This is a genomic window from Streptomyces sp. NPDC058295, assembly GCF_042880655.1.
Classification (GTDB): Bacteria; Actinomycetota; Actinomycetes; order Streptomycetales; family Streptomycetaceae; genus Streptomyces; species Streptomyces coriariae.
Window position 1 is genome coordinate 1 of the sequence record NZ_JBHVYO010000026.1, and the last position, 54,642, is coordinate 54,642.

The 54,642-nt window shown below is 72.6% G+C and carries 56 protein-coding genes and 3 pseudogenes (1 of these 59 only partly in view); 35 read left to right on the top strand and 24 right to left on the bottom strand.

The annotated features are described in order from the left end of the window. Positions 1–54: 54 nt before the first annotated feature. Positions 55–501 (bottom strand): SPW repeat protein, encoded by a 447-nt coding sequence (locus ACFVYS_RS26035; RefSeq protein WP_389505703.1) that lies wholly within the window; start codon positions 499–501, stop codon positions 55–57. A gap of 319 nt (positions 502–820) precedes the next feature. On the opposite strand from ACFVYS_RS26035, the gene ACFVYS_RS26040 reads away from it, so the two are divergent. The 5 genes and pseudogenes from ACFVYS_RS26040 (at position 821) to ACFVYS_RS26060 (ending at position 5,253) form a co-directional block, all read left to right on the top strand. Beyond that, positions 821–2,062: an NAD(P)/FAD-dependent oxidoreductase gene (locus ACFVYS_RS26040; protein WP_389505910.1), complete on the top strand. Its 1,242-nt coding sequence runs from the start codon at positions 821–823 to the stop codon at positions 2,060–2,062. Further along, positions 2,056–2,823: a DUF1365 domain-containing protein gene (locus tag ACFVYS_RS26045; RefSeq protein WP_389505705.1), complete on the top strand. Its 768-nt coding sequence runs from the start codon at positions 2,056–2,058 to the stop codon at positions 2,821–2,823. Before ACFVYS_RS26040 ends, ACFVYS_RS26045 begins: the two co-directional genes overlap by 7 nt. Further along, a complete protein-coding gene (locus ACFVYS_RS26050) occupies positions 2,820–4,106 on the top strand; it encodes a class I SAM-dependent methyltransferase (protein ID WP_389505707.1) in 1,287 nt (428 codons plus the stop codon). The genes ACFVYS_RS26045 and ACFVYS_RS26050 overlap by 4 nt, the downstream gene beginning before the upstream one ends. After that, positions 4,103–4,426, top strand: a pseudogene (locus ACFVYS_RS26055) (SAM-dependent methyltransferase); the annotation flags it as partial. The gene ACFVYS_RS26050 and the pseudogene ACFVYS_RS26055, both read left to right, overlap by 4 nt. Positions 4,427–4,455: 29 nt before the next feature. Then, positions 4,456–5,253: a DUF1295 domain-containing protein gene (locus ACFVYS_RS26060; protein WP_389505708.1), complete on the top strand. Its 798-nt coding sequence runs from the start codon at positions 4,456–4,458 to the stop codon at positions 5,251–5,253. An 87-nt stretch (positions 5,254–5,340) separates the two neighbouring features. Here the strand turns inward: ACFVYS_RS26060 and ACFVYS_RS26065 are convergent, their stop codons facing one another. The 3 genes from ACFVYS_RS26065 to ACFVYS_RS26075 all read right to left on the bottom strand — a co-directional run bounded on the left by ACFVYS_RS26065 (position 5,341) and on the right by ACFVYS_RS26075 (position 7,473). Continuing rightward, on the bottom strand, positions 5,341–6,093 hold the full coding sequence (locus ACFVYS_RS26065; protein ID WP_389505710.1) for an anti-sigma factor domain-containing protein: 753 nt from the start codon (positions 6,091–6,093) through the stop codon (positions 5,341–5,343). Further along, positions 6,090–6,674: a sigma-70 family RNA polymerase sigma factor gene (locus ACFVYS_RS26070; protein WP_389505711.1), complete on the bottom strand. Its 585-nt coding sequence runs from the start codon at positions 6,672–6,674 to the stop codon at positions 6,090–6,092. The genes ACFVYS_RS26065 and ACFVYS_RS26070 overlap by 4 nt, the downstream gene beginning before the upstream one ends. 205 nt (positions 6,675–6,879) lie before the next feature. Next, a complete protein-coding gene (locus tag ACFVYS_RS26075; RefSeq protein WP_389505713.1) occupies positions 6,880–7,473 on the bottom strand; it encodes a sigma-70 family RNA polymerase sigma factor in 594 nt (197 codons plus the stop codon). A gap of 140 nt (positions 7,474–7,613) precedes the next feature. Here ACFVYS_RS26075 and ACFVYS_RS26080 point away from each other — a divergent pair, with 140 nt between their 5' ends. Beyond that, a complete protein-coding gene (locus ACFVYS_RS26080) occupies positions 7,614–8,570 on the top strand; it encodes a MerR family transcriptional regulator (RefSeq protein WP_389505715.1) in 957 nt (318 codons plus the stop codon). 134 nt (positions 8,571–8,704) lie between these two features. Continuing rightward, positions 8,705–9,140: pseudogene (locus ACFVYS_RS26085) on the top strand (LysR substrate-binding domain-containing protein); the annotation flags it as partial. 16 nt (positions 9,141–9,156) lie between these two features. On the opposite strand, the gene ACFVYS_RS26090 reads toward ACFVYS_RS26085, so the two are convergent. Together ACFVYS_RS26090 and ACFVYS_RS26095 are read right to left on the bottom strand one after the other, a co-directional pair. Beyond that, complete coding sequence (locus tag ACFVYS_RS26090; RefSeq protein ID WP_389505716.1) at positions 9,157–10,530, bottom strand: cryptochrome/photolyase family protein; 1,374 nt, start codon at positions 10,528–10,530, stop codon at positions 9,157–9,159. A 103-nt stretch (positions 10,531–10,633) separates the two neighbouring features. Further along, positions 10,634–12,151, bottom strand: coding sequence for an SDR family oxidoreductase (locus ACFVYS_RS26095; RefSeq protein WP_389505718.1), 1,518 nt, complete (start codon positions 12,149–12,151; stop codon positions 10,634–10,636). Between the two features lie 124 nt (positions 12,152–12,275). Here ACFVYS_RS26095 and ACFVYS_RS26100 point away from each other — a divergent pair, with 124 nt between their 5' ends. The 3 genes from ACFVYS_RS26100 (at position 12,276) to ACFVYS_RS26110 (ending at position 15,309) form a co-directional block, all read left to right on the top strand. Next, the gene (locus ACFVYS_RS26100) at positions 12,276–12,782 is read left to right on the top strand and encodes a MarR family winged helix-turn-helix transcriptional regulator (RefSeq protein WP_389505720.1); all 507 of its coding nucleotides are present in this window, start codon (positions 12,276–12,278) and stop codon (positions 12,780–12,782) included. 172 nt (positions 12,783–12,954) lie between these two features. Beyond that, a complete protein-coding gene (locus tag ACFVYS_RS26105; protein ID WP_389505722.1) occupies positions 12,955–15,075 on the top strand; it encodes an MMPL family transporter in 2,121 nt (706 codons plus the stop codon). A gap of 66 nt (positions 15,076–15,141) precedes the next feature. Next, positions 15,142–15,309 (top strand): hypothetical protein, encoded by a 168-nt coding sequence (locus ACFVYS_RS26110; RefSeq protein WP_199920247.1) that lies wholly within the window; start codon positions 15,142–15,144, stop codon positions 15,307–15,309. A gap of 58 nt (positions 15,310–15,367) precedes the next feature. Here ACFVYS_RS26110 and ACFVYS_RS26115 read toward each other — a convergent pair whose 3' ends face one another. Further along, entirely contained in the window at positions 15,368–16,285 is a 918-nt protein-coding gene (locus ACFVYS_RS26115; RefSeq protein ID WP_389505724.1) for a LysR family transcriptional regulator, read from the bottom strand. A 368-nt stretch (positions 16,286–16,653) separates the two neighbouring features. On the opposite strand from ACFVYS_RS26115, the gene ACFVYS_RS26120 reads away from it, so the two are divergent. The 4 genes from ACFVYS_RS26120 (at position 16,654) to ACFVYS_RS26135 (ending at position 19,878) form a co-directional block, all read left to right on the top strand. Continuing rightward, positions 16,654–16,815 carry a hypothetical protein gene (locus ACFVYS_RS26120; protein WP_389505726.1) on the top strand — a complete coding sequence of 54 codons (162 nt, stop codon included), beginning with the start codon at positions 16,654–16,656 and terminating at the stop codon, positions 16,813–16,815. 61 nt (positions 16,816–16,876) lie between these two features. Beyond that, the gene (gene ssuE / locus ACFVYS_RS26125; protein ID WP_362272863.1) at positions 16,877–17,431 is read left to right on the top strand and encodes an NADPH-dependent FMN reductase; all 555 of its coding nucleotides are present in this window, start codon (positions 16,877–16,879) and stop codon (positions 17,429–17,431) included. Between the two features lie 8 nt (positions 17,432–17,439). Next, on the top strand, positions 17,440–18,624 hold the full coding sequence (locus ACFVYS_RS26130; RefSeq protein ID WP_389505728.1) for an SfnB family sulfur acquisition oxidoreductase: 1,185 nt from the start codon (positions 17,440–17,442) through the stop codon (positions 18,622–18,624). 111 nt (positions 18,625–18,735) lie between these two features. Next, complete coding sequence (locus ACFVYS_RS26135) at positions 18,736–19,878, top strand: LLM class flavin-dependent oxidoreductase (RefSeq protein WP_389505730.1); 1,143 nt, start codon at positions 18,736–18,738, stop codon at positions 19,876–19,878. A 106-nt stretch (positions 19,879–19,984) separates the two neighbouring features. Here the strand turns inward: ACFVYS_RS26135 and ACFVYS_RS26140 are convergent, their stop codons facing one another. Continuing rightward, positions 19,985–21,013 carry an acyl-CoA dehydrogenase family protein gene (locus tag ACFVYS_RS26140; protein WP_389505732.1) on the bottom strand — a complete coding sequence of 343 codons (1,029 nt, stop codon included), beginning with the start codon at positions 21,011–21,013 and terminating at the stop codon, positions 19,985–19,987. A gap of 97 nt (positions 21,014–21,110) precedes the next feature. Between ACFVYS_RS26140 and ACFVYS_RS26145 the strand changes: the two genes are divergently transcribed. The 7 genes from ACFVYS_RS26145 (at position 21,111) to ACFVYS_RS26175 (ending at position 26,995) form a co-directional block, all read left to right on the top strand. Then, positions 21,111–21,461, top strand: coding sequence for a YciI family protein (locus ACFVYS_RS26145; protein ID WP_389505734.1), 351 nt, complete (start codon positions 21,111–21,113; stop codon positions 21,459–21,461). Continuing rightward, complete coding sequence (locus ACFVYS_RS26150; protein WP_389505736.1) at positions 21,461–22,660, top strand: RNA polymerase sigma factor; 1,200 nt, start codon at positions 21,461–21,463, stop codon at positions 22,658–22,660. The genes ACFVYS_RS26145 and ACFVYS_RS26150 overlap by 1 nt, the downstream gene beginning before the upstream one ends. Before the next feature lie 160 nt (positions 22,661–22,820). After that, complete coding sequence (locus tag ACFVYS_RS26155; protein WP_389505738.1) at positions 22,821–24,146, top strand: aldehyde dehydrogenase family protein; 1,326 nt, start codon at positions 22,821–22,823, stop codon at positions 24,144–24,146. A 285-nt stretch (positions 24,147–24,431) separates the two neighbouring features. Next, positions 24,432–24,596: a hypothetical protein gene (locus tag ACFVYS_RS26160; protein WP_160160046.1), complete on the top strand. Its 165-nt coding sequence runs from the start codon at positions 24,432–24,434 to the stop codon at positions 24,594–24,596. After that, on the top strand, positions 24,593–25,159 hold the full coding sequence (locus ACFVYS_RS26165) for an RNA polymerase sigma factor (RefSeq protein WP_389505740.1): 567 nt from the start codon (positions 24,593–24,595) through the stop codon (positions 25,157–25,159). The genes ACFVYS_RS26160 and ACFVYS_RS26165 overlap by 4 nt, the downstream gene beginning before the upstream one ends. Next, positions 25,156–26,022 (top strand): hypothetical protein, encoded by an 867-nt coding sequence (locus ACFVYS_RS26170; RefSeq protein WP_389505742.1) that lies wholly within the window; start codon positions 25,156–25,158, stop codon positions 26,020–26,022. Before ACFVYS_RS26165 ends, ACFVYS_RS26170 begins: the two co-directional genes overlap by 4 nt. A 52-nt stretch (positions 26,023–26,074) precedes the next feature. Continuing rightward, positions 26,075–26,995, top strand: a complete 921-nt coding sequence (locus tag ACFVYS_RS26175; protein WP_389505744.1) for an aldo/keto reductase — start codon at positions 26,075–26,077, stop codon at positions 26,993–26,995. A gap of 231 nt (positions 26,996–27,226) precedes the next feature. On the opposite strand, the gene ACFVYS_RS26180 is transcribed toward ACFVYS_RS26175, so the two are convergent. Beyond that, positions 27,227–27,685, bottom strand: coding sequence for a pyridoxamine 5'-phosphate oxidase family protein (locus ACFVYS_RS26180; RefSeq protein ID WP_389505746.1), 459 nt, complete (start codon positions 27,683–27,685; stop codon positions 27,227–27,229). 648 nt (positions 27,686–28,333) lie between these two features. Between ACFVYS_RS26180 and ACFVYS_RS26185 the strand changes: the two genes are divergently transcribed. Together ACFVYS_RS26185 and ACFVYS_RS26190 are read left to right on the top strand one after the other, a co-directional pair. Beyond that, positions 28,334–28,738 carry a VOC family protein gene (locus ACFVYS_RS26185; RefSeq protein ID WP_389505748.1) on the top strand — a complete coding sequence of 135 codons (405 nt, stop codon included), beginning with the start codon at positions 28,334–28,336 and terminating at the stop codon, positions 28,736–28,738. Positions 28,739–28,787: 49 nt separating this feature from the next. Beyond that, a complete protein-coding gene (locus ACFVYS_RS26190) occupies positions 28,788–29,858 on the top strand; it encodes an adenosine deaminase (protein WP_389505750.1) in 1,071 nt (356 codons plus the stop codon). Here ACFVYS_RS26190 and ACFVYS_RS26195 read toward each other — a convergent pair. Further along, positions 29,840–30,355 carry a DinB family protein gene (locus tag ACFVYS_RS26195; RefSeq protein ID WP_389505752.1) on the bottom strand — a complete coding sequence of 172 codons (516 nt, stop codon included), beginning with the start codon at positions 30,353–30,355 and terminating at the stop codon, positions 29,840–29,842. The two genes, ACFVYS_RS26190 and ACFVYS_RS26195, sit on opposite strands and share 19 nt — an antisense overlap. Before the next feature lie 25 nt (positions 30,356–30,380). Then, positions 30,381–31,265: a LysR substrate-binding domain-containing protein gene (locus ACFVYS_RS26200; RefSeq protein ID WP_389505753.1), complete on the bottom strand. Its 885-nt coding sequence runs from the start codon at positions 31,263–31,265 to the stop codon at positions 30,381–30,383. A gap of 114 nt (positions 31,266–31,379) precedes the next feature. Here ACFVYS_RS26200 and mgrA point away from each other — a divergent pair, with 114 nt between their 5' ends. Beyond that, positions 31,380–32,372, top strand: a complete 993-nt coding sequence (gene mgrA / locus ACFVYS_RS26205; protein WP_389505755.1) for an L-glyceraldehyde 3-phosphate reductase — start codon at positions 31,380–31,382, stop codon at positions 32,370–32,372. Here mgrA and ACFVYS_RS26210 read toward each other — a convergent pair. Together ACFVYS_RS26210 and ACFVYS_RS26215 are read right to left on the bottom strand one after the other, a co-directional pair. Next, positions 32,362–32,631 carry a DUF1905 domain-containing protein gene (locus tag ACFVYS_RS26210; protein ID WP_389505912.1) on the bottom strand — a complete coding sequence of 90 codons (270 nt, stop codon included), beginning with the start codon at positions 32,629–32,631 and terminating at the stop codon, positions 32,362–32,364. The two genes, mgrA and ACFVYS_RS26210, sit on opposite strands and share 11 nt — an antisense overlap. A gap of 91 nt (positions 32,632–32,722) precedes the next feature. After that, complete coding sequence (locus tag ACFVYS_RS26215) at positions 32,723–33,106, bottom strand: nuclear transport factor 2 family protein (protein ID WP_389505757.1); 384 nt, start codon at positions 33,104–33,106, stop codon at positions 32,723–32,725. Positions 33,107–33,415: 309 nt separating this feature from the next. Between ACFVYS_RS26215 and ACFVYS_RS26220 the strand changes: the two genes are divergently transcribed. From ACFVYS_RS26220 to ACFVYS_RS26235, 4 genes are read left to right on the top strand one after another with little or no spacing between them, the layout of a single operon-like run. Further along, complete coding sequence (locus ACFVYS_RS26220) at positions 33,416–33,826, top strand: hypothetical protein (RefSeq protein WP_057605152.1); 411 nt, start codon at positions 33,416–33,418, stop codon at positions 33,824–33,826. Positions 33,827–33,877: 51 nt separating this feature from the next. Then, positions 33,878–36,217 (top strand): FHA domain-containing protein, encoded by a 2,340-nt coding sequence (locus ACFVYS_RS26225; protein ID WP_389505759.1) that lies wholly within the window; start codon positions 33,878–33,880, stop codon positions 36,215–36,217. A 9-nt stretch (positions 36,218–36,226) separates the two neighbouring features. Continuing rightward, positions 36,227–36,775 carry a hypothetical protein gene (locus ACFVYS_RS26230; protein WP_389505761.1) on the top strand — a complete coding sequence of 183 codons (549 nt, stop codon included), beginning with the start codon at positions 36,227–36,229 and terminating at the stop codon, positions 36,773–36,775. Then, on the top strand, positions 36,772–37,755 hold the full coding sequence (locus ACFVYS_RS26235) for a serine/threonine-protein kinase (protein ID WP_389505763.1): 984 nt from the start codon (positions 36,772–36,774) through the stop codon (positions 37,753–37,755). Before ACFVYS_RS26230 ends, ACFVYS_RS26235 begins: the two co-directional genes overlap by 4 nt. Positions 37,756–37,813: 58 nt before the next feature. Here the strand turns inward: ACFVYS_RS26235 and ACFVYS_RS26240 are convergent, their stop codons facing one another. Then, on the bottom strand, positions 37,814–39,088 hold the full coding sequence (locus ACFVYS_RS26240; RefSeq protein WP_389505765.1) for a streptophobe family protein: 1,275 nt from the start codon (positions 39,086–39,088) through the stop codon (positions 37,814–37,816). Positions 39,089–39,374: 286 nt separating this feature from the next. On the opposite strand from ACFVYS_RS26240, the pseudogene ACFVYS_RS26245 reads away from it, so the two are divergent. Both ACFVYS_RS26245 and ACFVYS_RS26250 read left to right on the top strand, forming a co-directional pair. After that, positions 39,375–40,655 (top strand): annotated as a pseudogene (locus ACFVYS_RS26245) (DUF6777 domain-containing protein); the annotation flags it as partial. A gap of 352 nt (positions 40,656–41,007) precedes the next feature. Then, entirely contained in the window at positions 41,008–41,460 is a 453-nt protein-coding gene (locus ACFVYS_RS26250; RefSeq protein WP_389505767.1) for an ATP-binding protein, read from the top strand. Positions 41,461–41,494: 34 nt separating this feature from the next. Here ACFVYS_RS26250 and ACFVYS_RS26255 read toward each other — a convergent pair whose 3' ends face one another. Continuing rightward, entirely contained in the window at positions 41,495–42,385 is an 891-nt protein-coding gene (locus ACFVYS_RS26255) for a SigB/SigF/SigG family RNA polymerase sigma factor (RefSeq protein ID WP_389505769.1), read from the bottom strand. Between the two features lie 224 nt (positions 42,386–42,609). Between ACFVYS_RS26255 and ACFVYS_RS26260 the strand changes: the two genes are divergently transcribed. After that, positions 42,610–43,044: a helix-turn-helix domain-containing protein gene (locus ACFVYS_RS26260; protein ID WP_389505771.1), complete on the top strand. Its 435-nt coding sequence runs from the start codon at positions 42,610–42,612 to the stop codon at positions 43,042–43,044. A 21-nt stretch (positions 43,045–43,065) separates the two neighbouring features. Here the strand turns inward: ACFVYS_RS26260 and ACFVYS_RS26265 are convergent, their stop codons facing one another. Beyond that, complete coding sequence (locus ACFVYS_RS26265) at positions 43,066–43,668, bottom strand: ATP-dependent Clp protease proteolytic subunit (protein ID WP_362272829.1); 603 nt, start codon at positions 43,666–43,668, stop codon at positions 43,066–43,068. Positions 43,669–43,670: 2 nt separating this feature from the next. Then, the gene (locus ACFVYS_RS26270) at positions 43,671–44,309 is read right to left on the bottom strand and encodes an ATP-dependent Clp protease proteolytic subunit (protein ID WP_389505773.1); all 639 of its coding nucleotides are present in this window, start codon (positions 44,307–44,309) and stop codon (positions 43,671–43,673) included. A 357-nt stretch (positions 44,310–44,666) separates the two neighbouring features. Between ACFVYS_RS26270 and ACFVYS_RS26275 the strand changes: the two genes are divergently transcribed. Continuing rightward, positions 44,667–45,149: a VOC family protein gene (locus ACFVYS_RS26275; RefSeq protein WP_389505775.1), complete on the top strand. Its 483-nt coding sequence runs from the start codon at positions 44,667–44,669 to the stop codon at positions 45,147–45,149. On the opposite strand, the gene ACFVYS_RS26280 is transcribed toward ACFVYS_RS26275, so the two are convergent. The 4 genes from ACFVYS_RS26280 to ACFVYS_RS26295 are packed head-to-tail and all read right to left on the bottom strand — an operon-like array spanning position 45,134 to position 49,551. Continuing rightward, positions 45,134–46,066 (bottom strand): aminoglycoside phosphotransferase family protein, encoded by a 933-nt coding sequence (locus ACFVYS_RS26280; protein ID WP_389505777.1) that lies wholly within the window; start codon positions 46,064–46,066, stop codon positions 45,134–45,136. The two genes, ACFVYS_RS26275 and ACFVYS_RS26280, sit on opposite strands and share 16 nt — an antisense overlap. Before the next feature lie 44 nt (positions 46,067–46,110). After that, positions 46,111–46,989, bottom strand: coding sequence for a geranyl diphosphate 2-C-methyltransferase (locus tag ACFVYS_RS26285; protein WP_389505779.1), 879 nt, complete (start codon positions 46,987–46,989; stop codon positions 46,111–46,113). A 50-nt stretch (positions 46,990–47,039) separates the two neighbouring features. Next, positions 47,040–48,092, bottom strand: coding sequence for a family 2 encapsulin nanocompartment cargo protein terpene cyclase (locus ACFVYS_RS26290; protein WP_389505781.1), 1,053 nt, complete (start codon positions 48,090–48,092; stop codon positions 47,040–47,042). Positions 48,093–48,108: 16 nt separating this feature from the next. Further along, positions 48,109–49,551, bottom strand: coding sequence for a family 2B encapsulin nanocompartment shell protein (locus ACFVYS_RS26295; protein ID WP_389505783.1), 1,443 nt, complete (start codon positions 49,549–49,551; stop codon positions 48,109–48,111). A 316-nt stretch (positions 49,552–49,867) separates the two neighbouring features. Between ACFVYS_RS26295 and ACFVYS_RS26300 the strand changes: the two genes are divergently transcribed. Together ACFVYS_RS26300 and ACFVYS_RS26305 are read left to right on the top strand one after the other, a co-directional pair. Then, positions 49,868–50,668: a VOC family protein gene (locus ACFVYS_RS26300; protein ID WP_389505785.1), complete on the top strand. Its 801-nt coding sequence runs from the start codon at positions 49,868–49,870 to the stop codon at positions 50,666–50,668. Positions 50,669–50,699: 31 nt separating this feature from the next. Next, complete coding sequence (locus ACFVYS_RS26305) at positions 50,700–51,416, top strand: ribonuclease H (protein WP_389505787.1); 717 nt, start codon at positions 50,700–50,702, stop codon at positions 51,414–51,416. 12 nt (positions 51,417–51,428) lie between these two features. Here the strand turns inward: ACFVYS_RS26305 and ACFVYS_RS26310 are convergent, their stop codons facing one another. The 3 genes from ACFVYS_RS26310 to ACFVYS_RS26320 form a co-directional block, all read right to left on the bottom strand. Beyond that, a complete protein-coding gene (locus ACFVYS_RS26310; protein WP_389505789.1) occupies positions 51,429–51,881 on the bottom strand; it encodes an SRPBCC family protein in 453 nt (150 codons plus the stop codon). Positions 51,882–51,973: 92 nt separating this feature from the next. Further along, positions 51,974–52,798, bottom strand: coding sequence for a tyrosinase family protein (locus tag ACFVYS_RS26315; RefSeq protein ID WP_389505790.1), 825 nt, complete (start codon positions 52,796–52,798; stop codon positions 51,974–51,976). 43 nt (positions 52,799–52,841) lie between these two features. Next, a complete protein-coding gene (locus tag ACFVYS_RS26320) occupies positions 52,842–53,210 on the bottom strand; it encodes a tyrosinase cofactor (RefSeq protein ID WP_389505792.1) in 369 nt (122 codons plus the stop codon). A gap of 350 nt (positions 53,211–53,560) precedes the next feature. On the opposite strand from ACFVYS_RS26320, the gene ACFVYS_RS26325 reads away from it, so the two are divergent. Further along, positions 53,561–54,642, top strand: partial view of an FAD-dependent monooxygenase gene (locus tag ACFVYS_RS26325; RefSeq protein ID WP_389505793.1) — the 5' portion only. Its footprint extends 136 nt past the window's final position; 1,082 of the gene's 1,218 nt are visible here — the first part of the coding sequence; the start codon lies at positions 53,561–53,563; the stop codon falls past the right edge of the window.

Below are 54,642 nucleotides of genomic sequence, written 5' to 3' on the forward strand. Positions count from 1 at the left end.
GGTCGGTCCGCACGCGCGGGCCGACCCGGCCGTCGTCCGGGGTGCGACAGGTCTCTACGGCTGAGGGGTGCCGGTGCTCCTCGCCGCGGTGGCGGTGCACATCAGCCCCAGGAGCAGGGCCAGGGCGCCGATGATGATGTTGTTGACCGCGACTCCGGCGTCCGGGCTGTCGCCGACGACCCAGGGCGCGATGATCATCCAGATGCCCAGCGCGCACATGGCCCAGCTCAGGCCGTACATCCGCGCGGGAGCCGCGGTGAAGCCGAGGGCCAGCAGACCGATCGCGATCCCGACGATCAGGTTGTGGGTCATGAGTGCCGGCTGGCTGGCGGTGTAGTGGAGGATCCACGGGGACACGGCGCAGTACAGACCGAGCAGGAACACCGGTCCGTCCACGAGCGCCACATCACGACCGCCGAGCATGCGGGCGTACCGCGCCTGCATCTCGGGAACATCGGGGTGCGTCGACATGTCACCTCTGGTGGGCGAGACGTTGGCCATGACGCGTCTCCTTCGACTCTCAGGCCCGACCGCTGCGGAGCGGTGTGCGGTAAGTGCCGCGCCTGTCCATTCTGCTCTTATTTATTCTTTATGTGTAGAGCTCGCACACACTGTTCGGTTATCCGATCATTCGTTCCTCCGGTAAAGAATCCCGGCCTCGCGCCAATCCGCTCCGGTCGCGGCCTCGGATTACCCGCGACGGCCCCGCTCCGGGGCCAGGCGGGAGGAGCTGACGATGGTGCGGACGACAGCGGCGGCCGGCGGCGAGCCGCGCGGGGGACCCGGAGCCGGATCCGACGGGCGACGGCGGACGGCGGTCGTGGGCAGCGGGGTGGGCGGGCTGACCGCCGCGCATGTGCTGGGTCGCGGAAACCGCCGGGTCACCCTCTACGAGGCCGACGACCGGCTCGGCGGACACGCCCACACCCACGACCTCACCGCACCCGACGGCCGGGTCCACCGGGTCGACTCCGGCTTCATCGTGCACAACCGCCGTACCTATCCCCACCTGCTGCGGCTCTTCGACGATCTCGGCGTCTCCACCCAGGAGTCGGAGATGAGCATGTCCGTACGGTGCGACGGCTGCGGGCTCGAGTACACCGGCGCCCGCGGTCCCGCCGGCCTCCTGGCCCGGCCGCGCAACGCCGTGCGCCTCCCCTACCTGCGCATGCTCGCCGAGGTCCCCGCCTTCCACCGCGCGGCCCGCCGACTGCTGGAACACGGAGCCGAGGACACCTTCACGCTGGGGGATTTCCTCGACCGCGAGGGCTTCTCCGCCTATTTCCGCGCGCATTTCATGACGCCGGTCGTCGCGGCCGTCTGGTCCTGCGACGCCGCCACCGCCCAGCGCTACCCGGCCGCCTATCTCTTCCGGTTCCTCGAGCACCACGGGATGCTCGCGATCGGCGGCTCCCCGGTGTGGCGCACAATGACCGGCGGCTCGCGCGAGTACGTCGACCGGGTCGCCGAGCGCCTCGACGCCGTCCGCACCGGGGCCCCCGTACGGGCCGTGCGGCGCACCCCGGACGGCGCCGAGATCACCACCGACGACGGCGTGAGCGAGGCCTACGACGCCGTGGTGATCGCCGTCCACCCGGACCAGGCGCTGCGCATGCTCGCCGACGCCACCCCGCGGGAGAAGGAGGTGCTCGGCGCGTTCCGCTACTCACGCAACGTCACCCTCCTGCACACCGACACCGCGGTCCTCCCGCGCGCCCGTCGCGCCCGGGCCTCCTGGAACTACCTGATGCCGTCCTGCGCCGCGGGCGCCGACCGCGTCCGGGTCAGCTACGACATGAACCGCCTCCAGCGGCTCGACGCGGCCGAGCCGTACGTGGTCACCCTGGGCGGCGAGGACCGCGTCGACCCCGGCCGGGTCCTCGCCCGCATGGCCTACGAACACCCCGTCTACACCCCGGAGTCGGTCGCCGCCCAGCGGGATCTGCCCGGTCTGAACACCACCGTCACCGCGTTCGCGGGCGCCTACCACGGCTGGGGGTTCCACGAGGACGGCTGCCGGTCCGGCGTGACGGCGGCGGCCGCGCTGGGGGTGCGATGGTGACCCCCCGGAGCGCGCGGGCCGAGCGGGTGGTCACCCGGACGCCCGCCCTGTACCCCTGCACGATCACCCATGTGCGCACCGCGCCCCTGCGGTACGTGCTGCGCCACCGCACCCACCTGTGGCTGGTGGACGTCGACCGCCCACCCGAACTCCCGCGTCCGCTGAGGGCGTTGACCCGCTTCGACGCGCGTGACCACTTCACCGGCGACGAGCCCGGCATCCGGGCGGGCCTGGACGCCTTCCTGGCGGCGCACGGCGTCGACCTGGCGGGCGGCCCGGTGCTCATGCTCACCCAGGCCCGCGTGTTCGGACACGTCTTCAACCCGCTCACCGTCTACTGGTGCCACGGCCCCGACGGCGAGCCGCGCTGCGTGGTCGCCGAGGTCCACAACACCTACGGCGAACGCCACTGCTATCTGCTCGACACCGATGCCGACGGCAGGGCGGGGACCGACAAGGAGTTCTACGTCTCGCCGTTCTTCCCCGTCGACGGCCACTACCGCATGCGGCTGCCCAGACCGGACGAGCGGCTCGACCTCACCGTGCACCTCGACCGCGCGGGCGGGCGCCCCTTCACCGCAACCGTGCGGGGCACGCGACGGGAAGCAACGAACGGGCGGCTGCTGCGCCAGGCGCTGCGCCGTCCCTGGTCCACCGTCGCCGTCTCCGCCGCCATCCGACTGCACGGCATCCGCCTGTACCTGCGCGGCCTGCCCGTCCGACCCCGTCCCGACCACCGCACCGGAGAGAACAACCCATGACGTACGTCGAGCCCCGCCCCGCCACCGTGCGGCGGGGCGACTGCCACGCCGTCCCGCACGTGGACGCCGCCCACTGGCCCGGGTTGGCCGCCCCGCCGTCCGCCGCCCGCGTCCGCACCGCCGTGACCGGCGCCGTCGTCCGCCGGGCACTGGACCGGCTGCCGCTGCGGGCACGCTACGCGGACGGCACCTCCGTGGGCCGGGGCGGGCCGCTGCTGGAGATCAGGGACCCGCGCGCCTTCCACGCCCGGATCGGCACCCACGGCCTGATCGGCTTCGGCGAGTCCTACATGGCCGGCGAGTGGGACGCGCCCGACCTGGTCGCCCCGCTCACCGTGCTCGCCGCCCACGCGGCCGACCTGATCCCGGCCCCGCTGCAGCGCCTGCGCGGCCGGTGGGCACCGCGACAGCCGCACCACCGGCGCAACACCCCGGACAACGCCCGCGCCAACATCAGCCGCCACTACGACCTGTCCAACGACCTCTTCACCCTGTTCCTGGACGAGACACTCACCTACTCCTCGGCGCTCTTCCGCGGCTTCCCCGCCCGCCGGGACCTGCTCGCCGCCGCCCAGCACCGCAAGATCGACCGGCTGCTCGACCTCGCGCGCGTCCAGCGCGGCACCCGGCTGCTGGAGATCGGCACCGGCTGGGGCGAACTGGCGCTCCGGGCCGCGGCGCGCGGCGCCCAGGTCACCTCGCTCACCCTCTCCGGTGAGCAGCGCGACCTGGCCCTCGCCCGGATCCGGGACGCCGGCCTCGCCGACCGGGTCACGGTCGAGCTGTGCGACTACCGCGAGGCACGCGGCAGCTATGACGCCGTCGTCAGCGTCGAGATGATCGAAGCCGTCGGCGAGGAGTTCTGGCCGGTCTACTTCCGCACCCTCGACGACCGGCTCGCCCCCGGCGGCCGGGCCGCCCTGCAGGCCATCACCATGCCCCACGAGCGGATGCTGGCCAGCCGGGACACCCACACCTGGATCCAGAAGTACATCTTCCCCGGCGGCCTGCTGCCCTCCGTCGAGGCCGTCGAACGCACGGTCCGCGACCACACCCGGCTGACCGTCGCCCGCCGCGACGGCTTCGGCGCGCACTACGCCGAGACGCTGCGGCTGTGGCGCGAACGATTCGCCGAGGTCGCCGACGAGGTCGCCGCCCTCGGCTTCGACGCCACCTTCCGCCGGATGTGGACCCTCTACCTCGCCTACTCCGAGGCCGGCTTCCGCTCCGGCTACCTCGACGTCCAGCAGTACCTGTTCGCCAAGGAGGACCCGACCCGATGACCGACGAGCGCACCGCCCGCACCATGGGGCCCCGCGCCGCCCACCGGCTCGCCGCTCTCGCCGAGGAGACGCTCGGCACGACCCTGCCCGTCCGGCTGCGCGCCTGGGACGGCAGCGAGGCGGGCCCGGCCGACGGCCCCGTCGTGGTCGTACGCTCCCGCCGCGCCCTGCGCCGCCTGCTCTGGGAACCCGGCGAACTCGGCCTGGCCCAGGCCTATGTGACCGGCGAGCTCGACATCGAGGGCGACCTCGGGCACGCGCTGCGCACCCTCTGGGCGGCCGCCCGGGGGCGGGGCCCGCACGCCCCGCGGCCCGGCCTCGAGGGCTGGTACACGGGGCTGGAGCGGTCGTGAGCGGGTTCCCCTGGGGCGCGTTCGCGCTCAACCTCGCCTGGGCCGCCGCGGCCGTCCTCGTCGTCCTGCTCGCCACCTTCGCCCTGGCCGTACGCAAGGACGTGCACCGGCTCGTGGACGTCGCCTGGGGAGTCGCCTTCACCGCCGTCGCGTTCGTGACCTGCGTGGCCTCCGCCGGGGACGGCGACACCGGGCGCCGTGTCCTGGTGACCGTCCTGACGGCCGTCTGGGGGCTGCGGCTGGCCGCGCGCATCGCGCGCCGCGGCCACGGCCACGGAGAGGACCCCCGCTACGAGGCGATGCTCGCGAAGGCGCCCGGCAGCCGGAACCTGTACGCGCTCCGCATGGTGTACCTGCTTCAGGGCGCCCTGGTGTGGCTGGTGTCGCTGCCGGTCCAGGCCGCGCAGTACGTGCCGGCGCCGATGACCGCGTTCGCCTGGGCCGGCACCGCGCTGTGGGCGGTGGGGATGTTCTTCGAGGCGGTGGGCGACGCCCAGCTGGCCCGGTTCAAGGCGGACCCGGCCACCCGGGGCCGGGTCATGGACCGCGGCCTGTGGCGCTACACCCGGCACCCCAACTACTTCGGGGACTTCTGTGTCTGGTGGGGCCTGTTCCTCATCGCGTGCGACTCCGCCGCCTCGGCCCTGGTCGGCCTCGTCTCGCCGCTCGTGATGAGCTTCCTGCTGATCCGTGGCAGCGGAAAACCGCTCCTGGAACGGCACATGGCCGAGCGGCCCGGTTACGCCGAGTACGTCTCGCGGACGAGCGGCTTCTTCCCGCGGCCGCCCAGGTGACCAGGCGCTGATCAGGCGTCGACCCTGGCGTCGACCGGGCGTCGGCCGGGCGCCGACCCGGGCCGTCGACCCGGGCGGCCGTCCCGGTCAGGCGGGGAACGGCAGCAGCGCGACGGGCTGCGAGGTGGGCTCCTTCGAGCCGCCCGCCGGCTCGACCGTGATGCCCATCGCGGACGCGCCGTCCACCGTCCCCCGCAGCACCACCGCCTGGCTCGTGCGACGCGGGTCCATCAGCCCCGCGTCGCGCATGACGCCGTGCTCGTCGAACCACAGCTGGTAGACCTTGCCGCCGGGCGGTTCGGCCATCCCGGCGGCGAGGAACACGGCACGGTCGCGGCTCGCGGACACCACCACCGTCCCCCGGGCCCCGTCCGCCAGCCGGACCGTGCGCGAGCGGGCGTCGGACGCGGCGAGCACCGCGGACAGTTCCGCGGACGCGCGCTGGGAGCGGCCGGCCTCGGTTCGGGCGTCCTCGGCGCGCTGGTACTGCCACACCGTCGTGCCGCCCAACGCGGCCGTCGCCGCCAGGCAGGCGGCCAGCATCCAGCGGGACGCCCACCACGCCCTCCGTGCCCTGCGTTCGGAGCGGTCCCAAGGCGTCCGGGCCGGGGTGGCCTGCCGGACCTCGGCGATCCGCCGCAGCACGTGGTCCCGCCCGCCGGGGGCCGGCCGTACCGACACCGCCAGCCCCAGCCGGGCGGCCGTCGCGGTGAACTCCGCGACCTCGCGGGCGCAGGCCTCGCAGTGCGCGAGATGGCGTTCGAAGGCGGCGCGCTCGCCGTCCTCCAGGGCGTGCAAGGCGTACGCGCCCGACAGCGTGTGCAGATCCGACGTGATCACGCGGTCACCCCCAGGCAGTCGCGCAGCCGGATCAGCCCGTCACGGAGCCGGGTCTTCACGGTGCCGAGCGGCACCGCCAGTGCCTCGGCGACCTGCCGGTAGGTCAGCCCCCGGTAGTAGGCGAGCTCCACGGCCTGCCGCTGGAGCTCGGTCAGGGTGCGCAGACAGCGCCGGACCTGCTCCCGTTCGAGCCGGGCCTCCACCTGTTCGATGACCTCGTCGTACTCGGGCGCGTGGTCGAGCAGGGCGGCCCGGTGCTCGCGCGCCGTCGCGGCCTGCACCGACCGGACGCGGTCGACGGCCCGCTGGTGCGCCATGGTCAGCACCCAGTTGACGGCCGAGCCGCGCTCGGGGCGGTACCGGGGAGCCGAGCGCCACACCTCCACCAGCACCTCCTGGGCCACCTCCTCGGACTGCGCCCGGTCGCGGAGCACCGCGCGCACCACCCCCAGTACCGGCCCCGCGACGAGGTCGTAGAGCCCGGCGAAGGCGTCCTGGTCGCCCAGGGCCACCGCGCCCAGCAGTTCTTGGGGATCCGGCTGGGAGGCCGGGTTCCGGCCGATGTGGACGGCTTCTTTCACGGGGGGATCCTTCGGGAGTGCGGTAGGTCCGGACGTAATCCGGTGCACGAGGGGCGGGGGATTGGTCCGCGCCCGCCATTTCCTCGGCGAAGTCGAACGCAGCGTTTGTGCGTCGAATTTCGGTTCGCCCGGGGAACGCGCGTGCGGAAGGGGGCCTCGGCCGTATCGAGCCTCAGCCGTACGGGGGCCTCGGCCGTACGGCGCCTCAGCCGTACGGCCCGGGCTCCAGAGCGCCGCGCAGCCGCAGCATGCCGCGCCGGGCGTGACTCTTGACCGTGCCCAGCGGCCAGCCCGTGCGCTCGGCGATCTGCGTCTGCGTCAGGTCCTCGTAGAAGGTCAGCCGCAGCACCTGCCGCTGGGGTGCCGGGAGCCGGGCCAGCTCGCCGCGCACCAGGACGCGGTCCAGGACCTCCTCGGGACGGCCGCGTCCCGGGTCGCGCAGGGTCAGCCAGGAACCGGCCGAGGCGACGAGTTCCTGGCGGCGGGTCCGGGCGGCCAGCGCGTCGGCGATCTTGCGCCGGGTGATGCCCACGATCCAGCCGCCGAGCGCGCCCCGCTCGGGCCGGTAGCCCGCACGACCGCTCCACACCCCGAGAAACACCTGCTGCGTGACGTCCTCGGCCTCCCTGGCGTCCCCCAGGGAACGCCAGGCGAGCGAGTGCACCAGGGCGCGCCAGCGGTGGTACACGGCGGCCAGGGACGCCTCGTCCCCCGACGCCAGGCCCCGGGCGAGTTCCTCGTCGGCGAGCGATTCCTCCGTCGGGGCGGGACAGGGTACGGCGGTCGGCTGCGGGCTCATGACGACGGCTCCTCGCGTCGGGCGGCCTGCGCTCAGGCCGGTCCGGGACGTGCTCCCGGGGCGGGCCCCGGTCACCTCATCGTGCGAGCCGCACCCCGGACCCCTCAACATGCGTCGTTTCTGCGTCGTATCGTTGCCCCATGAGCGCATTCCCGAGCCCCGACGAAGCCGGTCTGACGACCGGGGCCTTGGCCCGCCGACTGGGCGTGGCGCCCACCACCCTGCGTTCCTGGGACCGCCGGTACGGCATCGGGCCCGCCGTCCGCGCCGACGGGCGGCACCGGCGCTGGCGGGCGGCGGACGTGGCCGTACTGGAGACGATGTGCCGGCTCACCGCGTCCGGTGTGCCCCCCGCGGACGCGGCCCGCGCGGCGAAGCAGGGGGTGCTCCCGCCTGCTGCCGAACCGGCGCGCGCGGAGACCGGCCGGCCGGCCGCCCTGCCGTTCGGCGGCGACGTCCGCCAGGAGTGCCGGGGGCTGGCCCGCGCCGCCGTGCGGCTCGACGCGCCGGCCGTCGCGGAGCAACTGGCCACGGCCGTCGAACGGCACGGACTCACCGTCGCCTGGCAGGAGGTGATGGTCCCCACCCTGCACGCCGTGGGACGCAAGTGGGCCTCGTCCGGCGACCGGTACGTCGAGGTGGAGCACCTGCTGTCCTGGCATGTCTCCACCGCCCTGCGCCGCGCCACCCGCCCCGTCGTGTCGGGGGACGCGGCGGGCGGGCCGGGGCCGGTGGTGCTGGCCTGTGTACCGGGCGAGCAGCACAGCCTGCCGCTGGAGGCGTTGAACGCGGGGCTCGGCCAACTCGACGTCCCCACCCGGATGTTCGGGGCGGCCGTGCCCGTCGAGGCGCTGACCGCGGCCGTGCAGCGGCTGGGCCCGGTCGCCGTGGTCCTGTGGGCCCAGGCCCGCTCCACCGCGAGCCTGCCCCTCGCCCGGCACATCGCCGAGACCCGCTGGGGCGTCACCGGAGCCCGCCGCGCCCCGACCGTGATGCTGGCCGGCCCCGGCTGGGCAGGCCGCCCCGCCCCGGGCCTGCCCCGCCCGACCGGCCTGAGCGACGCCCTGACCCTCCTGGCAGGCACCCGCGCCCCCTGACGAGCAACGCCCACCCGCCGCGCGGCAGGCGCCCAACGACCCCGGGTCGCCGCGAGCAGTCCCCGCCCACGCCGAGCATCGTGTATGTGACGTGGACGAGCACGCCCGCGGCGACTCCGGTCGGAGACGCCGGCGCGATCCCGTTGACGGACGAGGAGTTCGTGCCGGTCGCCGCCCCGGCGTGCGCCGACCGGCTGCGCGGACCGCCGGCCGCCGACGGGCCGGCGGCACCGCACCGCGTCCCGCTGGTCACCTGCCGAGGACCTGCCCATCGCGCGCCGCTACTGGGGGCACGTCTTCGGCCGCCGTCTGCCGGGCTCCGCCGCGGTGACCGTGCCCGACCTGCGCGGTGTGCCGGCCGCGGTCGTCGCGGGGGCGGGGATCACCGTGCTGCCCCGCTGCCGCTGCCGCTGCCTCGGCGAGCCGGCCTCCGGCGCCCTCGTCCCGCTCCACGGGCCACCGGACCCGCCGATCAACACGGCGTTCCTCGTCCAGCGCCCCGGCGCGGTCGAGAACGGGGACGTGACCCGGGTCCGCGATCTCCAGCCGGCCGGGGCACCCGCCCGGTGAGGAAGGGGGCGAGTGCTCAGTCGCGTTCTCTGGCCCGCCGGAAGCGGGCGAGTCCCTCGGAGAGCTCGACGATCGGATCCGGGTAGTCGAGCGCCGCCCGGTCCGGGCCCGGCAGCTTCCACGGTTCGTGCACCGCGGGCGCCGCCACGCCCGCGAGCTCCGGCAGCCAGCGCCGTACGTACGTCCCGTCGGGGTCGTACCGCTTCGCCTGGGTGACGGGGTTGAGGACCCGGTTGGGCCGCGAATCGGTGCCGGTCCCCGCCATCCACTGCCAGTTGAGCTGGTTGTTGGCCACGTCCCCGTCGACCAGCAGATCCAGGAAGTGCCGGGCGCCGACCCGCCAGTCGACGTACAGCGTCTTGGTGAGGAAGCTCGCGGTGAGCAGCCGGCCCCGGTTGTGCATCCACCCCTCGTGGCGCAGCTGCCGCATCGCCGCATCCACCACCGGATAGCCGGTCCGGCCCGCCCGCCAGGCCGCGACGTCCTCGCCCGCCGTCCGCTCCGAACGCCAACGGTCGTGTTTGGTGCGGTAGTCGACGCTCGCCGCGTCGGGCCGGGCCGCCAGCACCTGGCGGTGGAAGTCGCGCCACGCCAGCTGCCGCACGAACGCCTCGGCGCCCGGCCCGCCCACGCGGCGTGCCCGGTGCACGAGCTCCACCGGGGACAGGGTGCCGAAGTGCAGATGCGGCGAGAGCCGGGAGGTCGCGTCGCCCGCCAGGTCGTCGTGCCGGTCCTCGTAGGCGCCGATGTCCGACCGCAGCCAGGCGCGGACCCGCTCGCGGCCCTCCTCCTCGCCCCCGGGGGCCAGCGCCGGCGAGAGTCCGGCCAGCCCCTTCCGGGTGGGCAGCTCCTCCGAACCGACCCCGTGCGGCACCCGCACGGTCCGCGGCGCGCCGAGCGGTTCGCGCAGCCGCCACCGCGACCAGTGCCGGAAGTACGGCGTGAAGACGGCGAAGTGGTCCGCGGAGGCCGGGGTCACCGCACCGGGACCGACGGCGGTCGTCACCGCCTCGTGCACATGCAGCCGTACGCCCTCCGACTCCAGGGCGCGCCGCAGCCGCTCCTCGCGGCGCCGCGCGTGCGCGCTCCCGTCGGCGGCCAGGTGGACCTCGTCCGCTTCGGCCTCGGCGGCCACCCGGCACACCTGTTCGACCAGGTCACCCGAGCGCACGACGAGCCGGCCGCCCCGCTCGCGCAGCCCCGCGTCGAGATCGCGCAGACAGTCGGCGAGGAACGCCAGCCGGTTCGGCGCGGCGAACCCGGCGCCGTCCACGGCCCGGTCGCGCACGAACAGCGGGACCACCTGCCGCGCCCCGTCGAGGGCCGCGCGCAGCGGCGGGTGGTCGTGCAGACGCAGGTCCGCGGTGAACAGGACGACCGAGACGTTCATGGCAGGGCTCCGGGGCAGGGGTTCGGACCGTCACCTGCTTCCGGCGAGCGGCGTCCGGCGGATGCAGGGGGTGAGCGGCGGGCGGGCCTCCTCGCACGGCCGGTCAGCGGACCGGCTCCCCCTCACGCGCCGTCGCGTCGGCCACCGCCGCCTGGGCGATGTTGCGGGCCATGCCGCCGAAGACGAGGGCGTGGAAGGGGGAGATGCTCCACCAGTAGGCGTGGCCGAGCAGCCCGTGCGGATGGAACAGGGCGCGCTGACGGAAGCGGGTCCGGCCGTAGGCGTCCGTCTCGGCGTACATCTCCAGCCAGGCCAGACCCGGCAGCCGCATCTCGGCCCGCAGCCGGAGCAGTTGTCCGCGTTCGATCTCCTCGACCCGCCAGAAGTCCAGCGAGTCGCCCACCCGCAACCGGGTGGCGTCCCGGCGGCCGCGGCGCAGCCCCACCCCGCCGACCAGGCGGTCGAGCCGGCCGCGGACGGCCCAGGCGAGCGGGAAGGAGTACCAGCCGTTGTCGCCGCCGATGCCCTCGATCACCCGCCACAGGGACTCCCGAGGAGCGTCGACGACCAGTTCGCGGACGTCGGTGTAGAGGCTGCCGCCCGCCCAGCCGGGGTCGGTGGGCAGCGGGTCGCTGGGGGCGCCCGGGAAGGACGCGGAGGACCACCGGGTGGCGACCCGTGCTTCCCGCACGCTGCGCAGAGCGAGCCTGACGGCCTCGTCGAAGCCGAGCGGATGGCCGGGCGGGTCCGGCACGTACCGGGCGATGTCGCGCTCGTGGCAGATCACCTCGTGCCGCAGCGACTCGGTGAGCGGCCGCGCGATCGAGGCCGGGACCGGGGTCACCAGCCCGACCCAGTGGCTGGACAGCCGGGGGGTGAGTACCGGCACGGACAGGATGAGCCGGCGGGGCAGTTCGGCGATGGCGGCGTAGCGGATCATCATCTCGCGGTACGTCAGGACGTCCGGCCCGCCGATGTCGAAGGCCCGGCTGACGTCGTCCGGCATCCCGGCGGAGCCGACGAGGGCGCGCAGCACGTCGCGGACGGCCACGGGCTGGATCCGGGTGTGCACCCAGCTCGGGGTGACCATCACCGGCAGCCGCTCGGTCAGATAGCGCAGCATCTCGAAGGAGACCGAGCCCGAGCCGATCACGACCGCGGCCCGCAGCACGGTGGTGGGCACCCTCGAGTGCAGCAGGATCCTCCCCACCTCGGCCCGTGAGCGCAGATGCGGCGAGAGCTCCCGCTCGGGCACCCCGGCGGGTGTGAGGCCGCCGAGGTAGACGATGCGGCGCACGCCCGCCGCCCGCGCCTGCTCCCCGAAGATCCGTGCCGCCCGCCGGTCGGTCTCCTCGAAGTCCTCGCCGGTGCCCAGCGCGTGCACCAGGTAGTACGCGACGTCGACGCCCCGCAGGGCCGCCGCGACCGACTCGGCGTCCGTGACGTCGCCGCGCACCCGGTCGACGTCGCCGGCCCACTCGTGGTCGCGCAGCCGGTCGGGGGAGCGGGCCAGACAGCGCACCCGGTGGCCCGCCGCCAGCAGCTCCGGGACGAGCCGGCCGCCGATGTATCCCGTGGCGCCGGTCACCAGGCACAGTGTGCCCCGGCCGTCTGCGGTCATGAGTCCTCGCTCCTTCGCGTCGGTGGCTCTCTCGCAGATCGCTTCCACGCGCGGGAGCGCCGCGGATGCGGCGGGGACTTGTGCGCACGAACGAGTGATCGCGGACGGCGACTACGCTGGCCCCGTGGCCACAGCGAACGACCGTGAGGGGCGGGTGCCGGGACAGCCGTCCGAGGCCTCCGCGGCGCCGACCGACCTGCATGCCTTCGCCGTTCGGCTGCGGCGGATGAACGGCGAGATCAACCGGCTGACGCACGCGTTCGCGGGCGACCAGGGGCTGCATGCGACGGACGTCCAGGCGCTCGCCGCGATCCTGGACGCCGACGGGCCGATGACCCCGAAGCGACTGCGCGAGCACCTCGGGCTCACCTCCGGCGCCGTCACCGCGTGCGTGGACCGGCTGGAGCGCGCGGGGCACATCCGCCGGGTCCGGGAGAGCGCCGACCGCAGGGTGGTCCACCTGTACTACGCGGCCGACGCCAAGTCGGTGGCCCGCACCTACTTCCGGCCGCTGGCCGAGGCGACCCGGGCCGCGCGCTCGCGGTTCACCGAGGACGAGCTGTCGGTGGTGCTGCGCTTCCTCACGGCGATGGGCGAGGAACTGTCCGGGATCACTCCTCCCGGGCGCTGAAAAAGCCGCGGTCCGTCGCATCCGGGGACCGGCCCGGGACAGAAGGACAGGCAACGTCTAAGATCACTCGGCGGCAACTTACTCAATCATTGAGATTGTTTGTTGTCGAGATACCTCTGGTGGCCATCGAGCTACCCCTGCCCGAGCCCTTTCCTTCCGGAGCTGGAGAACGATGTCCACCACCCTCCGACGCGCCCGCCGGCTCGTCCCGGTCCTCCTCGTCGCCGTGTGGCTCGGCGTCGGCGGCGTCCTCGGTCCCTACGCCGGACGGCTGGGCGAGGTCGCCACCAACGACCAGGCCGCCTTCCTGCCCCGCAGCGCCGAGTCCACGCAGGTCATCGCCGCGCAACGCGCCTTCCGGCAGAACGAGACCCTCCCGGCGATCGTCGTCTGGACCGCGGGCACCGGAGCCGGAGCCGACGGGACCGGGATCGAGGACCGGCTGGACGCCGCCGGCCGGGCGCTCGCCTCCCTCGCCGACGACCGGGGCGTGTCCGGTGACGTGTCGCCCGCACTGCTCTCCGAGGACGGGGAGGCCGTCGAGGGCGTGGTTCCCCTGCGCCCCGACCTCGGGGACGACCTCGCAACCACCCTCGACCGGATCCGCGCCGCCGCCGAACGCGTCCCCGGCACGACGGTCCGACTGGCCGGACCGGCCGCGACCCAGGCCGACCTGTCCGACGCCTTCGCGGGCATCGACGGACTGCTGCTCGGCGTCGCGCTGGCCACCGTCCTCGTCATCCTGCTGCTCGTGTACCGCAGCGTGCTGCTCCCGCTGGTGATCATCCTCGGCGCGGTCTTCGCGCTCGGCCTCGCCTGCGCGGTCGTCTACGCACTCGCCGACCACGACGTGGTGCGCGTCGACGGCCAGGTCCAGGGCATCCTCTCGATCCTCGTGATCGGCGCCGCCACCGACTACGCCCTGCTGCTCACCGCCCGCTACCGGGAGGAACTCGCCGCGCGCACCGACCGGTTCGCCGCCATCACGGCCGCGCTGCGCAAGTCCTGGGGCGCCGTGGTTGCCAGCGCCGCGACCGTCGCCCTGGGACTGCTCGCCCTGCTGCTCAGCGACCTCACCAACAACCGCGCCCTCGGGCCCGTCGGTGCCATCGGCATCGGCTGCGCCGTGCTCAGTACGCTGACCTTCCTGCCCGCCGTCCTCGTCCTGCTCGGCAAGGCCGCCTACTGGCCCGCCCGTATGACGACCGGCGGTGCGGGCCACGGCGTCTGGCGGCGCGTCGCCGCCCTCGTCGACCGGGCCCCGCGCCGGGTCTGGGCGGTGACGCTCGCCGTCCTGCTGGCCGGGGCCGCCTTCGCCCCGACGCTCGCCTCCAAGGGCGTACCCCTCGACGAGACCTTCGTGAACGACGCACCCTCCGTCGCCGCGCAGGAGACCCTGGGCCGGCACTTCCCCGGCGGCTCCGGCAACCCCACCGTGGTCGTCGCGGACGCCGACCGGCTGGCGGAGGTCCTCGGCGCGGCCCGGGACACCGAGGGGGTCGCCTCGGCGGCCGGGGCCACCGCCTCGGGCCGGCCGGGCGGCGAACCCCTGGTGGTCGACGGGCGGGTCCGGGTCGATGTCACCCTCGACTCCGCCGCGGACGGCGACGCCGCCCTGCGGACCGTGGCGCGCCTGCGCACCTCCCTGCACGCCGTCCCCGGCGCGGACGCCCTCGTCGGCGGCTACACGGCCCAGCGGTACGACACCCTGCGCACCGCCGAACGCGACCGCACCCTCATCGTCCCCGTCGTCCTCGCCATCATCTTCCTCATCCTGACGGTCCTGCTGCGCTCGCTGCTGATGCCCGCGCTGCTGGTGGCCACGGTGGCGCTGAACTTCCTCGCCACCCTGGGCGTCTCCGGTCTCGTGTTCCGGCACGTGTTCGGCTTCAGCGGCACCGACCCGTCCGTGCCGCTGTACGGCTTCGTCTTCCTGGTGGCGCTGGGCGTCGACTACAACATCTTCCTCATGTCCCGGGTGCGTGAGGAGTCCCTGCGGCACGGCGTCCGCGAGGGCGTCCTGCGGGGTCTGGTCACCACCGGCGGCGTCATCACCTCGGCCGGTGTGGTACTCGCCGCCACGTTCGCCGCGCTCGGAGTGATCCCGCTGGCCTTCCTCGCCCAGATCGCCTTCATCGTCGCCTTCGGCGTGCTGCTCGACACGCTCGTGGTACGCTCGCTGCTGGTGCCCGCGCTGGTGCGGGACATCGGCACCCCCGCCTGGTGGCCGGGACGACTCGGCCGCGGCGGCGACCGGGCAGGTGACGAGCCGTCGGCACGAAACGGAACATGACCGCGCCGATCCAGGGCAACAGAACCCCCAGAGATTGTCCGTTTCGCACGGGAGGTGTCTGCAGCTATGGGCGCGAAGGTGTTGGAGCGATTCCCCGCAGGATCCCCGCGAGGATCGTGGCCGGCGGAGGAGTACGCGGCGCGGCGGCGGGCCGAGGGGGAGCCCGCGACCGTGGTCATGGACCTGAAGTCGGACGCCTTCCTCGTCGTGGTCCCGCTCGGCGACGAGGACTGAGCCGCCAGCGGGCACGCGCGGCCCCGGCGCGACGGGACGGCCACCTCCACGGCCGTCCCTACGGCGCCTCGGGCGTCGCGCTCAGCGCCCGTGCCGTGCGCACGAAGACCTCGTGCAGGTCCCGTGCGGCCTGGGGTACGGACTCCGCCCGCCGCCGTTGCAGCATCAGCAGCACCCGGGTCGTGTCGCCGCTGATCGGCCGGTGGATGAGTGTCCCGCGCCGCTCCAGCGGATCGCCGATCACACTGAAGTCGGGCAGGACGGTCGCGCCCAGCCCCTCGGCCACCATCAGCTTGCCCATCTCCGCCCCGTCGGTGGAGTACGCGAAGGACAGGCCGCGCCCGTCGAGCAGCCGGTGGACGTAGCGATGCATGACATAGCCCGACCGCATCCCGATCAGCGGTACGTCGAGCAGGTCGTCCACCGACACCGACGGCGCGGAGGCCAGCGGGCTGTCGGGGCGCATGCACACCACCGGCCGGCCGCGCAGCAGCTCGGTCGACTCGAACTCGGCCGGCACGTCGTCGCCCTCCAGATGGTTGACCAGGCCCAGGTCGAACCCGCCCTCCAGCAGGGTCCGGTGGATGTCGGTCTGCTGGGCGCCCACCACCTCCACCTGGGTGACCGGATGCGTGGCGCGGAACTCCCGGACCACCGGGAGGAGCAGCGGGACGGTCGCCGCGTTCACCGTGCCGACCCGCACCATCCGGCTGATCCGGTGCCGCTCGCCCGCCGCCGAGCGCAGCCGGTCCACCGCGTCCAGCACCCCGATGATGTGCGGCAGGAGTTCCCGGCCCGACGCGCTCATGGTCGCACCGGACCGTTTGCGCTCCAGGAGATCCACCCCGAGTTCACGTTCCAGGTTCCGCACGGTCTCGCTCAACGCGGGCTGGGAAAGCCGTAGTTCCTCGGCGGCCCGACGCAACGAACCGAGTCGGGTGACGGCCGCGATGTATTCCAGCTGTTCGGTACGCACGACGGAAGAATGCGCGCCCGTTCGGCGCCCGTTCAAGGGTTTCCCTGTCACGCCTTCGTGAAATTCAATGGTCCGCTATACGAGACCGGTCGGGTTTGCCTTGACTGCCGTCGCAGGCTGCTGCCACGATCGAGGACATGAAGATGCGACTGGACCTCACGCGGCGACGCCATGTCGACCTCGCGCGCGTCTTCAGCGCCTCCTGTTGCGCCGCGGCCTGATCCTCCCTCGCGATCCGCCGCGCTTTTCCTTTTTCCCCCACCTGAATTCACCGCGCCCGCCGGCCCTTTGGCGTCCGCACCCTGTCGGCGCCACCGCTTCCGGTGAATTCGGTGTGCCGGAAAGCAATTCCGCACCAGGAGTTCCGCATGCCCGCCGCGGAGGCGCGCCTCCCCGAGACGCGGGAAGAGTCCGTCTCCGCGTATCCGACCGTCCCCGCACGCTCCACGACCCAGGCGCCCACGAGCGCCGCGAGGCCGGCCCGCCGGGTCCTCGAGGGCGAACGGCCCGCACCCGCCCGGTACTTCTGACCGCTCCCACCGGAGCGCCCCGCCCTGCCGGGGTGCCCCGGGCTCCTTCGAAAGAGGACCCATGGCCACCGTCCTGTCCGTCTCCGGCAGCCCTTCCGCCTCCTCCCGCACCGGCCGCCTGCTGCGCCACCTCGACCAGCGGCTCGCCGTCCAGGGGCACGAGGTGATCCCGCTCGACGTCCGTACGATCCCGGCCGAGGCCCTGCTCGGCGCGGACTTCCGCCACCCGGCGATCGTCGAGGCCACCGAGCTCTTCGCGCGCGCCGACGGTGTCATCGTGGGCACCCCGGTCTACAAGGCGTCCTACTCCGGTGTCCTCAAGGCGCTCCTCGACCTGCTCCCGCAGTACGCGCTCACCGGCAAGACGGTCCTGCCGCTGGCCACCGGCGGATCCACCGCCCACGTCCTCGCCATCGACTACGCCCTGCGTCCCGTGCTCAACTCCATGGGCGCGGCCCACATCGTGCAGGGCTGGTTCACCCTGGACAAGGACATCACCGCCCACGAGGACGGCTCCGTCACGGTCGCCCCGACCGCCACCGAGGCGCTCACCCACGTCGTCGACCAGTTCTCGGCCGCGCTCGGGCGGACGCCGTACCTGGCCGCGGCGAGCTGAGCGGCACGATGTCCGCCCATGTCATCGCGGACGACGCCGAGGCCCTCGCCGTCGCCGCCTCGCTGGCCGAGGAGTTCCGCGCCGGAGCCTCGGTACGCGACGCCGAACGGCGGCTGCCCCGCGCCGAGTTGGACAAGCTGTCGGCCTCCGGTCTGCTCGCCGTCACCGTCCCCTCCGACCACGGCGGGGCGGATGTCGGCGCCCTGACCCTCGCGGAGATCTTCCGTCTGCTCGGCACCGCCGACGGCAGCCTCGCCCAGATCCCGCAGAGCCATTTCGCCTACGTCAATGTGATCCGTCGTCAGGGCACGTCGGAGCAGCGGAAGTTCTTCTTCGCCGAGCTGCTCGCCGGCCGGCGCTTCGGCAACGCCCAGTCGGAGGCCGGCGGCAAGCACGTCCAGGACATCCGCACCCGTCTGGTGTCCCGGCCGGACGGCTCGTACGTCCTGACCGGCGTCAAGCACTACTCCACCGGCGCCCTCTTCGCCGACTGGATCCCGGTGCTGGCCCGGGCCGAGGACGGCAGACTGCACGTCGCGTACGTGCCGTCCGACGCGCCCGGCCTCACCGTGATCGACGACTGGGACGGGCTGGGCCAGCGGACGACGGCCGGCGGCACCGTCCGCCTGGACGGCGTGCCGGTACCGGGTGACCGGGTCCTGCCGCACCACCTCACCTTCGAGGGACCGCAACTCCATGGCGCTGTAGCCCAGTTGCTGCACTCCGCGATCGACGCGGGGATCGCCGCGGGCGCGCTCGTCGAGGCGGTGGAGTTCGTGCGGACGAAGAGCCGGCCGTGGTTCGAGAGCGGCGTCGAGGCGGCCGCCGAGGATCCGCTGCTGATCCAGCGGTTCGGTGAACTCGACCTGGAGGTGAGGGCGTCGGATGCGCTGCTGCGCGAGGCCGCCCGGGCGGTCGACACGGCGCGCGCCGATCTCACCGACGGCACGGCCGCCGAGGCGTCCCTCGCGGTCGCCGCCGCGAAGGTACAGGCGGCACGGGCGGCGGTGGAGGTCTCCAGCGCCCTGTTCGAGGTGTCCGGGACCCGGTCCGCCCTCGCCTCGCTCAATCTGCACCGGCATTGGCGCGACGCCCGCACCCACACCCTGCACGATCCGACCCGCTGGAAGATCCAGCATCTCGGGCGGTTCGTGCTGAACGGCACCCGGCCACCGCGCCACGGCCTGCTCTAGCCCGCAACGGACCGCCCGGCCGCCCGGGCCCGGCAGACCCGCGACCCGGCAGACCCGCAGCCCGGCAGCCCGGCAGCCCGGCAGACGGACATTCCCGATCGGAGACCCCCCGTGTCCCTCACGTTCCACTGGTTCCTCCCCACCAACGGCGACAGCCGCCATGTCGTCGGCGGCGGCCACGGCACCCCCGCCACCGCCTCCGGAAGGGACCGGCCGCCGACGGTCGCCTACCTGAGCCAGATCGCCCGCGCCGCGGAGGACCTCGGCTTCCTGGGCGTGCTCACCCCCACCGGGGCCTGGTGCGAGGACGCCTGGCTGACCACGGCCATGGTCAGCCAGCACACCGAGCGGCTCAAGTTCCTGGTCGCGTTCCGGCCCGGCTTCGTCTCGCCGACGCTCGCCGCGCAGATGGCCTCCACCTTCCAGCGGCAGACCGGCGGACGGCTCCTGCTCAACGTCGTCACCGGCGGCGAGAGCCACGAGCAGCGGGCCTACGGCGACTTCCTGGACAAGGACGATCGCTATCGCAGGACCGGTGAGTTCCTGCGGATCGTCAGGGAGTTGTGGGAGGGCAAGACCGTCGACCTGGAGGGCGAGCATCTCCGGGTCGAGGACGCGAAGCTGGCCCGGGTGCCGGATCCGGTGCCCGAGGTGTACTTCGGCGGCTCCTCGCCGATCGCCGGCGAGATCGCCGCGAAGTACGTCGATGTGTACCTCACCTGGGGCGAGCCGCCGGCCCAGGTCGCGGAGAAGATCGCCTGGATCCGGGGGCTCGCGGCGAAGCAGGGGCGGACGCTCCGGTTCGGCATCCGGCTCCATGTCATCACCCGCGACACCTCGGAGGAGGCCTGGGCGGAGGCGGATCGGCTGCTCGCCGGGTTCGACGCGGAGACCGTGCGCTCCGTCCAGGCCGGGCTCGCGCGCAGTGAGTCCGAGGGCCAGCGGCGGATGCTCGCGCTGCACGGCGGCGGCAGCCGGGACGGGCTCGAGATCCATCCCCACCTCTGGGCCGGGATCGGCCTGGTCCGCGGCGGCGCGGGAACCGCGCTGGTGGGCAGCCACGCGGAGGTCGCCGGACTGATCAAGGAGTACGCGGCGCTGGGGATCGAGGAGTTCGTGCTGTCCGGGTACCCGCACCTGGAAGAGGCGTACTGGTTCGGGGAGGGCGTGCTGCCCCGGCTGGCCGGGGAGGGGCTGTGGGACCACCCCGCCGGGAAGCAGGTGGCGTCGGTGCAGGTGCCCTTCGCCGGCTGAGCGGGGCGTCCGGGGGCGCCGGCGCGTGCGGAAGGTGGGTGGTCGGAACATGGCTGGTGGGAACGAAGGCGGTTGCTCGCGTCGTTCCCGGCGCCCCTGGGGACGGCTAGTCGGCCAGTGACCTCAAGTGGTCCGTGCGTGACTCCCGCGTCTGGGCCTGGACCATGAGGAACAGCGCCTCCCTCGCCAGGCGTTGGGCCCTGTTCGTCAGCAGCATGGAGCGGCCGCCGCCGGTCACCACCCCCGCCGTGGTCGCCGCGCGCATCACCTCGGACGCCTGGGTCCGCAGGGCCAGGCGCTCCGCCAGGCGCTCATCGGGCGCCGAACCGTCGGCGAGGGCGTAGGCCCGGGTGCGGACCTCCGTGAGACGGGCGCGCAGCGGGGCCGCCGTGTCCTCGTCCAGCAGGGTCAGGGCCGCTTCGGTGACACCGAAGACCGCCGGGTTGGCGTTCACCGTCCTGAGGCGGTCCGCCGCCGACCAGCGCTCGTGCGGGGTGCGCAGCGCGACCGCCTCCTCGGGGAGCCACAGGCCGTCCAGTTCCAGGGAGACCGTGCGGGCCGCGGTGAGGGCGGCGAGGCGCAGCGGGGCCGAGGCCCGCAGGCCCGGCTGCTCACGCGCCTCGGTGAAGGCGAACAGCACCTCGCCGGTGTCGGTGACCCCGGCGAGCAGCAGCACATCGTTCAGGCCCCACCCGGTGTACCAGGGGACCGTCCCGTCGAAGCGCCAGCCGGCCCGCTCCGGGGTGACCCGGACGGGGATGCGCGGATACGCCCGCAGGTGCGCGTACGCCACTCCCGACAGCAGTTCACCGCTCGCCAGCGGGCCCAGCAGGCGTTCGCGCGCCGCACCCTCGTTCCTGGCCAGGGTAAGTACCGGGGTGTGGTGCTGCGCCTGCACGAACCAGGTGGAGCAGCACGCCCCGGCCAGGATCTCCGTCGTCTCGCGCAGCACCGCACCGGGTGCCTCGGCCCCGCCGTACTCCTTCGGCGCGTTCAGCCCGAGCAGTCCCGAGCGCCTGATCTCCGCGAGGTGGCTGCTGGGGACCTCTTCCTGGTCGACCTGTTCGGCGTGCGGGGCGAGGAGTTCGTCCGCGAGGCTGCGGGCGCGCGCGACGAGGGGGTGCGGTGCGGTCATGGGCGCGATTCTCCCGGTTCCGTGGCGCGGGGTGTCGATCCGGGGGGTCGCCGTTCGTGTAGGAGGTGACAGAACGGCACGCGACCTGGAGGACGTCATGAAGCACTACCTGCTCAGCGTGATCACACCCACCGAGGGCGAACCCCCGTCGGCCGAGGGGATGGCGGAGATCGGCCGCAACCTCGAGACGTTCCACCGGGAACTGCGCGAGGCCGACGCCTGGGTGTTCGCCGGGGGGCTGCACGGGCCGGAGACGGCCACCGTGCTGCGTCCGGGCGGCGACGACGTCCTCGTCACCGACGGGCCGTACGCCGAGGGCAAGGAGTACCTCGGCGGGATCTGCCTGATCAAGGCGCCGGACCTGGACGCCGCCCTGCACTGGGGCCGCCGGGCGACCTGGGCGACCACCCTCCCCATCGAGGTGCGCCCCTTCATGGGCGAGGCCTGATGCCCCTCGACGTCGAGGCCGTGTTCCGCGCGGAGTACGGCCGTGCCGTCGCCGTCCTGGTCCGTTTCCTCGGTGACATCGACCTCGCCGAGGAGGCGGTGCAGGAGGCCTTCACCACGGCCGTCGGGCGCTGGCCGCAGACCGGTGTGCCGCCGAGCCCGGCCGGCTGGATCATCACCACCGCCCGCAACCGGGCCGTCGACCGGCTGCGCCGCGAGTCCACCCGGGACGCCCGGCACGCCGAGGCCTCCCTGCTGTACGCCACCGAGCCGCCCGTGGAGGAGGGCCCCGTGCGCGACGACCGGCTCCGTCTGATCTTCACCTGCTGCCATCCCGCGCTGGCACCGCGGGCGCAGGTCGCCCTGACCCTGCGGCTCCTCGGCGGCCTCACCACCGCCCGGCTCGCCCGCGCCTTCCTCGTCCCCGAGCCGACCATGGCCCAGAGGCTGGTCCGCGCCAAGGCGAAGATCCGGGACGCGCGGATCCCGTACCGCGTGCCACGCGACGCCGACCTGCCCGACCGGCTGAACGGCGTGCTCGCCGTCATCTACCTGATCTTCAACGAGGGGTACGGGGGCGACCCGGGCCTGTGCGCCGAGGCCCTGCGCCTCGGCCGGCTCCTCACCGAGCTGATGCCGGACGAGCCCGAGGCCACCGGGCTGCTGGCGCTGATGCTGCTCGTCCACTCGCGCCGGAGCGCACGGGAGAACGCCGACGGCACGCTCGTACCGCTGCCCGAGCAGGACCGCGGCCGATGGGACCGGGCCCTGGTCACCGAGGGGCAGTCGCTCGTCCGCCGCTGTCTGCGCCGCGACCGGCCGGGGCCGTACCAGATCCAGGCCGCGATCCAGGCCGTCCACAGCGACGCGCCGACCGCCGCCGACACCGACTGGCGGCAGATCCTGCGCCTGTACGACCAGCTCATGGAGTGCGCCCCGAGCCCAGTCGTGGCGCTCAACCGGGCGGTCGCCGTGGCGGAGACGCAAGGCCCGGCCCGGGCCCTCGACCTCGTCGACGCGCTGGACCTCGACGGTTACTACGTCTGGCACGCGGTCCGCGCCGATCTGCTGCGCCGCCTGGACCGGGTCGCCGAGGCCGCGGAAGCCTACGAGGCGGCCCTCGCGCTGAGCGAGAGCCCGGCGGAACGGGCCTTCCTCGCCCGGCGCGGACACGCGCTCACCGAACAGGCCGGGGAGTAGTCGGCGCCGCCGGGAATGTATTTTGGTGCATGAAAGGTTGGCATATACATCGAGCTCATCGCTCGCACCGACAACGAGCCCGGTGCTCGTACCCAGGACGAGCAGACCGCTCGCACCGAGACCCCAGGGCCGTGAGGCCCGCGCACCCCAGTGAGGCACCGTGACCACCGCCGCCACTCCCGAGCAGCCCGCCGACGTCGTAGCCCGGCTGCGCGCCACCTTCCGCACCGGCCGCACCAAGCCCGTCGCCTGGCGCACGGAGCAGCTGCGCCGGCTGCGCGAGCTGCTCACCGAGCGGGGCGCCGACCTGGCCGACGCCCTCCACGCCGACCTGGGCAAGAGCTCCGCCGAGGCGTACCGCACCGAGATCGACTTCACGGTCCGGGAGATCGACCACACGCTCGACCACCTGGACACGTGGCTGCGCCCCGAGTCCGCCCCGGTCCCGGCCCACCTCGGCGCCGACGCCACCGCGTGGACCCAGGTCGACCCGCTCGGCGTGGTCCTCGTCATCGCGCCCTGGAACTACCCCGCGCAGCTCCTGCTCGCCCCGCTGGTCGGCGCTCTCGCCGCCGGAAACGCGGTGGTCGTCAAGCCCAGCGAGCTCGCGCCCGCCACCTCCGCCGCGCTGGCCCGTCTGCTGCCGGCGTATCTCGACACCGAGTCGGTCGCCGTCGCCGAGGGCGGGGTCCCGGAGACCACCGCCCTGCTGGCCGAGCGCTTCGACCACATCTTCTACACCGGCAACGGCACCGTCGGCCGCATCGTCCTGCGCGCCGCCGCCGAGCACCTCACCCCCGTCACCCTCGAACTCGGCGGCAAGTCACCGGCGTTCGTCGACCGCGACACCGATCTCTCCGTCGTCGCGGACCGGCTGGCCCGCGGCAAGTTCCTCAACGCCGGCCAGACCTGCGTCGCCCCCGACTACGTCCTCACCGACCCGGAGACGGCCGCCGCCCTCGAACCCCTGCTGACCCGCGCGGTCGAGACGCTCTACGGGACCGACCCGCAGGCCTCCGACGCCTACGGCCGCATCATCAACGAACGCCACTTCGACCGGCTCGCCGCTCTGCTCGACTCCGGCCGGATCGTGGTCGGCGGCGGCAACGACCGTACGGACAAGTACCTCGCGCCCACCGTTCTGGCCGACGTCGACCCCGGGTCGCCCGTGATGCGGGAGGAGATCTTCGGCCCGATCCTGCCGATCGTCACCGTCGAGGGCCTGGACGAGGCGATCGCCTTCATCAACGACCGCGACAAGCCGCTCGCCCTGTACGTCTTCACCGAGTCCGGCGAGACCCGGAGCCGCATCGCCGCCGAGACCTCTTCCGGCGGCCTCGGCTACGGTCTGCCGCTCGCCCATCTCACCGTCTCCGACCTGCCGTTCGGCGGAGTGGGCGAGAGCGGCATGGGCAACTACCACGGCCGCTACTCCATCGAGACGTTCAGCCACCGCAAGGCGGTGCTGGAGAAGCCGCTGCACTGAGCCGCGCGAGGCGCGGACGGCGGGTGCGGGTGGCGGGTGCGGGTGGCGGGCGCGGGCGGGCGAAAACGGACGGGAGTGAGCGGAAGTAGCCCGTCAAGCGGCAGTCAGGGAAGCGGTATTGGCCCGGAACGGCACGCTCCGTAGTCCAAAACGGCCAATTCCGTCGGACTTTCGAATCCGGAGTGCACGAAACGGCACCGCCGGACGCCGTGGAGGCAGAAGGTGTGACCGATGCCTTCCGGGGTCCCTGGGCCCCGCACAGCCAGCGGAAGGACCGAAGGGTCCGTGAACGACCAGTTCGAACAGCTCGCCCGCGACGTGGCGTTGTCCGTACTTGCCCTCCGGGTCTTCGGACCCGGAGTCCTCACCCTCGCGCGTCGGTTCGTCGCCGCACTCGTGCGGGTGGGCGTCCGGGAAATGGACCATCGGCTCCCCGGAGGCGATCGGTGACCCAGGAGGAGTTGCGACCCGCCGGAAACCCGCGCGCGCCGGAGAAGCTGCCCCTGGACTTCAGCGCCTTCCACCAGATGCACCGCCCGCGCTACGTCCGCGAGGCCGAGCGCTGCCTGCGCTGCCGCGCGGACGCCGAGGAGGCCGTGGACGAGGCGTTCGTCCAACTCGCCCGGCAGTGGCCGCAGATACTGAGCGCCGAGAATCCCGCCGCCTACGCCTGGCGGGTGGTGAAGAACCGCGTCATCGACCACGCCCGGGCCCGCGGCCGGCGCGCCACGCTGATGGACACGGCCGTCTTCGAGACGGTCACCCTCCAGGGCGCCGAGGACGCCTTCGAGGTGATCGAGCAGAACCTGCGGCTGTTCCGGGCGATCTCCGCCCTCCCCGAGCGCCAGCGCGACGTCATCCGGCTGCGCTACTGCGAGGGCTACAGCACCGCCGACGTGGCGTTCCAGCTGGGCATCACCGAGGCCGGGGTGCGTTCCACCGAGCGCTATGCCAAACGCCGGCTGCGGGACATCTACACATCGTGCGCCGAGGAGGAGGCGGAGCGGTCATGACCTTCGACACCGCGAGCGACATCGACACCCTGCTGGCCGGGGCGCGGCTGACCCCCACGGCCCCCTACAGCCGCGTGGACATCGAGGCCGCGGAGGCCCGTATCGCCGCCCGGGTCGCGGCGGGCGGCCCCGACGGACCCACGGCGCGGGTGTGCCCGCAGCGCGCCGCGGCGGCCCGCAGGCCCCCGCGGGTGCACCCCGCGGCGCGGGACCTCCGAGCGCTCTGCGAGGCACTGCTGACCCGCCCCGGTGCGCTGAAGGGCCTCGGCAACTTCCTGGGCAGCTCCCTTCCCGAGCCGTCCGGCGCACGGATTCTCGGCAGCCTCCTGTACCTCGCCGACTGCGAGGACAGCGCCCGCTTCTGGTGGCAGTACGGCGCCGGCGCCTCGGACACCGTCTCCGGCTACTGCCTCTACCTCCACCACCGCTCGATGGGGGAGGACGACGAGGCCGACTGGTGGCTGAGCCACACCGAGATCACCCCCGCCACGCTGAGCCGGGAGGCCACCGAACTGGAGATCGCCACGGCGCTGCATGTGCTCAGCGGTCTGCGCCGTGCCGGGCGAGGACTGCCCAGGGCGCTGCGGGCGCTGGTCGAGTACGTGCCGGCGGTGGTCGGTTTCGTCGACGACGACCTCGAACTCCCCCTCCCCGACGGCGATCTGGCCGAGATCGTGGAGGAGGTCGTCGCCCATGGCACACCCCCCGTCAACGAGCGCCGGCGTGCCAGGTCCGGCGGGCTGCCCGAACGCCGGGAGCCGGCCGTGCACACCGTGTCCTCGGCCACCCCGCGCACGGCCCGGCACTGGAGCCGTGACGTCCAGGAAGCGCTGCGCAAGTGCGAGGAGACCGTGGCCTGTTGAGGTGCCGTGCCACCGGCTCGTGCCGTTGCCCGGCGCGTGCGAGACTGCCCGGATGACCTCCGCAACGATCACCGCGGATGCCGCGGGCACCTGGGACATCGGCGACCTGTCGGTCCGCCGCATCGGCTTCGGCGCGATGCGGCTGACCGGCAGCGCGGCCTTCCACCTCGGCACGCCGAGCGACCGCGGCCGCTCGATCGCCGTCCTGCGCAAGGCGATCGAGCTCGGCGTCGACCACATCGACACCGCCGCCTTCTACTTCTCCGCCCTCCGCTCCGCCAACGAGCTGATCAACAGCGCGCTCGCCCCGTACCCGGACGACCTGCTGATCGCCACCAAGGTCGGCCCCTTCCGCGACTGGTCGGGGGAGTGGGGCACCTCGGCCCGCCCCGAGGACCTGCGCGCTCACGTGGAGGAGAACCTGCGCCAGCTCGGCCGCGACCACCTCGACCTGGTGTACCTGCGCCGGATGCGCCAGGAGTCGATCGCCGAGCACTTCGGCGCCCTCGCCGAACTGCGCGCCGCCGGACTGATCCGCCACCTCGGCATCTCCGACGTCGAACCCCGCCATCTCGCCGAGGCACAGGCCATCGCCCCCGTCGTCAGCGTGCAGAACCGCTACGGCCTCGGCCACCACGCCCCGGAGACCGAGGAACTCCTCCGCGTCTGCGGCGAACAGGGCGTCGCCTTCGTGCCGTTCTTCGCCATCGCCGGCGACGGCGGAACGCAGGGCGTCACCACCGCCCCTGACGAGGCGGTGCTCGCCGCCGCCCGCGCCCACGGCACCTCCGTCGCCGCTGTCCGCCTCGCCTGGACCCTCGCCCAGGGGCCGCATGTGCTGGCCATCCCGGGCACCGGAGACCCCGTCCACCTCACGGAGAATGTCGCGGCGGGCGCGCTGCGCCTCACGGCCGAGGAACTGCACGGCCTGAACGCCGCCCACCGTGCCGCCGCCGGGACACCGGCCAACTGATCCGCCGACGAGCGGCATGCCCGCGCCTGCTGCTCGCGCCCGCCGCCCGCGCCTGCTGCCGCCCGGACGGCACCCGCCGGGCGCCCGGACGCCGGAAACCGCCCGACGAGACCATCCCCGGGCCCCGCCGCCCGGCGGGACCCGGACGGCGCCCGGCTGTTTCCGGTGAAGGGCGCCCGGAACGCCGACCGCATCCGGGTACCGGCGCCTGACCCGGGCCGGCAGCGCGAGCTACACGACCCACGCCCCGTCCCGCATCAGATGCCGACGGGGCAGCTCGTGCACCTCGCGCCATGTCTGCACCGCCACCGGCCGCACCCGGAAGTAGGCGTACGGTGCGCCGTCCCGGCCCGGGTCCCAGCCGGTCTTCGCCAGGAACGCCCGGGCGGCCGCCTCCGGTACCTCCTCCCGCGTGTACGTCTCGACCTCGCCGTCGACGAGAACCACGTCCCGTGTGTCCCCGAGGGCCAGGCGGGCTCGGCCGCCCTCCCGCAGGTTGCGGCCGGTGGGGTTGGTGAGCCGGGTGGACAGCCACAGGTACTCGCCGTCCCAGACGAACCACAGCGCGACGAGACAGGGCAGCCCCTCCCGGTCCGCCGTGGCGACCCAGATGTCGAGTTCGCGTTCCAGCCGGTTCAGCAGTTCCTGCTTGCGCTGCCCGGGGGTACGGGGCGGCTCCGTGATCTTCATGGTCGGGACGCTAGCGACGGCGAGGGGCTCTCCGCCTCGGACGATGGTCCCGACCTCACAGGGCAATACACCTAGGCCACCGCCGTCGCCGCAGCGCCGACCGGCGTACGGCAGGGCGTTCGACAGGCCGAGGGAGGGTGGTCGACGCGAGGGGCCCGCGACTCGACCGCGCCTCGGGCCTGCGGCCTGGGCCACCGCCTTCGCGTGCTGACCGGCGTACGGCAGGGCGTTCGACAGGCCGGGGGAGGGTGTCGAGGCACGGGGCCCGCGACTCGACCGCGCCTCGGGCCTGCGGCCTGGCCCACCGCCGTCGCCGCGATGCCGGCGTACGGCAGGGCGTGCGGCAGCGCCTTCGAGACGCCGGGGAAGGGCGGTCGACGCAAGAGGCCCGGGACCCGACCGCGCCTCGGGCCACCGCCGTCGCCGCAGCGCCGACCGGCGTACGGCAGGGCGTCCGGGAGGCCGGGGGAGGGCGCGTCGCGAGGGTCCCTCCCGCGCCGGTGCGGCTCTCCCCGGCCGCGGTGCGATCCGCCGGACGGGCCCGGCCACCGCCGCCGGGAGGCGACTGGCGTAAGGAACGTTTTACGTATAACCTCTCCCGTCAATCGCACCTCCCGACAGCCCCCGCACGCTCCCCGAAAGGCCCCGATGAGTCGCATCGCCCTGGTCACGCTTGTCGTCGACGACTACGACGAGGCGATCCGCTTCTACACCGAGGCGCTCGGGTTCCGGCTCGTCGAGGACGAACCCCGCCCCGACGGCGCCCGCTGGGTCGTCGTGCGGCCGGGGGATCGCCAGGACGGCGTCGGGCTGCTGCTCGCCCGGGCCAAGGGCGAGGACCAGCGCGCCCGGATCGGCGACCAGACCGGCGGCCGCGTCGGGTTCTTCCTGCACACCGAGGACTTCGCCGGCGACCACGCCCGCATGCTCGCCGCCGGTGTGACCTTCCTGGAGGAGCCCCGCCACGAGGCCTACGGCTCCGTCGCCGTCTTCCAGGACCTGTACGGAAACCGCTGGGACCTGCTCCAGCCCGCCACCGCCGCCACCGCCTGAAAAACCACCTCAGAAACCACCTGAGAACCACCTGCCGAGGAACACGCTCATGACCGCGCCCCACATCGACACCGACACCCTCCGCCGCCTCCCCAAGGCCGTCCTGCACGACCACCTCGACGGCGGCCTGCGCCCCGCCACCGTCGTCGAGCTCGCGGACGCGATCGGCCACACCCTGCCCACCACCGACCCCGACGAGCTCGCCGCCTGGTACTTCGAGGCCGCCAACTCGGGTGACCTGGTGCGGTACATAGCCACCTTCGAGCACACCCTCGCCGTCATGCAGACCCGCGAGGGCCTGCTGCGCACCGCGGAGGAGTACGTGCTCGACCTGGCGGCCGACGGAGTCGTCTACGGCGAGGTCCGCTACGCCCCCGAGCTGAACGTCAACGGCGGGCTGACCCTCGCCGAGGTCGTGGAGACGGTCCAGGAGGGCCTCGCGGCCGGTATGGCGAAGGCGGCGGCGGCCGGGACGCCGGTCCGGGTCGGGACGCTGCTCTGCGGCATGCGGATGTTCGACCGGGTGGGCGAGGCCGCCGACCTCGCGGTCGCCTTCCGGGACGCCGGTGTCGTCGGCTTCGACATCGCCGGCGCCGAGGACGGCTTCCCGCCCGCCGACCACCTCGCCGCCTTCGAGCACCTGCGCCGCGAGAACGTCCCCTTCACCATCCACGCCGGCGAGGCGCACGGCCTGCCCAGCATCCACCAGGCCCTCCAGGTCTGCGGCGCCCAGCGCATCGGCCACGGCGTGCGCATCACCGACGACATCGTGGACGGCAAGCTCGGCCGGCTCGCGGGCTGGGTGCGCGACCGCCGGGTGGCCCTGGAGATGTGCCCCACCTCCAACCTCCAGACCGGTGCGGCGACCTCGATCGCCGAGCACCCGATCACCGCGCTGAAGGACCTCGGCTTCCGCGTCACCCTCAACACCGACAACCGGCTGGTCTCCGGCACGACGATGACCCGCGAGATGTCGCTGCTCATCCAGGAGGCGGGCTGGACCCTCGAGGACCTGCGTACCGTCACGGTGAACGCCCTCAAGAGCGCGTTCCTGCCGTTCGACGAGCGCAAGGCCCTCATCGAGGACGTCGTCCTTCCGGGTTACGCCGCCGCGCTCTGAAGCAGTCCGCGGACGTAGGCGGCCTGTCCGACGTGCTGGAGATCGTCGGACAGGACGCTGACCAGCCGTACGCCCAGGGTGACGGGCGGGTCCCAGCGCTCGTCCACGACGCGCTCCAGGTCCGCCGCCGTCAGCGCGCGCAGCGCCTGAAGGCTCTGCGCGTGCACGGCGTCGTGGTACCCGGTCAGCAGGCCGCCGTCGGAGACCCGCACCTTCGCGACCTTCGCGTCGCTGTGCCCGTACCCGGTGTCCTGGCGCGGCAGGTCGAGGCCGAACCGTTTCTCCCAGTCCTGGGCCAGCCACACCTGGTCGCGTCCGAAGGCGTCGGCGAGATGGTCGTCCTGGACGCGGGTGAGATGCCAGACGAGCCAGGCGATCGAGTTGGCCCCGTCGGCGGGCCGGGCGTTCAGGTCGTCGGGGTCCAGGCCCTCGACGGCGGCGTGGACCTCTTCCTGGATGCGGTGGTACCCGTCGATGAGGATGTCCTTGGCATGCATACGTCCACCATCGCGCACCCCGCCCTCACCCGCTCCCCGTTTCCAGCAGCGCCATCAGCGCCCGGGCCGCCGGGCTGGTCGACCGCGCGGGCGGCAGCAGCGCGACCGTCTCGTACACCGCCTCGCCCGTGCCCTTGAGGGGCAGTGCGGTGAGCGCCTCCCGCTTGTGCCGGAAGTGGCGCGGTACGACGGCGACCCCGAGGTTCTCGTCCACCAGGTCCAGCAGACTGTGCACGTCGTTGACCTCCAGGGCGACCGTGCGGCGCACTCCCACCTCGGCGAACGCGGCGTCGGTGGCGCGGCGCGGCCCCCAGTCCGGATGGAAGTCGACGAACACCTCGCCCGCGACGTCCTGGGGCGTCAGCGCCGCCGACACCCCGGCGAGCCGGTGCTCGGGATGGCACAGGACGTACATCGGCTCGGTGGCCAGCGGCGCGCAGCGGAGCTGGTCGGTGTCCGTCTGGGTCCGATAGGCGAAGGCCAGGTCGAGCCGGCCGGCCGCCACCTCCTCGCCGAGCGCGCCCGAGCCGGTCTGCCGCAGCCGGATCTCCACGTCGGGATGGCGCCGCCGGAACGCCGCCAGCAGCCCGGCCACGTCCACTCCGGCGATGCACTGCTCGGTGCCCACGGAGAGGGTGCCGCGCACGACGCCCTGCACGGCCGCCACCGCCTCGTGGGCCGCCCGCACCTGCGCCAGGATCCGCTCGGCCTCGGCCAGCAGCGCCCGGCCCGCCTCCGTCAGCGTCACCCGCCGGGTGGTCCGGACGAACAGCGGGGCGCGCAGCTCCCGCTCCAGGGCCCGGATCGACGCCGACAGGCCCGACTGGGAGACCATGAGGCGTTCGGCGGCCCGGGTGAAGTGCTGGTCCTCGGCGACCGCGACGAAGTGCTGGAGGTGGCGCAGTTCCATGATTGAGAAGCGTAGCCGCACAATTCCATCGGATTCTTCTGTTGGACCACTACCCGCAGGTCGGGCCAGAGTGGGTAGCGGTTCCTGAAACCGACCGATCTTCTTGGAGTCGCGTTGTACACCGCACACCCCGACCGCTACGCCGACATGCCCTACCGGCGCACCGGACGCAGCGGCCTGAAGCTCCCCGCGCTGTCGCTCGGACTGTGGCACAACTTCGGCCCGGACCGTCCGGTCGAGACGCAGCGGGCCATCCTGCGCCGCGCCTTCGACCTCGGCATCACCCACTTCGACCTGGCGAACAACTACGGCCCGCCGCCCGGCGCCGCCGAGTCCGCGCTGGGCGAGGCGCTGAAGGCGGACTTCGCGCCGTACCGCGACGAGCTGGTCATCTCCACCAAGGCCGGCTACCTGATGTGGCCGGGACCGTACGGCGAATGGGGCTCGCGCAAGTACCTGCTGTCCTCGCTCGACCAGAGCCTCACCCGGATGGGCCTGGACTACGTCGACATCTTCTACTCGCACCGCCCCGACCCGGAGACTCCCCTGGAGGAGACGATGGGCGCTCTGCACACCGCGGTCCAGCAGGGCAAGGCGCTCTACGTCGGCGTCTCCAACTACTCGGCGGAGCAGACCCGCGAGGCCGCCCGCATCCTCGGTGAGCTGGGCACCCCGCTGCTCATCCACCAGCCGCGCTACTCGATGCTCGACCGCCGCCCCGAGAGCGAGGGCCTGCTCGACGCCCTGGACGAACTCCAGGTCGGGTCGATCGTGTTCTCGCCGCTGGAGCAGGGCCTGCTGACCGGCCGTTACCTGAACGGCATCCCGGAGGACTCCCGAGCGGCGAGCGACAGCCCGTTCCTGAACTCCGAGGCGCTCACCGAGGAGCTCACCGGCAAGCTGCGCGCCCTCGACGACATCGCCAGGTCCCGCGGTCAGTCCCTCGCCCAGCTCGCGCTGGCCTGGGTGCTGCGCGGCGGCCGGGTGACCTCCGCGCTGGTGGGCGCGAGCAGCGCCCGGCAGATCGAGGACAGCGTCGGCGCCCTCGCCAACCTGGACTTCGACGCCGAGGAGCTGACCCGGATCGACGCGGTGATCAACGGCTGAGCCGTTCCGTCAGGCGTACGGTCACCGAGTCGCCCTCCTGCTTTCCGATCGCCTTGCGGACGTCGGCATTGACGGGAAGCTTGTGGGTGCCGTCCCCGAGGGCCATGAACGAACTCCGGAACGGATGCCCGTCGACCGTTCCGCGGATCTTTACCAGTCCGCGAGTTCCGAAGAATTCGACGGACTCCGGCCAGACGACGTAGGTCCAGCCGCCTTTCGCCGGGCTCTTGCACAGCACGGCCGTGAATTCGGTGTTCATGATTCCGTTTGCGCTCATGACGTCCTCCGCTCGCGGTGATCTCCCACCGGGTAGACCGCCACGAGCGGAGGAATTCATCGCGGGGCGGGCCTCAGGCTCCGGCGGGCACCCGGTCGAGGAATCCGAGGACGGCCGTGATCCGGTCCTGGGCGTCCAGAGTGATGACGTCGGATCCGGCCACCGGTGCCGAGCCGTCGGCCTCGCTCACCAGCTCCCAGGAGAAGCGGGCCGTGTCGTGATGCCCGTCCACACCGCCGGTGAGCCGGAAGGCGAAGCCCGGGAACTGCGCGTGCGCCGCCGCGATCACCGCCGCGATCCGCTCATGGCCCCGGACGTCGGCCAGCGGGTCGGTATAACCTCCGTCCACGGCCCAAGCGGCGGTAACAGCCTTGGCCAAAGCCTCGGGCTCCCGTGCGTTCCAGGCCTCGAAGTAGCGGGCGACGGCATTCTCGTAACGGTCGGTGTTCGCGGACATCGTGAATCGGCCTCCAATGAGGTCATCGATACTGGTCAGGTCCCGGATCTCGGTTATCGCCGATCCGGTGTGACCACCTTGCCCGCCCCCCGCCGTCCGGGTCGATTACCTGTCGGGTAATGACGACGGGATCCGGTGCTCGCCGGATTTCGGCCATGAACGACACGGAATATGCCAAGAGACTGGCCGGAAAGTCATGGTGACAGTGTTTCAAGAGTGAACATACTCAAAGGTCAGGGGCAGTTCACCCCATAGGAGCCGCACGGAAAGCGAGGCACGACCGGCCGGCGAGCACCGGGGGAGAGAGACGTGCACGACGAATTCCTGTGCCATGTCACCGCATACGGCGTCTGCGACGGCCGGCGGATCGGCGTACCGCTCGGCACCTACCGTGCCCCGACGCTCGCGCTCGCGCTGTGGTGGCTGCGGGACCGGGCCTCCTGGATGGCCGAACGGCTGGATCCGCGGCCCGAGAGCGAGCACATCCCGCCGGGCGCCCTGGTCCCGGTCGCCGACAACGTGCCGGACGTGCCCGAGCTGCTGCGGGCCTGGTGTGCCGACATGGGCCGGCAGGAGCTGGTGGCCGACGAGTTGGCGGGCGGGCGGCTGGTGCGGATCGCGATCAGCGACGAGACCACCGAGTACGAGCTGCTCGCCGAATCCGTCGACGCCCTGCGGATGCAGCGGACCGTCCCGGCGCTCGTCCTCCCCGTCGGCTGAGACCCCGCCGCCCGTCGGGCACACAAGGGTGCGAATCGATAGAATTAAGGCATGGTGGAGCGACCGGTCTCCTCGACCGCGCCCGAACTCGTGCTGGAGACCGAGACGGGTTCCAGCGTGCTGATCCCGGGCCACGACTACCGCATCGGACGGGACCCGCTCAGCGACATCGTCATCGACGACACCCGCGTCTCCTGGCACCACGCGGTGCTGCGACCCGACGGCGACCACTGGACCCTCGCCGACGAACACAGCACCAACGGGACCTACACCGACGGCAGGCGCGTCCAGGAGTGGGGCGTCGGCCCCGGCAGCGTGATCCGCATCGGCAGCCCGGACGACGGCCCGTACCTGGTCCTGTCGGGCCGCCCGCCGCCCCCGGCGGAACGCCCCTCGGCGGTCTCCATGCCCGGTGTGACGGGCACCTTCCGCGAGCCCACCTCCGTCCGGCCGCTGCCGTCGCGCACGGTCCGCATCGGCCGCGCCGCCGACAACGACCTCGTCGTCGACGACCTGGTCGTCTCGCGCCGGCACGCGGAACTGCGCGCGCTGCCCGACGGCGCTCACGAGATCGTCGACCTCGGCAGCCACAACGGGACCTACCTCAACGGGCTGCCCGTCACCCGGGCCACGCTCGACCCCGGCGACATCGTCGGCATCGGACACTCGGACTTCTGTCTCGTCGGCGACCAGCTCCAGGAGTACGTCGACACCGGGGAGGTCTCCCTCGACGTACAGGACCTCACGGTCGCCGTCGACCGCGGTCGCAAGGTCCTGCTCGACCACGTGTCCTTCCCGGTGGGGGAGAAGTGCCTGCTCGCGGTCGTCGGCCCCAGCGGCGCCGGCAAGTCCACGCTGCTCGGCGCCCTCACCGGCCAGCGCCCCGCCGATCACGGCACGGTCGTGTACGACGGCCGTGACCTCTACCGTGACTACGCCGAGCTGCGCCAGCGGATCGGACTGGTCCCGCAGGACGACATCCTGCACGGCCAGCTGACCGTGCGCAGCGCCCTCGTCTACGCCGCCGAGCTGCGCTTCCCGCAGGACACCGCCAGGGCCGAGCGCCGTGACCGGGTCGAGGAGGTCATCCGCGAGCTGGGGCTGGAGCAGCGCGCGGGCCAGCCCGTGCACACGCTCTCCGGCGGTCAGCGCAAGCGAGTCAGCGTGGCCCTGGAACTGCTGACCAAGCCCTCGCTGCTCTTCCTGGACGAGCCGACCTCGGGCCTCGACCCCGGCATGGACCGCTCGGTGATGCACATGCTGCGCGGCCTCGCCGACGACGGCCGTACCGTCATCGTCGTCACGCACAGCGTCCTCAGCCTCGACGTCTGCGACCGGCTGCTGGTGCTCGCGCCGGGCGGCAGGGTCGCCTACTACGGACCGCCCGAGGACGCTCTCGCCTTCTTCGGCTTCGAGCAGTGGCCGGAGGCCTTCGAGGCCTTCGAACGCGACCAGGACCGGGACTGGGCGGGGGAGTACCGCGACTCGCCGTTCCGGCGCCAGTACGTCGTCAACGACAGCGAGCAGCCCCGGCTGCCCCGCTCCGGCCCGGTGATCATGCTGCCGCCGCCCCGGCCCCGCAGCAGAAGCGCCCAGCTCGGCACCCTGGTCCGCCGCTACGCGACCGCGCTCGCCGCCGACCGCACCTTCCTCGCGATCATGATCGCCCTGCCGTTCGTCATGGGCGCGATGGCCCGCGCCCTGTCCGGCGGCGCACTCGACCGGGAGCACGCGATGAACGTGCTGCTCATCCTGTGCGTCGGCGGCGTCCTCACCGGCGCGGCCAACGCCGTGCGCGAACTCGTCAAGGAACGCGTGATCTACCAGCGGGAACGCGCCGTCGGCCTGTCCAGATCGGCGTACCTGATGTCCAAGGTCGTCGTCCTCGGCGCGGTGACCGTCGTCCAGGCGGTGGTGCTGACCCTCGTCGCCCTGCTCGGCGTCGACCTCAACGCTCCCGACGGCGAAGGCGTGTTGATGCCGCCCCTGGTCGAGATCACCCTCGCCGTGGCCCTGCTGGCCTTCACAGCCATGATGCTCGGCCTGCTGATCTCCGCGCTGGTCCACAAGGAGGAGGTGACGATGCCGCTGCTGGTGCTGCTCGCCATCGTCCAAGTGGTGTTCTGCGGGGCGCTGCTGACCCTGGACGGCGTGCCCGGTCTGGAGCAGCTGTCGTGGCTGGTGCCCGCGCGGTGGGCGCTCGGCGCGATGGCCGGCACCATCGGGCTGGCCAGGATCGTGCCCGGGGACATCACCGCGGATCCGCTCTTCGAGCACTCGGTGGGGGTGTGGCTGCTCGACGTGGGCATGCTCGTCGTGCTGTCGGCGGTCTGCGGATTCCTCGTCTCCCGGCTGCTGCGCCGGCACGAACCCGCCGTGATGCGGAAGTAGGGGCGGCCCATGACGACTCCCGGATTCCGGCCCACCCACGTGGTCCCCCCGCACGGCATGCCCGCCTGGGAGGCCCCCGACCCGGCCCGCCCCACCGTGCCCCTCGATCCGCTGCTGCCGGTCCGGCTCATGGAGCGGCGCGGCGACTGGGGGCGCGTGCTGTGCTCCAACGGCTGGTCGGCCTGGGTCGACGGCCGCTATCTGGTCGCCGTCCCCCAGGACCCGCCCCGCTCCGACGCCCCCCTCGCGACCGCCGCCGACCCGCGCCCCCTGCTCGGCCGCGCCGAACAGGCCCTGGCCCGGTACCGGGCGGCGGTGGAGGAACTGGCCGACGCCGGCCTCGACGGCGAGTCCTTCCGGCGCCGTACCCACGGACTGCGGATCGGTGTGGTCGTCGACGGCGAGGACGTGTGGCTGTACGACCCGGCGCGCGAGCGCTGGCTGTACGGCGACGGCACCCGCCTCAGCACCTACGCGACCGACCGGGCGCCGGAAGCGGCCGAGGACCAGGACCACACCGCCACCCGGATCGTGAACCCCGACCGGGGATCCCGATGACCCGCGGGACGACCCCCTTCTCCGGCCGGCCCTCCGAGCTGGTCGGCCGCAGGATCGCCGGCTACCGCATCGAGAGCGAGATCGGCCGCGGGGGCATGGCCGTCGTCTACCGCGCCCACGACCTGCGGCTTGACCGGACCGTCGCCCTCAAACTGCTCGCCCCGGAGCTGGCCCGCAACGACGTGTTCCGCAAACGCTTCACCCATGAGTCACGGGTGGCCGCGGCCATCGACCATCCGCACATCGTGCCCGTATTCGAGGCGGACGAGACCGACGGAGTCCTGTACATCGCCATGCGGTACGTGGAGGGGAGCGATCTGCGCCACCTCCTCGACCGCGAGGGCCCGCTGCCCCCGGCGACCGCCGTCCGTATCGCCGCGCAGGTCGCCTCCGCGCTCGACGCCGCCCATGAGCACGGGCTGGTCCACCGGGACGTCAAACCCGGCAACGTCCTCGTCGCCCGCGGCACCGACAGCGACCACCCCGAGCACGTCTATCTCACCGACTTCGGCCTGACGAAGAAGTCGCTCTCCCTGACCGGCTTCACCTCGGTCGGCCAGTTCGTCGGCACGCTCGACTACGTCGCCCCCGAGCAGATCTCCGGGCAGCCGGTCGACGGCCGCTGCGACGTCTACGGCCTCGCCTGTGTGGTCTACGAGTGTCTCGCGGGCCGCCCGCCCTTCCTCCGCGACGACGACGTGGCCCTGCTCTGGGCACACCAGAACGCCGATCCGCCCCCGCTGACGGAGACCCGCCCCGACCTCCCGCCCTACCTGGACGCGGTGTTCGCCCGGGCCCTCGCCAAGAGCCCCGAGGCACGTCATCCCACCTGCGGCGTCTTCGTCGCCGAGCTGAGGCCGACGCCGGGCGGCGGGCTCAGGCCCGCTCACCCGCCGACGGAACTGGCGGGCGCCCCGGCCGCGGCGCCGCAGCCTCCGCCCTGGGCACGGCCGGTCTGCCACCCGCTCGATCCCCGGTGACCCGAGGCGTCCGAGCGAGGCGAAGGACCTCTCACCGCTCGCGCCGGTCTCACCGCTGTCACGGGGGGCCCGGCCCCGGCCCGCCCCGGCGGCGCCTCGCCCCCGCCAGCAGGCCGCCCAGGAAACCGGCGACGAGCCCCCACAGCGCGGCGAGACCCAGCGCCGACCACACCTCGGGGCGCAGGAACAGCTCCCCGGACAGATCGCCGCCCAGGTCACCGATGCCGAGCACGGACAGGCCGTAGTGCGCCGAGATCCGGCCGACCAGACAGATCATCAGCACCGTGAGCACCAGGGCCACCGCCATACGCACGGCATGCCGCCAGGCCCGTGTCCCGGCGGGGGAGTGGGCCGCCATCACGAACGCGGCCAGCAGCAGCAGGGCCGCGTCCACGGCGAGGAGCCACCACACGCGGCTGTCGTGCTCGGCGAGGGTGCCGAGGTTCAGCCGGGCGTCGTCCGGGCTGCGCAGCACCTCGTCCAGCACCTGCGGCATCGGCAGCCCGAACGGACCCTCGACCCGGCCGTTCCAGGTGGCGCCCAGCCCGATCGTGAACGCGAGCCACACCAGGTTGGGCAGGCCGAGCAGGATCACGGCGAAGGTCTCGGCGACGTGCCCGCGGGTCGCCGCGACGACGAGCGCGACGGCGAGGCCCAGGACGACACAGCAGAGCAGCAGCAGGACCATCGCGTACGCGGCCGGCCGCACCGATCGGTGCAGACGCAGCAGCCCGGGCGGCAACGGGGCGCCGGGCGAGACCAGCAGCGCCAGCACCAGCACCCCGGCCAGCCACACCAGCCCGACGACAAGGGTGAGGGGGACGTCCGTCGTGAAGCCGACCTCGGGGCTGATGTCGAACAGTTCGCCGAGGTCGCTCAGCGTGTCGTCGCCCAGGGAGACCTTGAAGGTCTGCCGGGCGGCCAGGGCCAGACCGAGGAGGCCGAGCAGCCACAGCACGGCGATCCGGGCCGCCCACCCGGCCAGTTCCGCGGCGCCCGCCACCGCCCGGTGCCGCAGCGGCCGCAGGAATCCGGAGCCCACCACGAGCGCCCCGACGAGGGTGACGGACAGCGGGATCACCGTCAGACCGGCCTGGGTGTCGGCGAGCCCACCGGCGTTCCCGGAGAGCTCGACCGTGCCGCCGACGCTCGTCACCACGGTCGCCGCGATCACCCGCGGGAAGGCGCCCTGCGGCAGATCCGCGGCACCGGCCGCCCACAGACCGAGGGCGGCCACCACCCCCATGGTGAGCAGTCCGGCCAGTGCGACGACGATCGCCGGTCCCCAGCCGTGGCGGGAGACTGCCTGGTCGTACGGGGTGTGCGCGGTCACCCTGCCACGCTAAGCAGCGCCGGGAGAGCGCGCCTGCCGGGAGGGCCGTCCGCGCCCCGCTTGCGAGCCGCGCCCGACCGGCGCACACAATGGTGCGTTGTGGAAGAAAGCGGCGCATGTCTGACAGCTCGCCCCCGGCGAGACCTGCCGAGACCTTAGGAGGCCCTCCGAGGCTCTCCGAGGCCTTCCGAGACCCGCCGAGTCCTGTCGGGTCTTCTCGGGTCTACCGGGGTCTTCTCGGGGTCAGCTGTCGAAGCGCCGGGGGAAACCCACGTGGGGAGTGCTCGTGAGCGCAGAACCGCCCTCTACCGGCCGCCCCACGGGACCGCCCTCCGGCCCGTTGTCGGGGCCGCCCTCCCAGCCCCCGTCGGGCCCGCCTTCGGGGCCCCCCTCCCAACCTCCCGCGGGGCCGCCCTCCCAGCCGTCCGACGCGGGCTCCCCGGGGGACGGTGACGGGGAACCGCGCCGGAGCCGGTGGAAGTCCGCGCCCCGGATCGCGCTGATCACCACGGCGGTGGTGGCCGTGACGGCGCTCGCCCTGGTGCTCGCCCTGGTGAACGGCGGCGGCTCCGGATCCGGCGGCGGCGGCTCCGGCCAGGTCGGCGAGGTCTTCATGCAGCCGGCCGGCAAGACGGGCCCGGAGCCCTACACCGAGCCGCCCGTCACCGACAGTTCCTTCCCGCCGGCCTCCGTCGCCCCGTCGGGCTCCTCGCCGTCCTCGGACACCGTCTCCGGGGTCGACGGCGGGGACGCGGGACTATACGGCGGCACCCGCAACGTCTCCAGCTGTGACGTGGAGCGGCAGATCAAGGCGCTCCAGGCGGATCCCGCCAAGAACCGGGCCTTCGCCTCCGTGGCCGGCGTCGCCCCCTCCAGGGTCCCGGCCCATCTGCGCTCCCTGACCTCCGTGCAGCTCCGCCTGGACACCCGCGTCACCAACCACGGATACCGCGACGGCGCCGCCACCACCTACCAGGCCGTCCTGCAGGCCGGTACGGCCGTCCTGGTCGACCGGCACGGCGTGCCGCGGGTGCGCTGCGCCTGTGGCAACCCGTTGACCCCGCCACTCGCCCAGCGGGCCGGCTACAAGCGGACCGGCGACCCGTGGCCGTCGTACAGTCCCGCGACCACGGTCGTGGTCAAGCCCTCCGTGACCGTGGTCGACGTGTTCGTGCTCTACGACCCCCGACACGACCACCACTGGTTCGCCCGCCGGCCGGGCGACAAGCCGCACCAGGACCGGCCGACCCGGCCGCCGGCGAGGCTCACGCCGTCCATCACGGTGAGCACGCCGAGCGCGCCGGCGAGCGACGGCCCGCGGACGTCCGCGCCGTGCGTCTCGCGGCCTGCCGACCAGCCGCCGGGCTGTCCGCTGCCGCCGTCCTCCGGATCGTCCACGTCCTCGGAGTCGCCGTCGTCGGGAACCCCGTCGGAGGAACCCCGGTCGGAGGAACCCCGGTCGAAGGAACCCCGGTCGAAGGAACCGCCGTCGGAGCAACCGCCGTCGTCGAGCTCCGAGTCGAGGAGGTTCGCGGCCCCCTCCTCGGAGTCCCCGTCCTCCGAGCCCCCGTCCTCCGGGTCCCGCTCCTCCCAGCACCTGGTGCCCGATTCGCCGGGCTCCACGTCACAGTCGAGCTCACCGTCCGAACCCACGAGCGAGTCCGGCAGCTCCTCCTCGGCTCGGCGGGTTTCGCCGACGGGCGACAGCACGAGCCAGTCGCCGCCGGCCTCGGCGGTTTCCTCCCGCGCGAGTTCCGCGGCCCCCGGCGCACCGGCCGAATCATCAGCCGTGTGAGGTATCTGTGGCCGTCCCGCGTACAGGTGGAAAACTCACGTGGACTGTGTGGCGCAACTCGGGGTACGAGCACAGATGCACACCCAGCGGCGTCCGGCCATTCCGGCCTTCGAGAGAGAAACGCATGATCGAGTACCTGGACGGGGCAGTGATACCTACCGGTTTCGACGTACCCGTGGAACCGCTGCGGCGGGCGGCGCACTACACCGGTGAGCCCGGCTGCATAGCCGAGGCCCGCGCCTTCGCCGCGCACTTCGTCGACCAGCTCAGGACGGAGTGGTGCGCCACGATCGGCGACCGGGCGAGCGGTGAGGTGTTGCTGGTGGTCAGCGAACTGGTCACCAACGCCGACCGGCACAGCAACGGGCCGTACATCCTGGAGCTGGAAGGCACGGAGTCCTCGGTCACGGTCTGCGTCTACGACAGCAGCGACGCACTGCCCCTGCGGTTCCCCAAGGACCCCGAGCGCATCGGCCGGCACGGTCTGGAGATCGTCCACGCGGTGGCGGCGGCGGTCACCGCGGAGCGCGTGCCGGTCGGCAAGCGGGTCCGGGCCTTGCTCACCTTCGAACCCTAGGCCCGCGGGGCACGCGCCCCGCGGGCCGGCGCGATCAGGCGTAGTCCAGCTCGCCCAGCATCCCGTGGCGCAGTCGCATGATGATCCGCTTGATCAGGCGGGACACATGCATCTGCGAGCAGCCGAGCCGCTCGCCGATCTCCGCCTGGGTGGCCTCCTCCACGAACCGCATGTGGAGGATCTGCCGGTCGCGCTCGCTGAGCTCGGCCATCAGCGGGGCGAGCGAGTGGAAGTCCTCGACCAGCCGGAGACCCTCCTCTTCCACGCCGATGAAGTCCGCGAGGACCGCCTCGCCGTGCTCCGGGCCGTCCCCGGTGAGCGCCGCGTCGAGGGAGGAGGAGTTGTAGCCGTTGGCGGCGATCTGCGCCTCGACGACCTGGCTCTCCGCCAGGTTCATCAGGGTTGCCAGCTCGGGCACGGTCGGGTCCCGGTCCAGACGGCTGGAGAGCTCGTCGCGTGCCTTGGCCAGCTCGACGCGCAGCTCCTGGAGCCGCCGCGGCACGTGCACCGCCCACGTCGTGTCCCGGAAGAAGCGCTTGATCTCACCGACGATGTACGGCAGCGCGAACGAGGTGAACTCCACCTCGCGCGAGACCTCGAACCGGTCGATGGCCTTGATCAGGCCGATCATCCCGGTCTGGACGATGTCCTCCATGTCGTCCCCGCGGCCGCGGAACCGGCCGGCCGCGAACCGCACCAGGGACATGTTCATCTCGATGAGGGTGTTGCGCGCGTACTGGTACTCGTGGGTCCCCTCCTCGAGGACGGCCAGCCGCTGGAAGAACTGACGGGACAGCTCCCGTGCGTCCCGCGGAGCCACGCTCCGGGGCGCCGCGATGCCCGGGAGCGGCGCGCCTGCCGTGCTGATGGCTACGGCGGTGTCCTCGACGGCCTTGGCCTCTGACCGGATCACGGCGGTCTCCATTGCCTCTCCCAGGAAGGTCACGGTTCGGCGTCTGCTGTACTCGGTCCGTGAGCGAGCACCGACGGGCAGACCCCCTCTGGGGGCGACTACCCCGTCCGAGGAGACCCATGCACACGGGTGCGCGCGGGTTTCGCGCCCTCGCGACGCAGAGCGTTTCGTCCGATTCCACCGAGGGCGCAACCCCCGGCCCTTCCGCGGTCGGCCCGCTTTCCTAGGCTGGGGAGGTGAGCAACCAAGCGCCCAACCGAGCCCGCGTGATCCCGCTGCGCCCGCCTGCCGAGCGCCCGGGCATCGCAGCCACCGCCTCTCCCACCGCTCCCGCACCCGTTCCCCGGCCCGCGCCGCGCGAGCCCTTGTGGCGCGACCTGGTCGGGGACGTCCTGCGCCGTGAACGCCAGGCCCAGGAACGCACGCTCAAGGACGTCGCCGACTCGGCCCGTATCTCCATGCCCTATCTCTCGGAGGTGGAGCGAGGCCGCAAGGAAGCCTCCTCGGAGGTCCTCGCGGCCGCCGCCCACGCCCTCGACCTGAGCCTGGGCGACCTGCTGGCGCGGGCCCAGGGCGAGCTGATCCGGCTCAGCAGCCGGTCCTCCGCCCGGCATTCCGCCCGGGGCCGTACGGCCGCCTCGTCGTACGACGGGCTCTGCCTGGCCGCCTGACGAGCCGCGCGGGCCGGCGTCTCATACCCTCACGGGACGCCGGCTCAGCACCTCGTCGGCCAGCCCGTACGCCACCGCCTCCTGCGCCGTGAACACCTTGTCGCGGTCCATGTCCGTGCGCAGGGTGGCGATGTCGTGGCGGGTGTGCCGGGCCAGCACCTCCTCCACCTGGGCGCGGATGCGGACCATCTCCTTGGCCTGGAGCGTCAGGTCCGAGACCGTGCCCTGGCGGCCGCCGCTGGCCGGCTGCCCGAGCAGCACGCGCGCGTGCTCCAGCACGAGCCGCCGGCCGGGATCCCCGCCCGCCAGCAGCACGGCCGCCGTGGACGCCGCCTGTCCGACGCAGAGGGTCGAGATCGGCGCCTGGACGAACGTCATCGTGTCGTAGATCGCCATCAGCGAGGTGAACGAGCCACCGGGGGAGTTGAGGTAGATCGAGATCTCGCTCTCCGGTGACGCCGCCTCCAGATGGAGGAGCTGGGCGATGACGACGTTGGCCACGCCGTCGTCGATCTCGGTGCCGATGAAGATGATCCGCTCGGACAGCAGCCGGCTGAACACGTCGTACGACCGCTCACCCTGCGGGGTCCGCTCGACGACGTTCGGAATCGTGTAGGTCCCCATGGTCACATCCCCACCCGTCGCTTCTGCGCGGCCGGGCGGACGTCCGCGAGGGACTCCACGACCCGGTCCACGATGCCGTACTCCCTGGCCTCCTCGGCCGTGAACCAGCGGTCGCGGTCACCGTCGCGCGAGATGGTCTCGGCCGACTGGCCGGTGTGCTCGGCGGTGATCCGCTCGATGGTGCGCTTGGTGTGCTCCAGGTTCTCCGCCTGGATCTCGATGTCCGCCGTGGTCCCGCCGATCCCGGCCGAGGGCTGGTGCATCATGACCCGCGCGTTCGGCAGCGCGTACCGCTTGCCGGACGCGCCGACACTGAGCAGGAACTGGCCCATGCTGGCCGCGAAGCCCATGGCGAGCGTCGAGACGTCGTTGGGGATCAGCCGCATCGTGTCGTAGATGGCGAGCCCCGCGTGCACCGACCCGCCGGGGCTGTTGATGTAGAGGGCGATGTCGGTGCGCGGGTCCTCCGCCGACAGGATCAGCAGCTGCGCGCAGACCCGGTTCGCGGAGACCTCGTCGACCTGGGTGCCGAGCAACACGATGCGCTGGTTCAGCAGTTGGGCGGCCAGCTGGTCGTCGAAGCGGGAGGGCGCGGTGTCGCCCTCCTCGGCACGGGGAGCGAGCGTGGTGAGTGGAGTCATCGGTTCTCCTCGTCGTGGCGTGACTGCCGTCGACTCCACTGTTGACCCCGGGCGGTGCCCGCACGCGGTTTCTCTGCCCGCGGCAGATTCGCCACGGGCAGATCACCCCTCGGTCCGCTCGCGCGGTCGGCCCTTCTCGCGCGCAACTGCCGGAAGAACGCCCGTACGTCGCCCACGAGCAGGTCGGGCTTCTCCGGCGCCGCGCAACGGCCGCCCCGCTCGAGCTCCGTCCGGCGCGCGGGATGCCCATGGCGCGGGCCGTACCGGCCATCCGGATTACCTCACGGCCCGAGCGATGACTTCCGGGGCGAACGGCAGTCGACACTGATGACCGCGTTCCACGCCCAGGAGGTACTGATGCCCACCGACGGATTCACCACGTGTCTCTGGTTCGACGGCAAGGCCGAGGAAGCCGCCCACCACTACGTCTCCATCTTCAAGAACTCCGCCATCGGCGACATCGGCCGCTACAACGAGGCCGGTCCCGGCCCGGCCGGTTCCGTGCTGGCCGTGGAGTTCACCGCCAACGGGCAGAAGTTCGTCGGCATCAACGGCGGCCCGCAGTTCACGTTCAGCGAGGCGATCTCCTTCCAGATCCACTGCGCGGACCAGGCGGAGGTCGACCACTACTGGGCCAGGCTCACCGAGAACGGCGGCGAGCCCGGCCCGTGCGGCTGGCTCAAGGACAAGTACGGCCTGTCCTGGCAGGTCATCCCCGACGGACTGATCGAGATGATCAGCGACCCCGACCCCGAGAAGGCCACCCGCACCACCAAGGCCATGTACGCCATGGGCAAGCTCGACATCGCCGCCCTGAGGAAGGCCTACGACGGCGAGTAGGGACCGGCCTGCGAGGACGCGTCGGCGGCCCGGGCCTCGGCCAGGATCTCCCTGATCACATGCCGGGAGTTCTCCGCCAGCGGCGGATTGGTCTCCCAGTAGTACGGCAGCTGGATCAGCGAGATCGACAGCGCCCAGCCCCGGCCGCGCGCCCACTCGGCGTCGTCCGCGCCCACCGCCTCCCGGAAGGCGGCGCGGGCCGAGGCGGGGAGCAGGTTCCAGGCGACGATCAGGTCCACGGCCGGGTCGCCCACCCCGACACAGCCGAAGTCGATCACCGCGGTCAGCCGCCCGTCCTGCACCAGCACGTTCCCGGGCATCAGATCCCCGTGCGCCCAGGCGGGCGGTTGCGTGTGCCCCGGCGCCCGCAGCGCCTCCTCCCACAGGGCGGTGACCGAGGTGGTGTCGATCCGCCCCGTGAGCCGGGCGAGGGCGTCGCGGGTGGGGGTGTCCCGTTCGGCGAGCGGGACACCCCGGTGGTTCGGCGGCCCGCCCCGCGTCTCGATCCCGCGCAGGGCGGTGACGAACGCCGCCAGGTCCGCCGCCAGCGCCCGGGGTTTCTGCACGGCGCCGGCGACCGGATTGGCGCCGTCCAGCCAGCGGTAGACCGACCAGGGCCAGGCGAACCCCTCACCGGGCCCGCCCAGTTCCAGCGGCACGGGCGCGGCCACGGGCAGCCTCGGCCCCAGCCGCGCCAGCCAGCGCTGTTCGTGCGCCACGCTCTCGACGGCGCGGGGGTGCCGGGGCAGCCGCACCACCTTGTCGGCACCCAGCCGGAACATCGCGTTCTCGGTCCCGGAGGAGTCCAGCCGCCGCACGGGCAGCCCGGCCCACCGCGGGAACTGGCCGGCGACGAGCCGGCTCACCAGCGGGGCGTCGAGGTCGATCTCGTCCGTATGCATCCTCACCGCGCACATGCGCCTCATTGCACGGGACCGACCTCGCCGCTGTCCAACGGAATTCAGACCCGGTCGGCCGCGATCAGCAGGTACTGGAAGCTGCCGTTGCGGTAGGCCGTCAGGAACGTCTCCTCGATGCCGGTCACCAGGTGGTCGGCCTGACTGCGCAGCTCCCAGTAGGGGATGGCCGCCTCGGTGAGGTCCTCCACATGGACCGGCACCAGCCGGTTGCGGGCCATCGCCCGGAAGTACGCCGAGCGCGGATGGATGTCGCAGATGTAATGGGCGTTGATGAGCGACACCTCGCGCGAGGCCTGTCCGTAGGCGTCGTTGTAGCAGCCCGTGATGACGACATAGCGTCCGCCGCGGCGCAGCAGCCGGGCGTGCTCGGCGAACAGCAGGTCCAGCTCGACGTACATCGTCGACTCGTTGTTCCACGAGGCCGCGTAGGCGCCGGTCTCCAGGCCGGTGTCGAGCATGTTGCGGTGGTGGTAGCGCACCTGGTCGTCAATGCCCCGCTTGCGGGCCTGCTCGTTGGCGAACTCGGCCTGTTTGGCGGAGATGGTGACGCCGTCCGCGTGGCAGCCGTAGCGCAGATGGGCGGTGACGCTGCCACCGCCGCGTCCGCAGCCGGCGTCGAAGACACGGTCGGCGGGAGTGAGCCGGCCGAGGCGTGCGGCCAGCAGTTCGGCCTGGGCGTGCTCCAGCCGGTGCAGTTCGGCGGTGACGCGTTCCCGGCGCAGATCCGCGTCGGGTTCGTCGAGCACGGTCCAGTCCGCCTCGCCGACGCCGTAGTGATGATGGTAGAGATCGTCGATTCTGCCGAGTTCGAGGTTGACCGGGTTCTCCTCGGCGTTCCAGTAGTCCGCGACGCGGTTCTGGTACGTGGACTGGGTGGGCACCGGGACGGTCTTGGTGCCGGCGTCGTGGGCTGTGGTCAACGGTGGCTCCTCATGGTGCTGTGCATGACGGCATGTCAGGAAGGGGGCAGTCACCAGTAGTCGGGCAGGTGGTAGCGGTGGGTGTTGGTGGCGTGCCACTCGTGGTTGCCGGCCACCCAGTCCGACAGACCCTGGAGATAGCGCTCGACGAGCGGCGAGGTGGCGGCGAGCAGGACGGACTCCTCCTCGAACGCCTCCATGATCTGGTTGTGGATCTCGACCGACTTCAGATAGGCGGCCTTGAGACCACGGCGGTCGTTGGCGGCCACGACCTGCGGCAGGTTGAGGTGGGTGGGATCGGACGCCAGCTCCTTGGTGAAGGAGTACAGGTCGTTGACGATCGTGGTGGCGTTGCAGGCCAGCGCGGTGACCCGCTGGATCTCCGGGCGGGCGTAGAGCTGCTCGGGCAGTTCGTAGCCGTCCACCGCGTCGACGATCGACAGACACGGCCGGAAGTTGTTGAACTGCCGCATCGCCAGGTACTCCCAGGTCCGTGGCACGTACCGGGTCTCGCCCCAGGCCGCCTCGCCGAGGTAGCCCAGGTGCAGCCGCGCGATGTCGTGCACGAACCGGTCGGTCTGGCTGGGGGTGGCCAGGGCCGCGTAGTCCTTCAGCGCCCAGTGGTACGAGCGCAGCGGACCGTCGGCCTGCACCCCGCGCGCCCACTCCTCCTGGAGGTCGGGCGGGCCGTGGTAGGGGTCGAGCGCCGACTGGGCGATGATCAGCCGGCCGCCCAGTCCGCTGCGCGAGCCGCCCTTGTCCTCGTCCTCCTCGCAGTAGCAGTTGTCGACGATGTTCTCGGCCAGCAGCAGCTTGCCGGCCACGGTGAGGCGCTCCAGGTCGAGCGCGCGCGGATGCTGGAGCACCACGGCGCGGCCGAACTGGAAGCCCGCGAAGTCCCCGTTCCACGCCACCGGAAACAGGTCCAGGCCCCGGGCCCACTCCTCCAGTCTGCGGTCGATCTCCGCGGCCTTCTCCGGGTCGGCGGGCTCCACCTCCCGGTACCGCAGACCGGGGACCGCCCCGCCGCGCCGGGCCCGCATGCTGCGGGCGAGGTTCGGCGGGCCGGGCAGCGCACTCCCGGTGCTCGTGGGTGTGCTCATCGCGAACTCCCCGCCGTCACTCGGCCGTCCGGCCGACCTGGACGTTCTCCAGGACCCCGGCGGCGTCCGGCACCAGGACGGCCATCGAGTAGTAGGCCGTCACCAGGTAGCGGATGATCGAGTTGGCGTCGATCCCCATGAACCGTACGTTCAGGCCGGGTTGGAACTCCTCCGGGAGGCCCGTCTGGTACAGGCCGACGACTCCCTGGTCGGCCTCGCCGGTGCGCAGCGCGATGATGCTGCTGGTGTGCTGCGGGCTGATCGGGATCTTGTTGCAGGGGAAGATCGGCACCCCGCGCCAGGCCGGGATCTCGTGTCCTTCGACGGTGGCCGTGCCGGGCACCAGACCGCGCCGGTTGCACTGCCGGAAGAACGCCGAGATCGCCTTGGGATGGGCGAGGAACAGCTTGGTCTTGCGCCGCATCGACAGCAGGTCGTCCATGTCGTCCGGGGTCGGCGGTCCGGCGAACGTGCTGACACGCTGGGAGTGGTCGGCGTTGTGCAGCAGACCGAAGTCCCGGTTGTTCACCAGCTCCCACTCCTGCCGCTCGCGGATCTCCTCCACGGTCAGGCGCAGCTGCTGCTCGGTCTGGTTCATCGGGTTGTTGTAGAGGTCGGCGACCCGGGTGTGGACCTTCAGCACGGTCTGGGTCAGCGACAACTCGTACTCGCGGGGCGAGAGTTCGTAGTCGACGAAGCCCGCCGACAGGGTCGGCTCCCCGGTGTGGCCGGCCTGCACCGGCACTTCGGCCTCGCCCTTGCGGTTCATCGGCAGCTGCTGCCGGGCGGCGTAGGCCTCCAGATGGGCGGCGAGGGACGGCACCCGTCCGACGAACTCCCGCAGGTCTTCCCAGGGCAGGGCCAGCAGCACGCCCGAGGTCTCGGCGCGCACCGAGCTCAGCCACAGCGGGTCGTCCTGCCCGAGGGCCTCGTCGCCGAGCTGGTCGCCGCCGGAGACGACCCCGACGATCTCCTCCTCGCCGTACTTGCCGGCGGTGAAGCGGGTGAACCTGCCGTGCACCACGAGATACGTCTCGGTGACCGGCTGGCCGGCCTCGAAGACGACCTGACCGGCCCGGACCTCCCGCGTCTGGAAGCGGGAGGAGAGCTCCGCTAGGGTTCCGTTGTCGGAGTAGCCGCGCAGCACGGGCAGCTCGGTGAGGGTCTGCGGGATGACCCGTACGTCGTTCCCGCCGTTCTGCTCGAACTGCACCCGGCCCCGGCCGACGCGCAGCTGGAGACGCCGGTTGACTCGGTAGGTGCCGCCCTTGACGTCCACCCAGGGCAGCATCCGCAGCAGCCAGCGCGAGCTGATGCCCTGCATCTGCGGTTCGGACTTGTGGGTCGTGGCGAGCTGGCGGGCCGCCTGGGTGCTGAGACTGGTGAGCTGCGCTTCGGGGGTGGGTTCGGGGGCGGGTTCGTCCAGGGCTGGACCGGTGGCGCTGTCCGGTGTGGACACATTCCCTCCAGGAAGGTGCGCGGAGACGGGCGGACCGTTCGGCAGGCTCGGTACGGAAGATCCGCTTGCATCAGCCAAACACCCTGAGTGACGGACGGGTACGGCGTGAAGGGGGCGGTTTCATGGCCCGGAGGGTGCAAACCTGCCTGATGGGGTGGAAGGCGCCTGGAGTGCGCAACCGCTTCCCCCGTGTGCTCCCGCGCGCCGGAGCGCTCAGGGGTCACATCACTGTTACCCGTGTGTCCGGCGCGCGAGCGGACGGCCGGATGGCTAGCGTGAGGAACCGGACAACCCGTCTCACCGGAAGGCTGCGGTCATGGTCGTACGTCCAGAGGGCATCCCTTGTTGGGCCGACGCGATGTTCAGTGACGTGGAGGGCGCCAAGACCTTCTACGGCGAGGTCCTCGGCTGGACCTTCGGCGACGCGTCGTCGGAGTACGGCAACTACACGCAGGCCTACGCGAACGGCAAGGCGGTCGCCGCCGTCGTCCCGCCGATGCCCGGCCAGGAGGGCCAGTCGCAGTGGTGCCTGTACTTCGCCTCCCCGGACGCCGCGGTCACCGCGGGCAAGATCCGTGAGAACGGCGGCGAGGTGCTGATGGACCCGATGCGGGTCGGTGACTTCGGCACGATGTGCCTGGGCCGCGAGCCCGGAGGCGCCGTGTTCGGCGTCTGGCAGGCGGGCGTCCACGAGGGCTTCGAGGCGCCGCCCGAGCAGCCCGGCGCGTACTGCTGGGCCGAGGTCTTCACCCGCGAACCCGAGAAGACGGACGCGTTCCTCCCGGCCGTGTTCCCGTACACGGCGAAGCAGCTCCAGGACGACGCGGTCGACTTCCGGCTGTTCGAGGTCGACGGCGACATGGTCCTCGGCCGCATGAAGATGACGGACGAGTTCCCGCCCGAGGTGCCGTCCTACGTCAACGTGTACTTCACGGTCGACAACTGCGACGACGCCGTGGCCAGGGCCACCAAGGCCGGCGGAGTCCTGCGCTTCGGCCCGATGGACACCCCGTTCGGACGGTTCGCGGCGATCAGCGACCCGCAGGGCGCGAGTTTCTCCGTGATCGACGTCACCACCACCGCGGGCGACATGCCGCAGACCACGGAGGTGTCCTAGCCGCCCGGCCGGGCGCCGGCGCGGCCGTGGCATGATCGGGCGCATGCGTGAACGACTGGTGGCCGCGTGCGACGGCGCTTCGAAGGGGAATCCGGGACCTGCGGCCTGGGCGTGGGTGGTCGCGGACGATGCGGAGACGCCGGCCCGCTGGGAGGCGGGACCGCTCGGCCGGGCGACCAACAACATCGCCGAACTCACCGCGCTGGAACGCCTGCTGGCCTCGACCGACCCGGCGGTGCCGCTCGAGGTCCGGATGGACTCGCAGTACGCCATGAAGGCCGTCACCACCTGGCTGCCGGGCTGGAAGCGCAACGGCTGGAAGACGTCCGCCGGGAAGCCGGTGGCCAACCAGGAGCTCGTCGTCCGCATCGACGAACTGCTCGACGGCCGCTCGGTCGACTTCCGCTATGTGCCCGCCCACCAGGTCGACGGCGACCCGCTCAACGACTTCGCCGACCGCGCCGCCAGCCAGGCGGCCATCGTCCAGCAGCCGGCCGGCAGCGAGCAGGGCTCCCCGGAGCCGCCGGCCTCGCCGGACACCCCGAAGGGGAAGTCCGCGAAAACCGAACGCTCCGCCGGGGGCAAGTCCCCCCGACGGAGCGGTGGTTCGGCGTCCCGCACGCTCAAGGCCAAGTTCCCCGGCCGCTGTGTGTGCGGCCGCCCGTACGCGGCAGGCGAGCAGATCGCCAAGAACGCGCAGGGCTGGGGGCACCCGGAGTGCCGTACGGCGGACGCCGACGCGGGCTGAGCGGCGCGCCGGTCACAGCACGACGCCGCGCCAGCCTCCGGTCTCCAGACCGCGCTCCTCGATGAACTTCTTGAAGCGCTCCAGGTCACCCTTGGTCTGCCGCTTCACGAAGCCCAGCTTGTCGCCGACGGTCTCGGTGACGCCCTCCGGCTGGAACTCCATCTGGAGCATCACCTTGGTGTGGCTGTCGTCCAGCCGGTGGAAGGTCACCACTCCGGCCTGCCGGGCCTCGCCGGAGACCGTGGTCCAGGCGACCCGTTCGTCCGGGATCTGCTCGGTGATCTCCGCGTCGAACTCCCGGTGCACGCCGTTCACGCTGGTCACCCAGTGGGTGAGCGTGTCGGTGCGCTGCTCGATGCGGTCCACCCCGCTCATGAACGCCGGGAACGTCTCGAACTGCGTCCACTGGTCGTAGGCCGTGTGCACGGGCACGCCGACCTCGATGGATTCCTCGACCTGCGACACGATCGTCTCCTCCTTCGTCCTGGTGCTTCGTCTCGTCGCTGAGTGTCCGTCGCGGGTACCCGTGGCCCGCCGGGCAAACCGGTGGGTGACGGTCAGTCGGTGTCGAAGGTGTAGTGGGCGGTGTGATCGAGAAGGTCCGCCGGGGTGGTGTCGTTCCACGGCTTCATCGTCTCGTGGAGGTCGACGACGTCCGGCGTGCCGCCGCCGGGAAGGTACGCGGACCCGGGGTGCCGGCGCTGCCACCGGGCCCACAGCTTGTCGATGTAGGCGTGGTGCAGCCAGAACACCGGGTCGTTGGGGGAGACCCCGGTCGCCATCTGCCCGCCGACCCACACATGGACCCGGTTGTGCAGATTGACCCCGCGCCAGCCCTCCAGATGGTTGCGGAAGCCGTCGGAGCCGCTGTTCCAGGGGGCCATGTCGTAGGTCGCCATCGACAGCACCGACTCGACCTCGGCCCGGGTCGGCAGCTCGTCGACGCCCGATCCCAGCGCGCGCCGGAGGTAGGTGCGGCCGTCCACCCTGACGTTGACGGCCCAGTTGCCGGCCGAGGCGGCGAACGGACCGTCCATCACCCGGCCGTCCCGGCTGCGTCCGCTGCCGCCGAGGAAGTCCGGCGCCCACAGCGAGGAACGCGGTGAACGGTCGGTGGACCAGTCCCAGTACGGCAGGGCCACCGAGGCGTCCACCGACTGGAGTGCCCGCTCGAACTCCAGCAGGAATCTGCGGTGCCACGGCAGGAAGGAGGGGGAACGGTGGCCGGTGCGCTCGCCGTTGTCGGTGTCACCGACGATGAACCCGTTGTGCGTGGTGACGAAGGCGTCGTAACGGCCGCTGCGCTTGAGCTGGAGGACGGCGGCGACGAAGCGCCGCTTCTCGTCGGAGGTCAGGGACGCCTGGTTCTTGCGGACGGTCATGTGCGGTGCTCCAAGTGGGCGCGAAAGGGGGGCGGTCGGCCGGTCAGCCGGCGGGGAACGGGACGAGGCGCGCGCCCTGGAGCTCGTCGACCGCGGCGCGGGCGGCGGCCCGCGGGGTGGGCACCGGGTCGTAGTGGCTGACCACGCTGATCCAGGTCCCGTCGGCGTTGCGCATCACGTGCAGCTCGACCCCGTCGACGAACACGCCGTAGCCGCCGCCGTGGTGATGGCCGCCGCCGTCGGTGGGCCGGCCCTGTATTCGGCGCCCCTTGTAGACCTCGTCGAAGGAATCGGGGGAGCCGTGCGGGTCGTGGTGATGCTCGTCCGCCCGGGCGGTGGGGACGGCGACCAGCGCGGCACCGGTGACGGCGGCCGCCGCGGTGAGTGCGCGACGACGGCTGAGTTCCGGCATGCGGGACCTCCTGGGATGCGTTCGGTTGACGACCCCGTATGCCTATCGACCTGGGGGAGAAAGGGAGAAATCGCCCGAGAGGGGTTGGCTGTGATCAGGACAATCAATTACATGTCGTGCAATCTTGAACGAAGATGATCTTGTTGCGGACAGTGGATCAGACCGGGCGGAAGGGGCAATTCCTTTCCGTGAATGCACCGGTTCCGGTGATCTTTCGCGCGCCGACCCCTGCGCGGTGGTGTGGCCCACGTGGGGAAAGTGGCGTGATCGGGCAGGTGGGGCGTCCCGGCACGGGTGTCGAGCCCTGCTACCCTGCGTCGTCAATCAACCACGTCTGGTAACTCCTGGGAGTGTGCGTGAAGGTCGCCTGTGTCGGCGGCGGGCCCGCCGGCCTGTATCTGTCGATCCTGCTCAAGCGGCAGGATCCGTCCCACGACGTCACCGTCCACGAGCGCGACCCGGAGGGCTCGACCTACGGCTGGGGCGTCACCTACTGGCAGGCCCTCCTCGACCGACTCCGTGTCTGCGACCCCGAGTCGGCGAGCGCGATCGAGGCGGAGTCCGTCCGCTGGAACGAGGGCGTCGCCCACGTACGGGACCTGGCGACCCGTCAGCCGGGCGACGAGGGGCACGGCATCGGCCGGCACAAACTGCTGGAGATCCTCGCCGCCCGCGCCCGCGCCCTCGGCGTGCGGCTGGAGTACGAGAGCGGGATCACCGCCGAGAACCTGCCGGACGCCGATCTCGTCGTGGCCGGCGACGGCGTCCACAGCGCCCTGCGCACGCACCACGCCGGCGACTTCGGCGCCGAACTCACCCCGGGGCGCAACTCCTACATCTGGCTCGGCACCACCAAGGTGTTCGACTCCTTCACCTTCGCGTTCGTGGAGACCGAGCACGGCTGGATCTGGTGCTACGGCTACCCCTTCAGCTCCGAGCAGAGCACCTGCGTCATCGAGTGCGCCCCCGGGACACTGGCCGGACTCGGCCTCGACCGGGCGAGCGAGGGCGACGGACTGGCCCGGCTCGAGAAGCTCTTCGCGCACATCCTCGACGGGCGGCCCCTGATCGGCCGCGCCGCCGCCGACGGCAGCACCCAGTGGCTGACCTTCCGCACCCTCACCAACCGCCGCTGGTACCGCGGCAACCTGGTCCTCCTCGGCGACGCCGCCCACACCACCCACTACTCGATCGGCGCCGGCACCACCCTCGCCCTGGAGGACGCCATCGCCCTCGCCGACGCCCTGCGGGAGAGCGCGGACCTGCCGACGGCCCTCGCCCGCTACGAACAGGAGCGCAAGTCCGCCCTGCTGTCGCTGCAGAGCGCCGCCCGCTACAGCGCCCAGTGGTACGAGAACCTCACCCGCTACATCCACCTCCCCCCGGAGCAGATGTTCGCGCTGCTCGGCCAGCGCCACTCACCCCTGCTGCC

Bases quoted from the DNA above. Each gene is read 5' to 3' on its own strand.
- ACFVYS_RS26275 (WP_389505775.1), top strand. From the start codon at position 44,667: ATGCCCACCGACGGATTCACCACGTGTCTCTGGTTCGACGGCAAGGCC.
- ACFVYS_RS26300 (WP_389505785.1), top strand. From the start codon at position 49,868: ATGGTCGTACGTCCAGAGGGCATCCCTTGTTGGGCCGACGCGATGTTC.
- ACFVYS_RS26035 (WP_389505703.1), bottom strand. From the start codon at position 501: ATGGCCAACGTCTCGCCCACCAGAGGTGACATGTCGACGCACCCCGAT.
- ACFVYS_RS26050 (WP_389505707.1), top strand. From the start codon at position 2,820: ATGACGTACGTCGAGCCCCGCCCCGCCACCGTGCGGCGGGGCGACTGC.
- ACFVYS_RS26150 (WP_389505736.1), top strand. From the start codon at position 21,461: ATGCCCCTCGACGTCGAGGCCGTGTTCCGCGCGGAGTACGGCCGTGCC.
- ACFVYS_RS26090 (WP_389505716.1), bottom strand. From the start codon at position 10,530: ATGAACGTCTCGGTCGTCCTGTTCACCGCGGACCTGCGTCTGCACGAC.
- ACFVYS_RS26185 (WP_389505748.1), top strand. From the start codon at position 28,334: ATGAGTCGCATCGCCCTGGTCACGCTTGTCGTCGACGACTACGACGAG.
- ACFVYS_RS26105 (WP_389505722.1), top strand. From the start codon at position 12,955: ATGTCCACCACCCTCCGACGCGCCCGCCGGCTCGTCCCGGTCCTCCTC.
- ACFVYS_RS26265 (WP_362272829.1), bottom strand. From the start codon at position 43,668: ATGGGGACCTACACGATTCCGAACGTCGTCGAGCGGACCCCGCAGGGT.
- ACFVYS_RS26195 (WP_389505752.1), bottom strand. From the start codon at position 30,355: ATGCATGCCAAGGACATCCTCATCGACGGGTACCACCGCATCCAGGAA.
- ACFVYS_RS26145 (WP_389505734.1), top strand. From the start codon at position 21,111: ATGAAGCACTACCTGCTCAGCGTGATCACACCCACCGAGGGCGAACCC.
- ACFVYS_RS26255 (WP_389505769.1), bottom strand. From the start codon at position 42,385: ATGGAGACCGCCGTGATCCGGTCAGAGGCCAAGGCCGTCGAGGACACC.
- ACFVYS_RS26280 (WP_389505777.1), bottom strand. From the start codon at position 46,066: ATGTGCGCGGTGAGGATGCATACGGACGAGATCGACCTCGACGCCCCG.
- ACFVYS_RS26080 (WP_389505715.1), top strand. From the start codon at position 7,614: ATGAGCGCATTCCCGAGCCCCGACGAAGCCGGTCTGACGACCGGGGCC.
- ACFVYS_RS26170 (WP_389505742.1), top strand. From the start codon at position 25,156: ATGACCTTCGACACCGCGAGCGACATCGACACCCTGCTGGCCGGGGCG.
- ACFVYS_RS26230 (WP_389505761.1), top strand. From the start codon at position 36,227: ATGACGACTCCCGGATTCCGGCCCACCCACGTGGTCCCCCCGCACGGC.
- ACFVYS_RS26225 (WP_389505759.1), top strand. From the start codon at position 33,878: ATGGTGGAGCGACCGGTCTCCTCGACCGCGCCCGAACTCGTGCTGGAG.
- ACFVYS_RS26130 (WP_389505728.1), top strand. From the start codon at position 17,440: ATGTCCGCCCATGTCATCGCGGACGACGCCGAGGCCCTCGCCGTCGCC.
- ACFVYS_RS26180 (WP_389505746.1), bottom strand. From the start codon at position 27,685: ATGAAGATCACGGAGCCGCCCCGTACCCCCGGGCAGCGCAAGCAGGAA.
- ACFVYS_RS26095 (WP_389505718.1), bottom strand. From the start codon at position 12,151: ATGACCGCAGACGGCCGGGGCACACTGTGCCTGGTGACCGGCGCCACG.
- ACFVYS_RS26315 (WP_389505790.1), bottom strand. From the start codon at position 52,798: ATGACCGTCCGCAAGAACCAGGCGTCCCTGACCTCCGACGAGAAGCGG.
- ACFVYS_RS26120 (WP_389505726.1), top strand. From the start codon at position 16,654: ATGCCCGCCGCGGAGGCGCGCCTCCCCGAGACGCGGGAAGAGTCCGTC.
- ACFVYS_RS26075 (WP_389505713.1), bottom strand. From the start codon at position 7,473: ATGAGCCCGCAGCCGACCGCCGTACCCTGTCCCGCCCCGACGGAGGAA.
- ACFVYS_RS26045 (WP_389505705.1), top strand. From the start codon at position 2,056: ATGGTGACCCCCCGGAGCGCGCGGGCCGAGCGGGTGGTCACCCGGACG.
- ACFVYS_RS26175 (WP_389505744.1), top strand. From the start codon at position 26,075: ATGACCTCCGCAACGATCACCGCGGATGCCGCGGGCACCTGGGACATC.
- ACFVYS_RS26200 (WP_389505753.1), bottom strand. From the start codon at position 31,265: ATGGAACTGCGCCACCTCCAGCACTTCGTCGCGGTCGCCGAGGACCAG.
- ACFVYS_RS26270 (WP_389505773.1), bottom strand. From the start codon at position 44,309: ATGACTCCACTCACCACGCTCGCTCCCCGTGCCGAGGAGGGCGACACC.
- ACFVYS_RS26320 (WP_389505792.1), bottom strand. From the start codon at position 53,210: ATGCCGGAACTCAGCCGTCGTCGCGCACTCACCGCGGCGGCCGCCGTC.
- ACFVYS_RS26235 (WP_389505763.1), top strand. From the start codon at position 36,772: ATGACCCGCGGGACGACCCCCTTCTCCGGCCGGCCCTCCGAGCTGGTC.
- ACFVYS_RS26250 (WP_389505767.1), top strand. From the start codon at position 41,008: ATGATCGAGTACCTGGACGGGGCAGTGATACCTACCGGTTTCGACGTA.
- ACFVYS_RS26215 (WP_389505757.1), bottom strand. From the start codon at position 33,106: ATGTCCGCGAACACCGACCGTTACGAGAATGCCGTCGCCCGCTACTTC.
- ACFVYS_RS26305 (WP_389505787.1), top strand. From the start codon at position 50,700: ATGATCGGGCGCATGCGTGAACGACTGGTGGCCGCGTGCGACGGCGCT.
- ACFVYS_RS26110 (WP_199920247.1), top strand. From the start codon at position 15,142: ATGGGCGCGAAGGTGTTGGAGCGATTCCCCGCAGGATCCCCGCGAGGA.
- ACFVYS_RS26190 (WP_389505750.1), top strand. From the start codon at position 28,788: ATGACCGCGCCCCACATCGACACCGACACCCTCCGCCGCCTCCCCAAG.
- ACFVYS_RS26210 (WP_389505912.1), bottom strand. From the start codon at position 32,631: ATGAACACCGAATTCACGGCCGTGCTGTGCAAGAGCCCGGCGAAAGGC.
- ACFVYS_RS26140 (WP_389505732.1), bottom strand. From the start codon at position 21,013: ATGACCGCACCGCACCCCCTCGTCGCGCGCGCCCGCAGCCTCGCGGAC.
- ssuE (WP_362272863.1), top strand. From the start codon at position 16,877: ATGGCCACCGTCCTGTCCGTCTCCGGCAGCCCTTCCGCCTCCTCCCGC.
- ACFVYS_RS26290 (WP_389505781.1), bottom strand. From the start codon at position 48,092: ATGAGCACACCCACGAGCACCGGGAGTGCGCTGCCCGGCCCGCCGAAC.